The 57671-nt window shown below is 71.8% G+C and carries 49 protein-coding genes (2 of these 49 only partly in view); 25 read left to right on the top strand and 24 right to left on the bottom strand.

Going from position 1 to position 57671, the window contains the following annotated elements:
* Positions 1-72, bottom strand: the 5' portion of a protein-coding gene (locus tag ACFYSC_RS10750; protein WP_389959646.1) for a TetR/AcrR family transcriptional regulator. 507 nt of this gene lie to the left of the window's left edge; only the first 72 of its 579 coding nucleotides appear in the window; it begins with the start codon at positions 70-72; its stop codon lies beyond the left edge, outside the window.
* Between the two features lie 94 nt (positions 73-166).
* Between ACFYSC_RS10750 and ACFYSC_RS10745 the strand changes: the two genes are divergently transcribed.
* On the top strand, positions 167-1543 hold the full coding sequence (locus tag ACFYSC_RS10745) for an MFS transporter (RefSeq protein ID WP_389959644.1): 1377 nt from the start codon (positions 167-169) through the stop codon (positions 1541-1543).
* A gap of 17 nt (positions 1544-1560) precedes the next feature.
* Here the strand turns inward: ACFYSC_RS10745 and ACFYSC_RS10740 are convergent, their stop codons facing one another.
* Positions 1561-2334, bottom strand: coding sequence for an enoyl-CoA hydratase/isomerase family protein (locus ACFYSC_RS10740; RefSeq protein WP_389959642.1), 774 nt, complete (start codon positions 2332-2334; stop codon positions 1561-1563).
* A gap of 209 nt (positions 2335-2543) precedes the next feature.
* Between ACFYSC_RS10740 and ACFYSC_RS10735 the strand changes: the two genes are divergently transcribed.
* Positions 2544-2960 carry a peptidase inhibitor family I36 protein gene (locus ACFYSC_RS10735; protein ID WP_389959639.1) on the top strand — a complete coding sequence of 139 codons (417 nt, stop codon included), beginning with the start codon at positions 2544-2546 and terminating at the stop codon, positions 2958-2960.
* A 97-nt stretch (positions 2961-3057) separates the two neighbouring features.
* Here ACFYSC_RS10735 and ACFYSC_RS10730 read toward each other — a convergent pair whose 3' ends face one another.
* Positions 3058-4173, bottom strand: a complete 1116-nt coding sequence (locus tag ACFYSC_RS10730) for a glycosyltransferase family 4 protein (protein WP_389959636.1) — start codon at positions 4171-4173, stop codon at positions 3058-3060.
* A gap of 107 nt (positions 4174-4280) precedes the next feature.
* On the bottom strand, positions 4281-6410 hold the full coding sequence (locus tag ACFYSC_RS10725; protein ID WP_389959633.1) for a glycogen debranching N-terminal domain-containing protein: 2130 nt from the start codon (positions 6408-6410) through the stop codon (positions 4281-4283).
* A gap of 375 nt (positions 6411-6785) precedes the next feature.
* On the opposite strand from ACFYSC_RS10725, the gene ACFYSC_RS10720 reads away from it, so the two are divergent.
* Entirely contained in the window at positions 6786-8720 is a 1935-nt protein-coding gene (locus tag ACFYSC_RS10720) for an N-acetylmuramoyl-L-alanine amidase (protein WP_389959630.1), read from the top strand.
* 203 nt (positions 8721-8923) lie between these two features.
* Here the strand turns inward: ACFYSC_RS10720 and glgP are convergent, their stop codons facing one another.
* Positions 8924-11506 (bottom strand): alpha-glucan family phosphorylase, encoded by a 2583-nt coding sequence (gene glgP / locus ACFYSC_RS10715; RefSeq protein ID WP_389959628.1) that lies wholly within the window; start codon positions 11504-11506, stop codon positions 8924-8926.
* 371 nt (positions 11507-11877) lie between these two features.
* Between glgP and ACFYSC_RS10710 the strand changes: the two genes are divergently transcribed.
* From ACFYSC_RS10710 to ACFYSC_RS10695, 4 genes are all read left to right on the top strand, one after another.
* Entirely contained in the window at positions 11878-13995 is a 2118-nt protein-coding gene (locus ACFYSC_RS10710; protein ID WP_389959626.1) for an alpha-1,4-glucan--maltose-1-phosphate maltosyltransferase, read from the top strand.
* A gap of 47 nt (positions 13996-14042) precedes the next feature.
* Entirely contained in the window at positions 14043-15746 is a 1704-nt protein-coding gene (gene treS, locus ACFYSC_RS10705) for a maltose alpha-D-glucosyltransferase (RefSeq protein WP_389959623.1), read from the top strand.
* A 4-nt stretch (positions 15747-15750) separates the two neighbouring features.
* Positions 15751-17064, top strand: a complete 1314-nt coding sequence (locus ACFYSC_RS10700; RefSeq protein WP_389959620.1) for an aminoglycoside phosphotransferase — start codon at positions 15751-15753, stop codon at positions 17062-17064.
* A 168-nt stretch (positions 17065-17232) separates the two neighbouring features.
* Positions 17233-17808 carry an RICIN domain-containing protein gene (locus ACFYSC_RS10695; RefSeq protein WP_389959618.1) on the top strand — a complete coding sequence of 192 codons (576 nt, stop codon included), beginning with the start codon at positions 17233-17235 and terminating at the stop codon, positions 17806-17808.
* A gap of 106 nt (positions 17809-17914) precedes the next feature.
* Here the strand turns inward: ACFYSC_RS10695 and ACFYSC_RS10690 are convergent, their stop codons facing one another.
* Both ACFYSC_RS10690 and ACFYSC_RS10685 read right to left on the bottom strand, forming a co-directional pair.
* Positions 17915-18820 carry a MerR family transcriptional regulator gene (locus ACFYSC_RS10690; protein WP_389959616.1) on the bottom strand — a complete coding sequence of 302 codons (906 nt, stop codon included), beginning with the start codon at positions 18818-18820 and terminating at the stop codon, positions 17915-17917.
* Positions 18821-18873: 53 nt separating this feature from the next.
* Entirely contained in the window at positions 18874-19755 is an 882-nt protein-coding gene (locus ACFYSC_RS10685) for an NAD-dependent epimerase/dehydratase family protein (RefSeq protein WP_389959614.1), read from the bottom strand.
* A gap of 279 nt (positions 19756-20034) precedes the next feature.
* On the opposite strand from ACFYSC_RS10685, the gene ACFYSC_RS10680 reads away from it, so the two are divergent.
* From ACFYSC_RS10680 to ACFYSC_RS10655, 6 genes are all read left to right on the top strand, one after another.
* Entirely contained in the window at positions 20035-20490 is a 456-nt protein-coding gene (locus tag ACFYSC_RS10680) for a MarR family winged helix-turn-helix transcriptional regulator (protein ID WP_389959612.1), read from the top strand.
* 199 nt (positions 20491-20689) lie between these two features.
* Positions 20690-21619 carry a hypothetical protein gene (locus tag ACFYSC_RS10675; RefSeq protein WP_389959609.1) on the top strand — a complete coding sequence of 310 codons (930 nt, stop codon included), beginning with the start codon at positions 20690-20692 and terminating at the stop codon, positions 21617-21619.
* Positions 21620-21745: 126 nt separating this feature from the next.
* The gene (locus tag ACFYSC_RS10670) at positions 21746-23440 is read left to right on the top strand and encodes a hypothetical protein (RefSeq protein WP_389959606.1); all 1695 of its coding nucleotides are present in this window, start codon (positions 21746-21748) and stop codon (positions 23438-23440) included.
* 225 nt (positions 23441-23665) lie between these two features.
* A complete protein-coding gene (locus ACFYSC_RS10665) occupies positions 23666-24046 on the top strand; it encodes a type II toxin-antitoxin system RelE/ParE family toxin (protein ID WP_389959603.1) in 381 nt (126 codons plus the stop codon).
* A complete protein-coding gene (locus tag ACFYSC_RS10660) occupies positions 24043-24381 on the top strand; it encodes an XRE family transcriptional regulator (RefSeq protein ID WP_389959600.1) in 339 nt (112 codons plus the stop codon). Before ACFYSC_RS10665 ends, ACFYSC_RS10660 begins: the two co-directional genes overlap by 4 nt.
* Before the next feature lie 174 nt (positions 24382-24555).
* Entirely contained in the window at positions 24556-25653 is a 1098-nt protein-coding gene (locus tag ACFYSC_RS10655) for a hypothetical protein (protein WP_389959597.1), read from the top strand.
* A 172-nt stretch (positions 25654-25825) separates the two neighbouring features.
* Here ACFYSC_RS10655 and ACFYSC_RS10650 read toward each other — a convergent pair whose 3' ends face one another.
* The 6 genes from ACFYSC_RS10650 to ACFYSC_RS10625 form a co-directional block, all read right to left on the bottom strand.
* Positions 25826-27007 carry a serine hydrolase domain-containing protein gene (locus ACFYSC_RS10650; RefSeq protein ID WP_389959594.1) on the bottom strand — a complete coding sequence of 394 codons (1182 nt, stop codon included), beginning with the start codon at positions 27005-27007 and terminating at the stop codon, positions 25826-25828.
* 235 nt (positions 27008-27242) lie between these two features.
* The gene (locus ACFYSC_RS10645; protein ID WP_389959591.1) at positions 27243-28778 is read right to left on the bottom strand and encodes a sensor histidine kinase; all 1536 of its coding nucleotides are present in this window, start codon (positions 28776-28778) and stop codon (positions 27243-27245) included.
* Between the two features lie 135 nt (positions 28779-28913).
* Complete coding sequence (locus tag ACFYSC_RS10640; protein WP_389959588.1) at positions 28914-29600, bottom strand: response regulator transcription factor; 687 nt, start codon at positions 29598-29600, stop codon at positions 28914-28916.
* A gap of 223 nt (positions 29601-29823) precedes the next feature.
* Positions 29824-30729: a hypothetical protein gene (locus tag ACFYSC_RS10635; protein ID WP_389959585.1), complete on the bottom strand. Its 906-nt coding sequence runs from the start codon at positions 30727-30729 to the stop codon at positions 29824-29826.
* Between the two features lie 131 nt (positions 30730-30860).
* Entirely contained in the window at positions 30861-32336 is a 1476-nt protein-coding gene (locus tag ACFYSC_RS10630; protein ID WP_389960309.1) for an ATP-binding protein, read from the bottom strand.
* 131 nt (positions 32337-32467) lie between these two features.
* Positions 32468-33199 (bottom strand): class I SAM-dependent methyltransferase, encoded by a 732-nt coding sequence (locus ACFYSC_RS10625; RefSeq protein ID WP_389959584.1) that lies wholly within the window; start codon positions 33197-33199, stop codon positions 32468-32470.
* 330 nt (positions 33200-33529) lie between these two features.
* Between ACFYSC_RS10625 and ACFYSC_RS10620 the strand changes: the two genes are divergently transcribed.
* Both ACFYSC_RS10620 and ACFYSC_RS10615 read left to right on the top strand, forming a co-directional pair.
* Positions 33530-34210 (top strand): hypothetical protein, encoded by a 681-nt coding sequence (locus ACFYSC_RS10620; protein WP_389959582.1) that lies wholly within the window; start codon positions 33530-33532, stop codon positions 34208-34210.
* A complete protein-coding gene (locus ACFYSC_RS10615; RefSeq protein WP_389959579.1) occupies positions 34207-35583 on the top strand; it encodes a copper amine oxidase in 1377 nt (458 codons plus the stop codon). Before ACFYSC_RS10620 ends, ACFYSC_RS10615 begins: the two co-directional genes overlap by 4 nt.
* A 233-nt stretch (positions 35584-35816) precedes the next feature.
* On the opposite strand, the gene ACFYSC_RS10610 is transcribed toward ACFYSC_RS10615, so the two are convergent.
* The 4 genes from ACFYSC_RS10610 to ACFYSC_RS10595 form a co-directional block, all read right to left on the bottom strand.
* A complete protein-coding gene (locus ACFYSC_RS10610; RefSeq protein WP_389959577.1) occupies positions 35817-36923 on the bottom strand; it encodes a pirin family protein in 1107 nt (368 codons plus the stop codon).
* A gap of 104 nt (positions 36924-37027) precedes the next feature.
* Positions 37028-37375, bottom strand: a complete 348-nt coding sequence (locus tag ACFYSC_RS10605; RefSeq protein ID WP_389959574.1) for a GNAT family N-acetyltransferase — start codon at positions 37373-37375, stop codon at positions 37028-37030.
* A gap of 154 nt (positions 37376-37529) precedes the next feature.
* Positions 37530-38297 (bottom strand): pirin family protein, encoded by a 768-nt coding sequence (locus ACFYSC_RS10600; RefSeq protein WP_389959571.1) that lies wholly within the window; start codon positions 38295-38297, stop codon positions 37530-37532.
* Between the two features lie 155 nt (positions 38298-38452).
* A complete protein-coding gene (locus tag ACFYSC_RS10595) occupies positions 38453-39013 on the bottom strand; it encodes a YceI family protein (RefSeq protein WP_389959568.1) in 561 nt (186 codons plus the stop codon).
* 128 nt (positions 39014-39141) lie between these two features.
* On the opposite strand from ACFYSC_RS10595, the gene ACFYSC_RS10590 reads away from it, so the two are divergent.
* From ACFYSC_RS10590 to ACFYSC_RS10580, 3 genes are all read left to right on the top strand, one after another.
* On the top strand, positions 39142-39624 hold the full coding sequence (locus tag ACFYSC_RS10590; RefSeq protein ID WP_389959565.1) for a MarR family winged helix-turn-helix transcriptional regulator: 483 nt from the start codon (positions 39142-39144) through the stop codon (positions 39622-39624).
* A gap of 411 nt (positions 39625-40035) precedes the next feature.
* The gene (gene glgB / locus ACFYSC_RS10585) at positions 40036-42531 is read left to right on the top strand and encodes a 1,4-alpha-glucan branching protein GlgB (RefSeq protein WP_389959563.1); all 2496 of its coding nucleotides are present in this window, start codon (positions 40036-40038) and stop codon (positions 42529-42531) included.
* 248 nt (positions 42532-42779) lie between these two features.
* Positions 42780-44411: a glycosyl hydrolase family 18 protein gene (locus ACFYSC_RS10580; RefSeq protein ID WP_389959560.1), complete on the top strand. Its 1632-nt coding sequence runs from the start codon at positions 42780-42782 to the stop codon at positions 44409-44411.
* 255 nt (positions 44412-44666) lie between these two features.
* Here ACFYSC_RS10580 and ACFYSC_RS10575 read toward each other — a convergent pair whose 3' ends face one another.
* On the bottom strand, positions 44667-46322 hold the full coding sequence (locus ACFYSC_RS10575; RefSeq protein WP_389959558.1) for a glycoside hydrolase family 27 protein: 1656 nt from the start codon (positions 46320-46322) through the stop codon (positions 44667-44669).
* A gap of 598 nt (positions 46323-46920) precedes the next feature.
* Between ACFYSC_RS10575 and ACFYSC_RS10570 the strand changes: the two genes are divergently transcribed.
* From ACFYSC_RS10570 to ACFYSC_RS10560, 3 genes are read left to right on the top strand one after another with little or no spacing between them, the layout of a single operon-like run.
* On the top strand, positions 46921-48036 hold the full coding sequence (locus ACFYSC_RS10570; RefSeq protein ID WP_389959555.1) for a MerR family transcriptional regulator: 1116 nt from the start codon (positions 46921-46923) through the stop codon (positions 48034-48036).
* Entirely contained in the window at positions 48033-48260 is a 228-nt protein-coding gene (locus tag ACFYSC_RS10565) for a hypothetical protein (protein WP_389959553.1), read from the top strand. The genes ACFYSC_RS10570 and ACFYSC_RS10565 overlap by 4 nt, the downstream gene beginning before the upstream one ends.
* Entirely contained in the window at positions 48257-48391 is a 135-nt protein-coding gene (locus ACFYSC_RS10560) for a hypothetical protein (protein ID WP_389959550.1), read from the top strand. The genes ACFYSC_RS10565 and ACFYSC_RS10560 overlap by 4 nt, the downstream gene beginning before the upstream one ends.
* A 43-nt stretch (positions 48392-48434) precedes the next feature.
* Here the strand turns inward: ACFYSC_RS10560 and ACFYSC_RS10555 are convergent, their stop codons facing one another.
* Both ACFYSC_RS10555 and ACFYSC_RS10550 read right to left on the bottom strand, forming a co-directional pair.
* Positions 48435-49181, bottom strand: a complete 747-nt coding sequence (locus ACFYSC_RS10555; RefSeq protein ID WP_389959548.1) for a phosphotransferase family protein — start codon at positions 49179-49181, stop codon at positions 48435-48437.
* Between the two features lie 209 nt (positions 49182-49390).
* Positions 49391-49585, bottom strand: coding sequence for a hypothetical protein (locus ACFYSC_RS10550; protein ID WP_389959546.1), 195 nt, complete (start codon positions 49583-49585; stop codon positions 49391-49393).
* Positions 49586-49988: 403 nt separating this feature from the next.
* Here ACFYSC_RS10550 and ACFYSC_RS10545 point away from each other — a divergent pair, with 403 nt between their 5' ends.
* Both ACFYSC_RS10545 and ACFYSC_RS10540 read left to right on the top strand, forming a co-directional pair.
* Complete coding sequence (locus tag ACFYSC_RS10545; RefSeq protein ID WP_389959544.1) at positions 49989-50843, top strand: helix-turn-helix domain-containing protein; 855 nt, start codon at positions 49989-49991, stop codon at positions 50841-50843.
* Positions 50844-50848: 5 nt separating this feature from the next.
* On the top strand, positions 50849-51091 hold the full coding sequence (locus tag ACFYSC_RS10540) for a DUF397 domain-containing protein (RefSeq protein WP_389960307.1): 243 nt from the start codon (positions 50849-50851) through the stop codon (positions 51089-51091).
* 73 nt (positions 51092-51164) lie between these two features.
* Here the strand turns inward: ACFYSC_RS10540 and ACFYSC_RS10535 are convergent, their stop codons facing one another.
* Together ACFYSC_RS10535 and ACFYSC_RS10530 are read right to left on the bottom strand one after the other, a co-directional pair.
* A complete protein-coding gene (locus ACFYSC_RS10535; RefSeq protein WP_389959541.1) occupies positions 51165-51608 on the bottom strand; it encodes a hypothetical protein in 444 nt (147 codons plus the stop codon).
* Between the two features lie 25 nt (positions 51609-51633).
* On the bottom strand, positions 51634-52197 hold the full coding sequence (locus ACFYSC_RS10530) for a MarR family winged helix-turn-helix transcriptional regulator (protein WP_389959539.1): 564 nt from the start codon (positions 52195-52197) through the stop codon (positions 51634-51636).
* Positions 52198-52373: 176 nt separating this feature from the next.
* Here ACFYSC_RS10530 and ACFYSC_RS10525 point away from each other — a divergent pair, with 176 nt between their 5' ends.
* Both ACFYSC_RS10525 and sppA read left to right on the top strand, forming a co-directional pair.
* Complete coding sequence (locus tag ACFYSC_RS10525) at positions 52374-54413, top strand: S8 family serine peptidase (RefSeq protein ID WP_389959536.1); 2040 nt, start codon at positions 52374-52376, stop codon at positions 54411-54413.
* Between the two features lie 30 nt (positions 54414-54443).
* Positions 54444-56144, top strand: coding sequence for a signal peptide peptidase SppA (sppA, locus tag ACFYSC_RS10520; protein ID WP_389959534.1), 1701 nt, complete (start codon positions 54444-54446; stop codon positions 56142-56144).
* Between the two features lie 95 nt (positions 56145-56239).
* Here the strand turns inward: sppA and ACFYSC_RS10515 are convergent, their stop codons facing one another.
* Both ACFYSC_RS10515 and ACFYSC_RS10510 read right to left on the bottom strand, forming a co-directional pair.
* Complete coding sequence (locus ACFYSC_RS10515) at positions 56240-56734, bottom strand: flavin reductase family protein (protein ID WP_389959531.1); 495 nt, start codon at positions 56732-56734, stop codon at positions 56240-56242.
* Between the two features lie 160 nt (positions 56735-56894).
* A protein-coding gene (locus ACFYSC_RS10510) for an ABC transporter substrate-binding protein (protein ID WP_389959528.1) crosses the window boundary here: on the bottom strand, positions 56895-57671 show its 3' portion. 156 nt of this gene lie beyond the right edge of the window; only the last 777 of its 933 coding nucleotides appear in the window; the start codon falls outside the window, past its right edge — the gene reads right to left on this strand; the stop codon is at positions 56895-56897.

Below are 57671 nucleotides of genomic sequence, written 5' to 3'. Positions count from 1 at the left end.
ATGGGTGTAGGTGAGCTCGCGGGCGGCTTCGATCAGCCGCTCGCGCGGTCCGGGTCTCGTGGTCGTGGTCACGGCTTCGATCCTCGCACGCGGTTGACAGTAGACCAACCATTCTATCTAATGAGGCGCTGTATACCGACCGTTCTATCTATCCCTCGGAGCCCTCATGCCACGCCGGGGCACGCTGCCCACCGTCCTGACCGGTGTCTTCATCACGATCCTCGACTTCTTCATCGTCAACGTGGCCATCCCCACCACCCAGCGCGACCTGCACGCCGGAGCCACGGCCGTCGAATGGGTGGTCGCCGGGTACGGCCTCGCCTACGGCTCCGGACTGGTCCTCGGCGGCCGGCTCGGCGACCTCTTCGGCCGCCGCCGCATGTTCGCCCTCGGGCTGGTCCTCTTCACGCTGGCCTCGGTCGTCTGCGGCCTGGCCCCCGACGCCGGCACGCTGATCGCCGCCCGCGTCGCGCAGGGCGCGGCGGCCGCACTGCTCTCCCCGCAGGTCCTGGCGATCCTGCGCACCGCCTACCACGGGGCGGCCCAGGCCAGGGCGCTCGGCGCCTACGCGTTGACCATGGGCATGGCGGCGGTGTTCGGCCAGCTCATCGGGGGCGTGCTCATCCAGGCCGACCTGTTCGGGCTCGGCTGGCGCACCTGCTTCCTGATCAACGTGCCGATCGGCGTCGCCGCCCTGGTGATGACCGGCCGCGTGGTGCCCGAGAGCCGGTCCGCCGACGCCGTACGGCTCGACGCCGGCGGGGCCGTGCTCATCACGCTCGGCCTGGCCGCCACGCTGCTGCCGCTGATCGAGGGTCGCGAGCAGAGCTGGCCGCTGTGGACCTGGCTGTCCTTCGCCGCCGCCGCCGCCCTCTTCACCGCGTACGGCAGGCGGCGGCACGAGTCGCCGCTGATCGACCTCGCCCTGTTCCGCGAGCGGGCCTTCACCGCGGGGCTGCTCACCCAGCTCGCCTTCACCATGGGCATGGCCGCCTACTTCCTGGTCTTCGCCCTGTACGTCCAGGAGGGCCGGGGCCTGGACGCGCTCCAGGCCGGACTGATCTTCGCCCCGATCGGCGCGGGCTACCTCGCGGCCTCGCTGCTCGCACCCCGGCTGGCCGCCCGCCTCGGCCGCCAGACGATCGCCCTAGGCGGGCTGACCAGGGCCGCAGGACTGACCGCCCTGCTCGTCGCCGTCGCCTGGGACGCGCCGATCGGCTGGCTGGTGCCGATGCTGGTCGCCGACGGGGTCGGCATGGGTCTGGCGCTCGCCCCCATCATGGGCACCGTCCTGGCCAGGGTCGCCCCGCGGCACGCCGGCGCCGCCGCCGGGATCCTCACCACGACCCAGCAGGTCGGCTCGGCCATCGGCGTCGGCGTCGTCGGCATCGTGTTCTACGGCGATCTGTCGGCCGGGGTCGCGGGGGCGTTCCGGCACGGGCTGGTCTACCTGATCGTGGTCACCCTGGCCGTCGCGGCGCTGGTCCAGGCCGTGCCGCGCACCGCCGCCCCGGCCGGGACCCCGGCCCCGGCCGCCGCCTGACGGTCCGGCGCGGCCGGTCAGCGGCCGGTGAAGGCGGCCTTGGTCTTCTCGGCGAAGGCCCGCATGCCGTTGCGGGCGTCCTCGGTGGCGAACAGGCCGGAGAACTGGAGGCGCTCGATCTCCAGACCGGTGGCCAGGTCGGCCTCCAGACCGCGGTCCACGGCCTGCTTGGCCGCCCGCACGGCCAGCGCGGGGCCGCCCTGGAACCGCGCGGCGTAGGCCAGTGCCTCGGTGTGGACGTCGGCGTCCGGGACGACCCGGTCGACCAGACCGATCTGCAGGGCCTCGGCGGCGGAGACGTGGCGGCCGGTGAAGATGAGGTCCTTGGCCCGCGACGGGCCGACCAGCCGCGGCAGGCGCTGGGTGCCCCCGGCGCCGGGGATGATGCCGAGCAGGATCTCCGGCTGGCCCAGCTTGGCCGACTCGCCCGCGATCCGGATGTCCGCGCACAGCGCCAGCTCGCACCCGCCGCCCAGGGCGTAGCCGGTCACCGCCGCGATGACCGGCTTGCCGATCTCGGCGACCGCGGTGAAGCACGCCTGCAGCGTCGCCGAGTGGACGGCCATGTCGGCGTAGGACATGCCGGCCATCTCCTTGACATCGGCGCCCGCCGCGAAGACCTTCTCGCCGCCGTAGAGCACCACCGCGTACACCCCGGGGTCGGCGTCCACCTGGCGGGCGCAGTCGCGGATCTCCTCCTGGACCTGCCGGTTGAGCGCGTTCATCTTCGGCCGGTCGAGCCGGATCGTCGCGATCCCGTCGGCCGTCTCCACCCGCACGAACTCACCCATGGCCGTCCTTCCTTCCGAGCATCCCGTCCCCCGCACCCTAGAGGAGCGCCTCGCCGCCCCAGTAGCCCGCTCGCCGTACGCCCGGAAGCGGCGGCCGGATCACAGGCGGCCGGGTTTCGGGAGGCCGGAAATTGACCTCTTCCTCTGCAAGATCTCAACAGGTATGGTCGAGCCGGTCATCGAAGGAAAGTTTCACCAATGGAGGAACATTGGGCAAGAAGCTTCAGATGCTGGCGATCCCCGTAGCGGCCGTCGCGCTGACCGCGCTGACGGGCGCCCCCGCCCAGGCCGCCACCGGCTACGACCGCTGCCACGACGGGTACTACTGCATGTTCTCCGGCCTCGACGGCACCGGCGACATGGTCGAGATCAAGAACGACACGCCGGACCTCGCCGCGCTCGGCATGGCGGGCCGCGCCAAGTCCGACTGGAACCGTACGGCCTCCTACATCCACCTGTACTCCGCGGCCGGCTACGGCGGCTGCTCCGCCGTGACCTCCCCCTGGGGCAAGGGCAACTTCTACACCCCGTTCCGCGACTTCTTCCACTCGGTCCGCTTCGACGGCGCCAACGGCCCGTCCTGCCTCACCACCTTCACCGGCTCCCCGGCCGACTCCCACGGCTGACCGGGCCCCGGCGGGCCGGGTGTCGTGCGGAAAGCCGCAGGTGACACCTGGCCCCCGGTCTCCCGGCACACGATGACCCGGCGGCGTGGACGCGGGATCAGTTCAGCGGCATCAGGCCCCGGGTCCCGCCGGCGGGCTCGGACCGGCCGGCGGCCCCGGCGAGCACCCTGCGGTAGACGCGCTCGTAGCCCTCGGCCATCGCCTCGACCCCGAAGTGGTCCGCCACGTGGGACCGGCAGGCGTTCGGGTCGATCTTCCCGGCCGCCTCGATCGCCTCCGGCAGCTCCTCGGGCCGGTCCAGGACGAACCCGGTCACTCCGTCGGCGACGACCTCGGGCACCGCTCCCCTGCCGAACGCCACCACGGGCGTGCCGCAGGCCATCGCCTCGATCATCACCATGCCGAACGGCTCCTCCCACAGGACGGGGAAGAGCAGGCAGCGGGCCGCCGCGAGCAGCTCGCGCTTGCCGACGGCGTCGGCCTCGCCGACGTACTCGGCGTCGGCGCCGAGCCTGGGCGCGACGTGCTCGGCGAAGTAGGCGCGCTCCACCGGCTCGGTGAGCTTGCCGGCCAGCAGGATCCGCCGGCCGGCCGCGCGGGCGGCGTCGACGGCCAGGTGCGCGCCCTTGTCCTCGTTGAACCGGCCGAGCCACAGCACCCAGTCCTCCTTGTCCTCTCGGAAGGGGAAGGAGGCGATGTCCACGGCGTTGTGGACGACCCCGGCCCAGGGCAGCCCGGGGGCGCTGCGCCGCTGCGCCCGGGAGATGCCGACCATCGCAACGCCCGTGCCGAGCGAGCGGTAGTAGTCGCCGAACTCGCCGTCCATCGTGAGGTGGCAGGTGATCACCGTCGGGACGGCCCGGCATCCGGCGTGCAGCGGCCCGGCCAGCGAGTGGTCGTGGACGATGTCCGTCTCCAGGCCGGAGAGCATGCCGTGTGCCCTGGCCGCGTGCAGCACCTCCGGCATCGCCTCGCCGATCCGCTCCGACGGCGGCACGGCGTAGGTCGCCAGGAACCGGGCCGACGTGCCGGGCTTGCCCGCGCCGATCAGGGTGACCTCGTGCCCGCGCCGTGACAGCCCCGCGACGAGGTCGGCCACCATCGACTCGATGCCGCCGTACGCCGCGGGAGGCACGTCGTACCAGGGGGGAGCGATCATCGCGACGCGCAGCCCCCCGCCGGGCCACCCGGCCGGCTCCTCTTCAGTGATCATCCCCGCCCCCGCTCACGGCCTCGCGGCCTGTCGACGTCCTTCCCCGGGTCCGGTCCTCCCGCCCCGAGCCGCTCCAGACCGTCCCGGACCGCTCTGGACCCCCGCCGTCATCGCGTCCGCCCCGAGGCCCCGGCGGTGAAGCCCTCTCCCGGGTCCGGCACCGGTGGGCGCGGCTCGTCGTGCAGGATGATCCCCTCGGGCAGCCCGGTCACGGAGAGCTTCCCGCCGCTGACCTCGATCGTGATCCGGGATCCGGCCAGCGGCATCCCCTCGACCCGGATGTCCTCCATCGGCACGGGGTCCAGCCACACCTGCCCGTAGGGCACCCAGGGGGCGAAGCGGAGCAGGTTGCGCAGCAGGTGGATCGGCGACGCGGCGGCCCACGCCTGCGGGGTGCAGGAGGTGGGGTAGGGCACCGGTGGGGAGAAGTCGCCCCGGGCGAAGCCGCAGAACAGCTCGGGCAGCCGCCAGCCGAACGCCTCCGCCGCGTCCATCAGGCCGGAGGCGATCCGCCGCCCCTCGTCCACGAAGCCGTACCGGATCAGCCCGGCCACGATGAGGGAGTTGTCGTGCGGCCAGACCGAGCCGTTGTGGTAGCTCATCGGGTTGTAGGCGTCCATGTCGGAGGCCAGGGTGCGCACGCCGTACCCGGTGAACATGCTCGGCGAGAGCAGGTGCTCGGCGACGGACGCGGCGCGGTCCTCGTCGACGATGCCGGTCCACAGGCAGTGGCCGGGGTTGGAGGCGACGGAGTCGATGCGGCGCCCCTCGCCGTCGAGGCCGATGGCGTAGTAGCCGCGTTCCGGCATCCAGAACCGGTCGTTGAACGCCTCCCGCAGCCGCGCCGCCCGCCTCTTCCACTCCTCCTCCACGGTGGTGTCGCCGGCCTCGTGGGCGAAGTGGGCGCGCGCCTTGTAGGCGGCGTAGACGTAGCCCTGCACCTCGGCCAGCGCGATGGGCGGCCGGGCCAGGGTGCCGTCGGCGAAGGCGACGCCGTCGAAGGAGTCCTTCCATCCCTGGTTGACCAGGCCGTGGTCGGTCCTGCGGCGGTAGGACAGGAACGGGTCCGCGGACCTGGTGATCCAGCCGAGCGCCTCGTCGGCGTACGGCAGGAGTTCCTCGACCTCCGCGCACAGCAGGCCCCACCGGCGCAGCTCGCCCAGCAGCATCACGAACAGCGGGGTGGAGTCCACCGAGCCGTAGTAGGCGAGGCCACCGGCCTGGGCGCCGAAGCGCAGCTCGTGCAGGATCTTGCCCGGCTCCTCCTCGGTGAGGGGATCATCGACCTTGCCCTGCAGCCTGGCCAGGCGGCGCAGTGTGCCGAGCGCCAGCGACTGGTCCATCGGCAGGGCCATCCAGGAGGTCAGCAGCGAGTCGCGGCCGAACAGCGTCATGAACCACGGCGCGCCCGCGGCGACCGTCGGCGGCTCCTCCGGCCGGTCGGGGTCGAACAGCCGCAGTGCCCCGAGGTCCTCCAGGGAATGGCGCAGGACGCGGGTCAGGGTGCGGTCGGCGGTGATGACGGTCGGGCTGAGCCGGCCCCAGTCGGCCCGGCGCAGGACGGGCTCGGCGTGCTCCAGCGGGTGACGGGTGGAGAACCGGGTGGGCAGCTCCTCGCCGTCCAGGATCGGGTTGACCTGGACGGTGGCGGTCCACTCCCCCCGGGCGGGCACGACGATCCGGAAGGCGAGGATGCCGGGCATGGAGATCGGCTGCGGATCGGCCACCACCCGGGTCCCCCGGCAGCGGATGGCAGAGAAGATCATCATGCCCGTCCGGTCGGGCGTCGTCTCCACGTCGGGCACGTGCCGGACCCGCCCCGCCTTGACCTCGAACAGGTCGGCCAGATCACCGGCCAGATGGATGTCGACCAGGCATCCGGCCGGCTCGTCGGACAGGTTGCGCAGCGTCAGGTCCTCGCGCAGGCCGCCGCTGATGTAGCGGTCCCTGACCACCAGCAGGGTGCTCTCCGCCCGCCCCGGCCGCGGCGCCGCCCGGCCGACGAACGTCGCGTGGTACGGCTCGGCGACGAACACGTTGAGCGGCTCCACCCCGGCGTCGTCGATCCGCAGCTCCCAGCGCGACAGCAGCCGGGTGTCGGCGGTGTAGATCCCCTGCGCCCCGCCCGGCACGATGTCCCCGCCGCGCCCGGACACGCAGAAGGAACCGCTCTCCACCAGGGTCACCGCGCTGTCGCCCAGTGCGCCGGGCTGGCCCTCGAAAGTCCACCCGTTCACTTCTTCTCTCCAGTGCGTACGGCTCGCCGGCCTTCGCCTCCAACCCGTTCCCTTTCCGCCCCACCCGGGAGAAGAACCGCAAATCGAACCCCCATGCGCAGGTTTTACCTGCTCAGCGCCTTCATCTCTGTCCGTTCTGCGTAACGGCCGCCTTGCGAGCGGATTGCTCGTCCGAGGCATCCGCTCCGCGCTGCGGGACCGGGGACGTGCCCGCGACCGTCATTAGCCACGGAAGCGGTCGAGGCGGGAGGCCACCGCGCTGACAGGGTGAAGAAATTCTTCGCTAGGTGTCGGCAAAATGAAGAATGTTATTGACATCGTGGGCTCGGCTTCGCAGGCTTTCTCGCATCGGATTCCCCCAGCCGAGGAGCGTTCGTGCGACGATCGTCCCCCCTCCGCCTGGCGGCCGCGGCCATCGTGGCCGCAGGCAGCCTCTCCCTTGCGCAACCGGCCTCCGCCACGCGGACGGCCGCTCCCGACGACCGGCAGGCGGCCTTCACCGAGGCCGCCAAGGCGTACGGCGTGCCCGAGAGCGTCCTGCTCGGCGTCTCCTACCTGGAGTCACGCTGGGACGCCAACGCGGGCAAGCCGAGCAACTCCGCCGGGTACGGCCCGATGCACCTCACCGACGCGGCCGGGTTCACCGGCGGGAACCACCACGCCGAGGGCACCGAGGACGCCCGGGGCGACGACGGCCGCCCGCTGCCGGCCCCCCAGGCCGCGCCGGCGCCCGCCGAGATCCCCGCCTCGCTCAGGACCCTGGAGAAGGCGGCCGATCTCACCGGCGCGAGCCGCGAGGAGCTGCGCGGCGACCCGGCCGCCAACATCCGCGGCGGCGCCGCCCTGCTCGCCGACTACCAGAAGACGCTCGGCGCGCCGCTCAGCGACGACCCGGGCGAGTGGTACGGCGCGGTGGCCCGCTACTCCGGCGCCGAGGAGGCCGAGGCGGCGAAGTTCTTCGCCGACGAGGTCTACGCCACGATCGAGTCCGGCGCCCAGCGCGTCACCGACGACGGGCAGAAGGTCGAGCTGCGCGCCAGGCCCGGCCTGCGGAAGATGGACCGCTGGCTGGAGAAGCTGGGGCTGCGCCGGCCCCAGCGCGGCGAGGCCGAATGCCCGCCCACCGTCTCGTGCGAGTGGATCCCCGCGCCCTACCAGGAACTGCCCGGCGACGACTACGGCAACCACGACAAATCGAACCGGCCGGTCAACCAGAAGGTCGACTACATCGTCATCCACGACATGGAGGGCTACTTCGACCCCTCCGTGCGGCTGGTGCAGGACCCCGCGCGCCCGGCGAGCTGGCACTACTCGGTGCGTTCCGTGGACGGGCACATCGCCCAGCACGTGAAGACCAAGGACGTCGCCTGGCAGGCGGGCAACTGGTACGTCAACGCCAAGTCGATCGGCATCGAGCACGAGGGGTTCCTCGCCGAGGGCGCCTTCTGGTACACCGAGGCGATGTACCGCAGCTCGGCCCGCCTGGTGCGCTACCTGGCCCTGCGCCACGGCGTCCCGCTCGACCGGGCGCACATCCTCGGCCACGACAACGTGCCCGGGACGATCGCCTCCACGGTGCGGGGCATGCACGAGGACCCGGGCCCCTTCTGGGACTGGGCGCACTACTTCCAGCTCCTCGGCCACCCGCTGCACGGCACCGGCGGCCCGCGGACCGAGTCGGTGATGATCCTGCCCGACTACGAGAGGAACCAGCCGTACTACTACGGCTGCGACCGCAAGAACCCCGACGCCGGCTGCGCCCCGCACGGCTCGGCGTCGGTCTGGCTGCGCACCGAGCCGCGTGAGGACGCCCCGCTGGTCAAGGACGTCGGCAAGCACCCGACCGGTGACTCGCTCTACAGCGTCTACGACCACAGCGCCCGCGCCGTCACCGGCCAGCGCTACGCCGTCGCCGACCGCCAGGGCGACTGGACCGCGATCTGGTACCTCGGTCAGAAGGCGTGGTTCCACAACCCCGCGTCCCAGCCCACCGCGGTGCCGTCCAAGGGCCTGGTGGTGACGCCCAAGCCGGGCCTGGCGAGCGTGCCGGTGTACGGCAGGGCGTACCCGGAGGAGGCGGCGTACCCGGAGGGCGTGCCGTACCAGACGATCAGCCCGCTGCAGTACACCTTCGCCGCGGGCCAGCGCTACACCGTCGGCCTGGCCGCGGTCGGCGAGTACTACCGGGCGGTGACCTTCGACACGTCGAACCACCAGGTGATCCGCGGGAAGCAGAAGTACTACCAGATCCAGTTCGGCCACCGCGTGATGTTCGTCAAGGCCGAGGACGTGGTGGTGTCCGCCACCTGATCCCCGCGGCGCCGGAGGACGCCTGACCGCCGGTGTGCCGGAGGACGCCTGGTCCCGGCACGCCGGAGGACACGGCGCGGACATGAGAGAAGGACGTGAGAAGGAGGGGGCCGGGGCGCGCGGCCCCGGCCCCCTCCCCGTTCGCCTCCGCTCCTCCCGCCGGCCGGTCAGGGCGGGCGGGAGGCGGGCGGCGGGCGGCGGGATCAGCGCAGGGTGCCGTTGGTCATCCCCGCCGGCTCCTCCGGCACGGTGACCAGGCCCAGCTCGGCGGGCGTGTCCATGAGCGGGTGGTCGGGGACGACCCGGACGCTGTAACCGAACGCGCCGGTGCGGTCCAGCGGGACGGTCCCGGCGAAGACGGCCCTGCCGTCGTCGCCGTCGGACTCCAGGGTCAGGGTGGTGTAGGCGGGCCGTACCAGCTCGTCGTGGAGCCCGACCGGGCCGTAGGCGGCCTGGACGCGGACGTCCTCGGGGTGCAGCTCGCCCAGGGCGATGGTGGCCCGCACCTCCAGCGCCGCGCCCACCTCGGGGGTGTCGCCGAGGTTGGAGGTCTCCACGTGCTCCACCCGCACCCCGGGCCACGCCTGGGCGAGGCGCAGCTTCCAGGCGGCGAAGCCCCTGGCCGGCTCGTAGCCGTCCTTGAGCAGCTCGCGGCCCGACTTCGCGGCCGGGGTGTAGAGGTCGACGACGTAGTCGCGGAGCATCCGCCCGGCCAGGACCTTGGGACCGAGGGAGGTCAGGGTGTGGCGGACCATCTCCAGCCAGCGCATCGGCAGGCCGTCGGCCGCCCGGTCGTAGAAGCGGTCGGCCACCTCGTGCTCGACCAGGTCGTACAGCGCCCCGGCCTCCAGCTCGTCGCGGCGGTCGGGGTCACTGACGCCGTCGGCGGTGGGGACGGCCCAGCCGTTGGTGCCGTCGTACCACTCGTCCCACCAGCCGTCCCGGATGGACAGGTTGAGCCCGCCGTTCAGGGCGGCCTTCATCCCGGAGGTGCCGCACGCCTCCAGCGGGCGCAGCGGGTTGTTCATCCACACGTCGGCGCCCTGGACCATGAGCTGGCCGAGCGCCATGTCGTAGTCGGGCAGGAAGACGATGCGGTGCCGCACGTCCTCGGCGTCGGCGAACTTCACGATCTGCTGGATGAGCTTCTTGCCGCCCTCGTCGGCCGGGTGCGCCTTGCCGGCGATCACGATCTGGACCGGCTTGTCGGGGTCGAGGAGGAGCCGGCGGAGCCGGTCGGGGTCCTTCAGCATCAGCGTGAGCCGCTTGTAGGAGGGGACCCGGCGGGCGAAGCCGATGGTCAGCACGTCGGGGTCGAGGGCGTCGTCGATCCAGCCCAGTTCGGCGCGGGAGGCGCCCCGGGCGAGCCAGGAGCGGCGCAGCCGCTCGCGCGCCCCCTCGACCAGCCGGGCGCGCAGCCGGCCGCGGATGGCCCAGACGTCGGCGTCGGAGATCTTGTTGACGCCCTCCCAGCCCTGGGCCCGCTCGACGAGCGAGGGCAGCTCCCGCCCTGCCAGCTCCATGATCTCCCGGCCGACCCAGGTGGGCGCGTGCACGCCGTTGGTGATCGACCCGATCGGGACGTCGGCCGCGTCGAAGCCCGGCCACAGGTCCTGGAACATCTCCCGGCTGACCTCGCCGTGCAGCTCGGAGACGCCGTTGACCCGCTGGGCCAGCCGCATGCCCATCGCGGCCATGTTGAACCTGCCGGGCTCCTTCTCCGCGCCGAGCGCGAGGATGCGCTCCACCGGGACGGTGGGCCAGGCGTTGCCCTCGCCGAACTGGCGGGCGATCATCTCCGCCGGGAAGCGGTCGATGCCGGCGGGGACGGGCGTGTGGGTGGTGAAGACCGTGCCGGCGCGGACCGCCTCCAGCGCCTCGTCGAAGGAGAGCCTGCTCTCGGTCAGCTCGCGGATGCGCTCCAGGCCGAGGAAGCCCGCGTGGCCCTCGTTGGTGTGGAACACCTCCGGCTCGGGGTGGCCGGTGACCCGGCAGTAGGCGCGGATGGCGCGGACGCCGCCGATGCCGAGCAGCAGCTCCTGCATCAGGCGGTGGTCGCCGCCGCCGCCGTAGAGGCGGTCGGTGACGTCGCGGGCGGCGGTGTCGTTCTCGGCCACGTCGGAGTCGAGCAGCAGCAGCGGGACCCGGCCCACCTGGGCGATCCAGATCTGGGCGTGCAGGGTGCGGCCCTCGGGCAGGCCGATCGCGATCCGCACCGGCGCGCCGTCCTCCTCCCGCAGCAGGGTCAGCGGCAGGCCGCCCGGGTCGAGGGAGGGGTAGTGCTCCAGCTGCCAGCCCTCGGGCGACAGCGACTGGGTGAAGTAGCCGTGCCGGTACAGCAGGCCGACCGCCAGGATCGGCACGCCCAGGTCGCTGGCGGCCTTGAGGTGGTCGCCCGCCAGGATGCCCAGGCCGCCGGAGTACTGCGGCAGGGCGGCGGCGATGCCGTACTCGGGGGAGAAATAGGCGATGGCCCGGGGCGCGTCGGGGACCGTCTGGTACCAGCCGGGCGCGGTCGTGTACTCATGGAGGTCGTCCGCGGCGTCGGCGACCCGCCGCAGGAAGCGGCGGTCGGCGGCGAGCTCGCGCAGCCGCGCCGGATCGACGGCTCCGAGCAGTGCGACGGGGTCGTGGCCGACCCTCTCCCACACCTCCGGATCGACCTCGGCGAAGAGGTCGAGCGTCTCGGGATGCCATGACCAGCGCAGATTGCGCACAAGCTCGCCAAGCGAGGCCAGCTCCGGAGGAAGAACGGTGCGGACGGTGAACCTGCGGATTGCTCTCACGCTGCCAGACCCTAATTACTCAGCGCCACTGGTGGCGACCTCGACACTCACGCGTCTCCCCCTCACCGCTATCAATCGCCCCCAAACCACATCAAAGAAGGGTCGATCACGGGGCGGTCGTTCACCGCCCCAACTCGCCCGGGAAAGCGGGGGTTCCCCGGTCTTTCCCTCACAGGTATGAAGATGGACTATTGGGGCAGGCATCTAGGGGCCGACCGCTCCATCCCCTCGGGAACCGGTCTCCCGCGCGAGTTGTGGTCGAGCGTGGTCACGCCCCCGGAGGCCGGTCACGGGGTTGTTTGATAAAACGAAGATCTTTTCTGGCCGACTTCTCCGGCGGCACCGGTGTGCCGTCGCTACCGTGAGATGCGATGATCGGACGAATTCCCATCCTTGACGTGCACCCGACGGTCGAGTGCGGGCGTTACCCCGCCAAGGCCGCCGCGGGCGAGACCTTCGAGATCTCCGCCACCGTGTTCCGGGAGGGACACGACGCGGTGGCGGCCGGCGTGGTGCTCACCGACCCCGACGGCACCCGCGGCCGGTTGCTGCCCATGGCCGAGCTGGCTCCGGGCACCGACCGGTGGGGGGTGGAGGTGGCCCTGCCCGACGAGGGCGCGTGGCACTTCCGCGTCGAGGCGTGGAGCGACCCGATCGCGACCTGGCTGCACGACGCGGGCATCAAGATCCCGCGGGACATGGACGCCGAGCTGATGTGCGAGGAGGGCGCCCGGCTCTTCGAGCGGGCCGCCCGTGCCGTACGGCCCGCCGACTGCCCCTCGGCCCCCGTGGCGTCCAAGGGCGCGAAGGGCGCCCGGAACGCGAAGACGGCCGGCCGTACGGCGGGGCGGGCCTCCTCGGGCGCGGCGGCGGCCTGCGGGCACCGCGCCGCGCTGCTGGAGGTCGCCTCCCGGCTGCGCGACCAGGCGGTGGACCCGCGCGCCCGGTTCGCGGCGGCCCAGTCGGCGGAGACGGCCGCGCTGCTGCGCGCGCACCCGCTGCGCGACCTGGTGACCCGTACCGGCAAGCGGGTGGTCAGGGTCGAGCGGCGCCGGGCGCTGTTCGGGTCGTGGTACGAGTTCTTCCCGCGGTCGGAGGGCGCGATCGTCCAGGAGGGCGTCGCGCCCAAGTCCGGGACGTTCAAGACGGCGGCCCTGCGGCTGCCGGCCGTCGCCAAGATGGGCTTCGACGTCGTCTACCTGCCGCCGGTCCACCCGATCGGGCACAGCTTCCGCAAGGGCCGCAACAACACGCTGACGCCCGAGCCGTACGACCCGGGCTCGCCGTGGGCGATCGGCTCGGAGGAGGGCGGCCACGACGCGATCCACCCCGACCTCGGCACCTTCGAGGACTTCGACGAGTTCGTGGCCAAGACCCGCGAGCTGGGCATGGAGGTCGCGCTCGACCTGGCGCTGCAGTGCTCGCCGGACCACCCGTGGGTCAGGGAGCACCCGGAGTGGTTCAACGTCCGCGCCGACGGCTCCATCGCCTACGCCGAGAACCCGCCGAAGAAGTACCAGGACATCTACCCGCTGAACTTCGACAAGGACCCCGAGGGGATCTACGCCGAGGTGAAGCGGGTGGTGCGGCTGTGGATGGACCACGGGGTGCGGATCTTCCGGGTGGACAACCCGCACACCAAGCCGGTGGCGTTCTGGGAGCGGCTGATCGCCGACGTCAACTCGACCGACCCGGACGTGCTGTTCCTGGCCGAGGCGTTCACCCGGCCGGCGATGATGCGCACCCTGGGCAAGGTCGGCTTCCAGCAGTCCTACACCTACTTCACGTGGCGCAATACGCGGGAGGAGGTGGAGAGCTACTTCACCGAGCTGTCCCACGAGACGTCGCACTACATGCGGCCCAACATCTTCGTCAACACTCCGGACATCCTTCACGAGTACCTCCAGCACGGGGGAGTCCCGGCATTCCGCATCAGAGCGATCCTCGCGGCGATGGCGATGCCGACCTGGGGCGTCTACGCCGGCTATGAGCTCGCGGAGAACGTCCCGGTTCGTCCAGGCAGTGAGGAATACCTCGATAGCGAGAAATATCAGTACAGACCTCGCGACTGGGCCGAGGCCGAGCGCGAGGGCCGTAGCCTGGCCCCGCTCATCACGCAACTCAATTTGTTGCGAAGAGCTCACCCGGCGCTCCAGGAACTGCGTAACCTACGGTTCCACAGCGTCGACCATCCGGACCTGGTCTGCTTCTCCAAGCGGCTGCCCGGTGCCTACGACACGGCCACACGACGGCACGGCCTGGGCGACGTGGTGCTGACGGTTGTGAATCTCGACCCATACCACACCCATGAGGCCACGGTGTCGCTCGACATGCCCGCCCTCGGTCTCGGCTGGAACGACGAGTTCGTCGTCGACGACGAACTGTCGGGCGAGTCGTACCACTGGCGGCAGGACAACTACGTGCGCCTCGATCCTCATGTCCGACCAGCACACATCTTCACTCTGCGTGCCCCGGCGAACCAGCGGTGAGCGGGCCGGAACACGCGGTACCGGTTGAAGAAGCGGGGAGTCCACTGGTGAGTCAGCCAACCGAGCCGATCCCGAACACCTTCGACGAGGAGAAGCCTCGGGACCCGTACTGGTTCAAGCGCGCGGTCTTCTACGAGGTGCTGATCCGGGGCTTCGCCGACTCCAACGGCGACGGCACCGGAGACATCCGCGGCCTGATCGAGAAACTGGACTACCTCCAGTGGCTCGGCGTCGACTGCCTGTGGCTGCTGCCGCTGTACGAGTCGCCGCTGCGCGACGGCGGCTACGACATCGCGGACTTCATGAAGATCCTGCCGGAGTTCGGCGACCTCGGCGACTTCGTGAAGCTGGTGGACGAGGCCCACAAGCGCGGCATGCGGGTCATCGCCGACCTGGTGATGAACCACACCAGCGACCAGCACCCGTGGTTCCAGGCGTCCCGCCACGACCCCGAGGGCCCGTTCGGCGACTTCTACGTCTGGAACGACACCGACGAGCGCTACCAGGACGCCCGGATCATCTTCATCGACACCGAGGCGTCCAACTGGACCTACGACCCGGTGCGCGGCCAGTACTACTGGCACCGTTTCTTCTCCCACCAGCCGGACCTCAACTACGAGAACCCCGACGTCCAGGAGGCCATGCTGGAGGTGCTGCGGTTCTGGCTGGACCTCGGCATCGACGGGTTCCGGATGGACGCCATCCCCTACCTGTTCGAGCAGGACGGCACCAACTGCGAGAACCTGCCCAGGACGCACGCCTACCTCAAGCGGGTCCGGGCCGAGGTGGACCGCCTCTACCCCGACCGGGTGCTGCTGGCCGAGGCCAACCAGTGGCCGGCCGACGTGGTGGAGTACTTCGGCGACCCGGCCACCGGCGGCGACGAGTGCCATATGGCGTTCCACTTCCCGCTGATGCCGCGCATCTTCATGGCCGTGCGTCGGGAGTCGCGCTACCCCATCTCGGAGATCCTGGCCCAGACGCCGAAGATCCCCGAGCACTGCCAGTGGGGCATCTTCCTGCGCAACCACGACGAGCTGACGCTGGAGATGGTCACCGACGACGAGCGCGACTACATGTACTCCGAGTACGCCAAGGACCCCCGGATGCGGGCCAACGTCGGCATCCGGCGGCGCCTGGCGCCGCTGCTGGAGAACGACCGCAACCAGATCGAGCTGTTCACCGCGCTGCTGCTGTCGCTGCCCGGCTCCCCCGTGCTCTACTACGGCGACGAGATCGGCATGGGCGACAACATCTGGCTCGGCGACCGCGACGGCGTCCGCACCCCGATGCAGTGGAGCCCCGACCGCAACGCCGGGTTCTCCAACTGCGACCCGGGCCGGCTGTACCTCCCGCTCATCATGGACCCGATCTACGGCTTCCAGGCGATCAACGTCGAGGCCCAGCAGAAGAACTCCGGTTCACTGCTGCACTGGACCAAGCGCATGATCGACATCCGCAAGCGGCACCCGGTGTTCGGCCTCGGCGACTTCACCGAGCTGAACTCCTCCAACCCCAGCGTCCTCGCCTACGTGCGGGAACTGGGCGACGACCGGATGCTGTGCGTCAACAACCTCTCGCGGTTCCCGCAGCCGGTGGAGCTCGACCTGCGCCGGTTCGAGGGCTCGGTGCCCGTGGAGACGATGGGCGGAGTTCCTTTCCCCCCGATCGGCGAACTTCCGTATCTTTTGACGCTTCCTGGGCATGGGTTCTACTGGTTCACCCTGCCGCCCGTACCCCAGGAGGCGTAAGGCCGTGTTGACGGAGCTCCTTGCCGGATGGATAGCGCATCAGCGATGGTTCGCCGGTAAGGGGCGGCCGATAGACGAGCTCGACGTCGAGTCCGACGTCGAGCTCGCCCCCCGCCTCCGTCACCTCATCCTCCGCGTCCGCCAGGGCGACGACGTCGACCGCTACCAGCTCCTGCTCGGCACCGACGGCGACACCTCCGGCCGGTTCGGCCACGTCCGGATCGGCGAGGGCTACTACGACGCGGCCCACGACGCCGACCTCACCTGCGTCCTGCTGGACGGGATGGCCGAGGACCGCGACACCGGCCCACTGCGCATGCGGCACCTGCCGGGCACCGACATCGACACCTCGCTGCGCAGCCTGGTGCTGGGCGCCGAACAGTCCAACACCTCCCTGGTGTACGGCGAGACCTACATCTGCAAGCTGTTCCGCCGGCTGATCCCCGGCGTCAACCCCGAGCTGGAGATCGTCCGCGCCCTGGCCGCCCGCGACGCCCGGCACATCGCGCGGCCGTACGGCTGGATCGAGGCCGACCTGGACGGCGAGCCGACCACGCTTGCGATCACGCAGGAGTTCCTGGCGACCGCCAACGACGGCTGGGCCCTGGCGCTGGCCAGCGTCCGCGACCTCTACGCCGGCCTCACCTCCTCGGCCTCGGAGGCGGGCGGCGACTTCAGCGCCGAGTCCTACCGTCTCGGCGTGGCCACCGCCGAGGTCCACCGGGAGCTGGCCGAGACCTTCCCGACCTCGGTGATGGAGGCCCACGAGGTCAAGCAGCTCATCGAGGACCAGCGCCGCCGCCTGGCCCAGATGGTCGAGGAGGTGCCCGAGCTGGGCCGCCACGCCCACGTGGTCCAGGAGGCATACCAGCGGGTCGCCGACACCGCCCGCGAGATCCCGGTCCAGCGGGTCCACGGCGACTACCACCTGGGCCAGGTCATGCGCACCCCGACCGACTGGATCGTCCTCGACTTCGAGGGCGAGCCCGGCCAGCCCCTGGAGGAGCGCCGGGCCCTGTCCTCGCCGCTGCGGGACGTGGCGGGCATGCTGCGCTCGTTCGACTACGCCGCCCGCCACCTGCTGGCCGGCCGGCCGCGGGCCGAGGAGCTCTACCCCCGGGCCGTGGAGTGGGCCGAGCTGAACCGCTCGTCCTTCCTCGCCGGATACTCCGCGGGCGGCGGGCGTCTCCAGGCCCAGGACGCGGTCCTGCTGCGGGCCCTGGAGATGATGAAGGCGGTCTACGAGGTCGGCTACGAGGCGCGCAACCGTCCCGCCTGGCTGCCCATCCCGATGGCCGCCTTCCAGACCGGGCGCTGACCACCGGGCCTCTCCGGAAATCCCTTCCAGGAATCCCTCGAACACCTCGGAAATCATCCCGAACTCACCGCCCCGGGCGGTCGTCTCACCAGTGGGTGACGACGTGAGCCGGACCTCCCGGCTCACGTCGCGGATGAGAATCGCTCAGGCGAGAACGGGGTGGCAGGAATGGGAAAGAACCGCTTACTCGGCGTCGTCGCGGCCTCGGCGGTCATCGCGTCGGGACTCGCGCTCATGTCCGCGCCCGCGGACGCGTCGGCCGTACGGGGGTCGGCCGCGAACGCGTCGATCACGCAGGCGGCGGGCGCGAACGCGACGGCCGCGCGACTGGCGGGCGCCAAGCGGATCCAGATGGTCGAGTTCAACCTGTGCCTCGACGTCAAGGACTTCAACACGGGCAACGGCGCGAGGGTCCAGCTGTGGAGCTGCAACAGCAACGCCAACCAGCTCTGGACCAGGTACGGCGACGGCACGATCCGCAGCGCGCTCAACGGCAAGTGCCTCGACGTCAAGGACTTCAACCCCAGGGTGGGCGCGGTGGTGCAGATGTGGAGCTGCAGCGCCGCCTCGAACCAGCGCTGGTACTCGGGCGGCTCGAAGTACGGCAGGGGCGGCTACCAGACCATCCGCAGCAGCCTGAACGGCTTCTGCCTCGACGCCAAGGGCAAGGGGCACCGCCTGGGCACGCCCATCCAGATGTGGAGCTGCAGCTCCGAGTGGAACCAGTCCTTCCGCTGGATCTGACCGCCTTCTCCGGTGCCCGTGGCGCCGCGCTCGCGGCATCACGGGCACCGGGCTCACCGGTGGTCAGGCGCGGGCGCGGCGCCACGGGCACCGGGCTCACCGGTGGTCAGGCGTGGGCGCGCAGCGCCGCGGCGAACCACTCGAATGCCGCGACCTGGGACGGAAACGGCGGGCGGCCGTGGAGGACGCCCATCAGCTCCCAGTACCGCTCCACCCGCCGGTCGGTTAACAGCTCCACCTGCTCGGCCAGCCGGATCCGCTCCGCCGCGGGCACGTCCACGCCGGCGATCCGCTCCAGCACGGCCCGGCCCCCGGCCGAGGCGGGATCGATCCCCGCCTCGGCGGCGGCCCCGGCGTGCTCCGCCACCGACGCGGCGTCGTAGGACGGGGACTGCTCCGCCGCCGCGCCCGCCGTGGCCATCTCCCGGACGCGACGCCGGAAGTCCTCGTCCCCGGCGAGCGTGGCGAGTTCGACCCAGGCGTCCACCTGCTCGTCGGTCGGGTCGTCCGGCAGCTCCGCCGGCAGCTGCCGCATCGCCCCCGCGATGCCCGCCCCCGGCGCGTCGGCGGGGACGCCGGCGAAGGCGCCGTCGACGAACTCGTCGATGATCCGCTGCCGTTCCCCCGCCGACAGCCGTGCCATGTCGTTCATGAGCCTCATCTCCTCGATCGTGCTTCCTCTGCGCGCGACCGACCGCAGCACCGCGCGCCGCAGGCGCAGGATGCGGATCTCCGCGTCCAGCGCCTCGGCGTGGGCCCTGGCGACGTCGGCGACGCCGCCCTGCCGGGCCAGCACCGACCGGACCGTCTCCAGGTCCAGCCCCAGCTCGCGGAGCGTCCGCACCAGGTCCAGCCGGGCCACCGCCTCGGCGTCGTAGAGCCGGTACCCGCCGGTCGAGCGGCCGGTCGGCGGCACGACGTCGATGTCGGACCAGAAGCGGATGGTGCGCACCGGCAGGCCGGTACGGCGGGCGAGCTGTCCGATGGTGAACAGCTCCTCGTGGTCGTTCACAGGATCAGCCTGGACCTTCCAGTGACTGGAGACTCAAGCCGATTCTCCACCGCTCAGAGCGCCCCGGCGTCCCGGGCGGTGTGGACGGTCGGGTGGATCGGGCGGAAGCCCAGCTCGCGCCGGATCTTCGCGGTGTCGACGATGCCCTCCCACGGATCGTCCAGCGCCCGGTCCGCCATCCCCTCCGGGATCGGCTCGCCGTTGAGCCGGAGCAGCTCCAGCGCGGTGACGGGCGCGTCGTCGGCCACGTTGAACGTCTCGCCGTCCACACCGCGCGCCGAAAGCGCCAGGATCAGCGCCTGGGCGACGTCGGCGTGGTGGACCATGTGCAGGCGCTTGTGCGCGGCCCAGCCGCGCGCCCAGTGGAGCGACTCGGCGAGATGCGGGTCGCCGTCGCCGTAGACGAAGGACAGGCGGAGGACGCGCAGCGGCAGCCCCTCGGCCCGGTGCATCTCGCCGAGCACCCTCTCGGCCTCGGCCTTGCTGCGGGGGTAGGCCCCGGCGGGGCCGGAGATCTCGTCGGTCTCGGCGGCGGGCCGGCCCCGGCCCGCGGCCCTGTCGGGACCCGCGCCGTGGATGGAGTCCGAGCCGTAGACGAGGTTGGTGCTGGCGTGGACGAACCGGCCGACGCCGGCCCGGAGCGCGGCGGCGGCCAGTTCGACCGTGGCGGCGTGGTTGACCGCGACGGCCTCCTCGCCGGGGACGCCCCGGAAGGCCGCGCCCAGGTGGACGACCGCCTCGGCGCCCTTGAGCGCGGCGGTCAGGTCGCCGGTGTCCCGCAGGTCGCCGACGGCCACCTCGGCGCCGAGCCGGGCGAGCGGCTCGGCCCGTACGGCGTCGCGGACCAGCACGCGGACGGCTCGGGTCCGCTGGAGCAGCCGGGGGACGAACCTGCTGCCGACCCGGCCGGTCGCTCCGGTGACGAGAACGGTCATGGGGGGCTCCTCGCTGTGAGTCTCGCTGTGGGTGTCGCTGTGGGTGTGGGTGGTCGCTCCGCGGGTGTTCCGCCGCGTCGCCGGGCGTCCCGACGCACCCGAACGTCCGGCGACGCGGCGGGCGTCCCGACGTGCCGGGGCGTTCTCGCCGGCGCTCGGGGAGCGCCGGAGGCACCGCTCGAAGCTCCGCCGTCCCGAACGATAACAGATAGTTTGATACATCCAACATTGTCATGCATCCAACATTTGGATGCATGCCATGGACGTACCATGGTCGCCATGGAACGACGGGACCCTGAGCAGGACGAACAGCTCAGGTCGGAGATCTGGGAAGCCCTGTACGACTTCTTCATGGCTGAGCACGAGCGCACCCTGGAGGCCGTCGCCGGGCTGGGCGTCAGCCCGGGAGACCTCAAGGCCCTCATCCGGCTGGCCCCGGGCCCCGGAGAGCCGATGCGCGCGCTCGCCGACATGTGGCGGTGCGACGCCTCGACCGTGACCTGGATCGTCGACCGGCTGCAGAAACAGGGCTACGTCGAGCGCCGCCCCCACCCGACCGACCGGCGCGTCAAGGTCGTGGCGCTGAGCGACGCGGGCGAGGAACTGCGCGACCGGATCCTCCGCCGCTTCTACCGGCCGCCCGCCGTCCTGTCGGAGCTCTCCCCCGGTGAGCTGGCGGCACTGCACCGGGTGGCGGCCCGTCTGGCTCCGCCCGAGGACCGGGAAAGCACATAAGCGAAAAATCACCGCAATATCGACTGATATCTGAAAACAGTCTCCTCTTTGACGAGCATTCGTCACACTCTGGTTGTCATCGCGCACGGAACGCTTCCTCCCCCCACCCCGGTCTCCGCCGTACAGGGGCCTGGTCGACCGTCCCGCGTGGTGGCCACCGAGCCGTTCTCCGCCGCGCAGGCGGCACGAAGGAGGAGACATGTCCCCCCAGACAGGCGTCGCGCCGGGCCGTACCCGCCGGACACCCCTGTTGGCAGGCGTCCTGCTGGCGCTGCTGGCCGTCACCGTCCTGACCGGCCCGCGGGCCGCGGCCGCCGCCACGACCACCATCGGGCAGCCGGGGCACATCACGCTCACCGCCCCGACGACGGTCGACGCCGGCGGCGAGGCCCTGCTGGATCTCAACTACACCAACGTCTCCGGTCTCCCGGTCGACTCGGCCACGGTGACCGTCACCTTCGCCCCCGAGGCCGACGGCAGCCTCAGCGCGGGCAGCTTCTCCTGGTGGTCGCCCGACCCCGAGCACCACACCGACACGGTCGTCGGGAACGCCGCGAACCGCACGATCACCGTCACCCTGCGCGACCTCGCGCCCGGCGCCGCGAACCGCACCGTGGTGTACGTCCCGTTCAAGAGCACCGCGTCCGGCCAGGCGCCCCTGAGCGCCGCCCTCGTGGAGACCACTCCGGAAGGGCCCGCCACCACCGACCTCGGCGGCCTGACGATCGGCGCCGTCTCCTCGGCGAACCTCGCCGTCTCGCTGGACGCCTCTCCCAAGGGGCTGGGCGTCTCCCACGCCACCTTCACCGCGACCGTCACGAACCGGGGGCCCGCCGCCACGACCGCGGCGCGGCTGCGCTTCACCTACCCCTCCGCGTTCACCGGGCCGAGCGCCCAGGGCTGCGCCGTGGACGCCGCGGCGCGCACCGTCACCTGTGACCTCGGCGCCATCCCCGCGGGCGGCTCGGTGACCAGGTCCATGGGCCTCTACACCCGGCTCCTCGTCATCAGCGGCCGCCTCACCGTGACCGCCTCCCGCCTCGACAGCGCACCCGCCGACCCCCAGCCGTCCGACGACACGGCGTCGGCCACCTGCACCGCCCTCACCGGTCTCCTCGTCCGCTGCTGACCCCGCCCGCTCCCGCGGCGTGCCCGCCCCGTACGGCGGGCACGCCGCGTCCACCCCCGGTCACATGCGGAAACATGGTCGTCACATTACGCAACCGTCCGTGAAGATCGTGGTTGGCTGGCCGCCATGATGTTGACCAAGGGTCTTGCCGCGATCGGAGTGGCGGTCGCGGTCGCCGGGGCACCGGCGTGGACGGGTACGCAGGCACGGACAGGCGAGCAGGCGTGGACGGACGTCCGGGCGTCGACGAGCGCGCCGGAGCGGACGGACGCGCAGGCGCTGGAGAACGCGTCGGCGAACGCGGCGGCGCAGCCGGGCGCGCAGGCGTTGACGAGCGCGCCGACGTGGACGGACGCGCAGGCCGCGGGCGACGCACCCGACACGATCGCGCGGGTCGAGGCCTACCTCGACAGCGTCCGCCACGAGCCCGGCAGGCTCGGGGAGTTCGTCGCCGACCTGCCCAAGGGCGCCGACCTGCACACGCACCTGTCGGGCGCCGTGCCCACCGGATATCTGCTCAACTCCGCCGTGCGGGGCGACCTGTGCGTCGACACCGCGTCCCTCACCGCGTCGGCGCCGCCGTGCCGCGACGGGCAGCGGCCGGCGCGCGACGCGGTCACCGACCCGCGTTTCGCCGACGACATCGTGCGCGCCTGGTCCATGCGCGGCTTCACCCCCGGCAAGGAGTCGGGCCACGACCACTTCTTCTCGGCGTTCGGCAGGTTCGGGGCCGCGACCTCCGACAAGGGGGAGATGCTCGCGCTGCTCGCCGCGCGGGCCGCCGCCCAGCAGGAGTTCACGCTGGAGGTCATGCTGTCCCGCCAGTCGGGGGCCGTCCAGGACCTCGTCAAGAAGGCCGGCGGCAGCGCCTCCGACCTGGCCGGCCTGCGCGACCGGCTGCTCGCCGACGGCGCGATGGCGGGCATCGTCAAGGCGGCCCGCGCCGACGCCGACACCGACATCGCCCGGATGCGCAAGGACCTGCGCTGCGACGACGGGGACGCCGATCCCGGCTGCGCGCTGCCTCTGCGTTTCCTCCTCCAGGTCACCCGCACCGCCCCGCCCGAGGTGGTCTTCGCCCAGATGCTGCTGGGCTTCGAACTGGCCAAGGCCGACGAGCGCTACGTCGGCGTCAACCTCGTCGCCCCCGAGGACGACCCGGTCGCGCTGCGCGACTACCGGCTGCACATGCGCATGCTCGACTACCTGCGCGGCCTCTACCCGGAGGCGCACATCAGCCTGCACGCCGGTGAGCTGACCCCCGGCCTGGCTCCGGACGCGGACCTGAGGTTCCACATCCGCGAGGCCGTGAAGACCGGCCACGCCGAGCGCATCGGGCACGGCGCCAGCATCGGCGGCGAGGACGACCCGGCCGGGCTCATGGCCGACATGGCCCGCGGGCACGTCCTCGTCGAGATCGCCCTCACCAGCAACTGCCAGATCCTCAAGGTCTGCGATGACGCGCACCCGTTCGCGGAGTACCGCAGGGCGGGCGTGCCCGTCGCCCTCGTCACCGACGACGCGGGCATCGAGCACACCGACCTGAACGGCGAGTACCTCCGGGCGATCACCCAGTACGGCCTGCGCTACGCCGACCTGAAGACCCTGGCCCGCACCGCCCTCGACCACAGCTTCCTCCAGGGCGCGAGCCTCTGGCGGGCTCCGGACGACCACACCCCGGTGCCGGAGTGCGCGGGCTCCCCGCTCGGCGGGGAGCCGGCTCCGTCATGCCTGGCCGTACTGAAGAAGAGCCCCAAGGCGGCGGCCGAGTGGCGGCAGGAGGGCGCCTTCACCGCCTTCGAGGACCGCTACGACGGCTGACCCGTCCACCCCGCCGATCCCACGCGCGCCGCCCACCGGGCATCCATGCGATGCCCGGTGGGCGGCCCTTTCCGTGTAGGCCGTCCACGGAGCCGCCTCCAGCCGGTTCCCCTGATCGGATCCGCTCTCGATCGCCTTGCGCCGGTTCGTCGCCTCCATCGCGTCGGAGGCAAAGGCAGAAAACCACCTCCTTGCTGCTGACTTAATGCCAGGGTTAAGCTATGGATGGGGGCTGGATGGCAGATCGTACTGGTTGCCGAGGTCGCCGAATGGTACGACCGGTTGTGCCAGGACGACTGGGAGAGTGCCGAGCAGGTGGAGAACGCCGTGGACATGCTGGCGCAGGTCGGGCCGACACTCGGCCGGCCACTGGCCGATCGCGTCAAGGGGGCCGACAACCACCACCTCAAGGAGCTGCGGCCCGGTTCATCGCGGAGAAGTGAGATCCGCATCCTGTTCGCCTTTGATCCGACACGCCGAGCGGCGCTACTTGCGGCAGGCGACAAGGCCGGTAATTGGGATCATTGGTATTACGTAAATGTGCCGCTGGCGGAGAAACGGTACGCCGAGCATGTAGCAGAGTTAGCGACCAGGGAGTACGAATGAGCACGGTCGACTGGGACGAGGTGAAGCGACGGGCACGGGAGCGGCGCCAGGCCGCGGGGCTGCCCGTGCAGTCGGAGGCCGAGAAGTCGGCCGCGATGGAACGTCTCACCGCGGAGGTCAGGGCGTACAGGCTCGCGGAGATACGGCGCGAGCAGGATCTGACGCAACGCGACGTCGCTGACACCATGGGGGTCTCCGGTCCACGGGTCTCGGCCATCGAGCACGGTGAAGTCGACCGCGTCGAGGTGGCGACTCTGCGGTCCTATGTCGAGGCCCTCGGTGGACGGCTCCGTGTGGTCGCGGACTTCGACGACACCGAGTACACCGTCGCCTAGCTTCTGAGGAAGCCATGGTCGGCCGGGGATATATCGGTGGATATCCCGGCGTCGGCGCGGCAGGATCCTTCCTGCCCCCGGGAACGACCCTCGGGGGACGGCCCTCCGGCCGCCGCACTGCACGACCCCGGCGAGGACGGCGGAACCTCGCCCGGGGCCCCGAGGAGATCCCCCATGGAAGCGATCCTGCGCGCGGCGAGCGAGGCGGCGGGCGTCGAGCTGTCCGATCCGGTCGATCTGGGCGGCAACCCCCGCAGCACAGTGCTGCGCTGCCGTACGGCCGGCGGGGGGAGCGTGGTCGTCAAGGCGTACGCCGCCGAACCCGACGCGCTGTACGGCTTCACCGCGGAGGCCGCCGGGCTCTCGCTGGGCCTGGCCGGTCCCGAACTGCTGGGCGTGGACCCCGCCGTCCCGCTCGTGGTGATGTCCGACCTCGGGACCGCGCCGACCCTCGCCGACGTGCTCCTCGGAGACGACCCCGAGGACGCCGCCGACGGGCTGCTGGCCTGGTCGGGCGGGCTCGGCCGGCTCGCCGCCGCGTCGGTGCCCCGTCGGGCCGACTTCACGGAGCTGCGGGCCCGGTACGGCGGGCTCATGGCGGACCGGGCCCGGCACGGCGCGCCCCCGGTGGAGGACGAGCCGTGGATTCCGGCGCTCGCCCCCCGGCTGTCCGAGCTGCTCGACGAGCTCGGCCTCGCCGCTCCGCCCGGGCTGGCCGAGGACCTGGCGCTGGCCGGGACGGTGGAGCACGACGAGTACCCGGCCTTCACCCCGGGTGACACCTGCCCCGACAACAACCTGCTCACCGACGACGGTCTCCGGCTGATCGACTTCGAGTCGGCGGCCTACGAGTCGGTCTTCCTGACCGCCGCGTACTGCCGGATGCCCTTCTCCTCCTGCTGGTGCGTCTTCACCCTGCCGGACGGCATGGCCGAGAAGATCGAGGAGACGTACCGGGCGGAGGTCGTCACGATCTACCCGGCGCTGGCCGACGACGCGGTGTGGAACGCCGGGGTCCGCCGGGCCGTCGCCGTCTGGACGGCGCACACGACGACGTTCCTGCTGCCCCGGGTGACGGAGGAGGACCGGCTCATGCACCGGACCCGGCGGCCGGTGGCGACGATGCGGCAGGTGATCCGGCACCGCTGGGAGACGGCGAGCGCGCTGACGGAGTTCCCGGCGTTCGCCGAGACGATGCGCCTGCTGCTGCGCGAGGTGGCCGGCTCGTGGAAGGTGACCCCGCTGCCGGGCTATCCGGCGTTCGGCGGCTGAGCCGGCCCGCCGGGAGGGGGCTTCCCTCCCTGCCCGGCCCGCCCTGCCCGGCCCGCTGAGTCGGCCCGCCGGGGGCTTCCCGCTCCGCCCGGCCCCACGACCGGCGCCGTCGCGGTCGGACCGGCCGCGATCGGGCCGGTACGACCGCTCGGGGCGGGTCGCCGTCGCGTCGTCAGCGGGTCCTCGCCACCTCGGCGGCGATCGCGCGGAACGCCGTCAGGGTCTCGCCCTGGTCCGCCGGCTGGGACAGTCCGCCGTCCCCCTCGCCCGGGGAGCCGGAGGCGGACGACTTGACGATGACGACCCGCTTCCCGGGCGAGACGTAGATGTACTGCCCGCCGAAGCCCGCGGCCATGAAGTCGCCCTCGCCGCCATCTCCGAGCCACCAGTGCAGGCCGTAGCCGGGGTTGAAGGAGGCGGAGGGCCTGGTCGACTCCCTGACCCAGGAGGCCGGCACCACCTGGCGGCCGTGCGCCTTGCCGCCGTTCATGTAGAGCAGGCCGAACCGGGCGAAGTCGCGGTCGGTCGCGTAGTAGCAGCAGTAGCCGAGGCTGTCGCCGTCGCCGTCATGGGTGAGGCGGGCGGTGGACTCCATGCCGGCGGGCTTCCAGATCTTCTTCTCGACGTAGTCGTGGTACGGCACGCCCGTCGCCCGGCTCACCAGCCTGGCGAGCACGAAGGAGTTCATGCTGGTGTACTCGAACCTGGTGCCGGGCTTCCAGCCGTTCACCCGCCGCGCCGCCAGATCCTTGACCGACCGGCCACGCAGGGCCGCCAGATGCACCTTCGGCACGTCGGTCTTCTCGTCCCACTCGATCCCCGACGACATCCGCAGGAGGTCGCGGATGGACACGCCGTCGTAGCCCGAGCCCTTCAGCTCGGGAAGATACCTGGTCACCGGGTCGTCGATCGAGCGGATGCGCCTCTCCCGCAGGGCGATGCCGACCGCGGCCGAGGTGAAGGACTTCCCGACCGACCATGACTGGAAGCGCGTGTCGCGGCCGGCGTCCCTGTACCGCTCGTACACGATCTTCTGGTTGTCGAGCACGACGAATCCGTCGGCCTTCGAGCGGGTGAGGAAGTCGTCGAGGGTGTACGTCCTCCCGTCGAAGGTGTAGCTGACGGAGAGCTTCCGGGGCGCGCTGCGCAGCGTGACCGGTTTCCCCGACGGCCACACGAGGTCGGACGCGGCCGGCGGCTCGGCGGGGGCCTGCCGTACGGATGACGGAACCGGCACCGCGGGCGCCTGCCGTACGGACGACGGAGGAACCGGCGCCGCCAGCGCGGGGGCCGCCGGGACGGCGAACGCCAGGGCGGCCGCGGCCGCGCAGACGGCGAGGAGTCTCTTGGGCATTCCAGCGCTCCAGGGGAATGGTCGGATCAGGATACGGAGACACAGAGGGAGCGGACTCGGAATGCCCGGCTCCCGGCCGGACATGATGGCGGGGTTTCATGGCAGTTCTCTGGCAAGCCTTCCGACGAGCCGCGCACGCGCGGTCCCGCCTCGTCATCGGCGGCGCGTACCCCCGGTACGGCGAGCCGTGCACGCGAGGTCCCATCCGGGTCCGGGCGTCTCCACCGGCCGGCCGTCACTCCAGCCAGGACCGGGTTCCGGCCGTCCCCGTCGTCCCCGTCGTCCCTGTCGTCTTCACCGTCCTCGCCGTCTCCGCCGGACCGCCGTGGCTCATCGGAAGCCGTACCTCGATCCGGGTCCCGGAGGTGGAACCCGGTTCGGCCACGGCGGCGGTGCCGCCGTGCAGCGCCGCCTGCTGGCGGACCAGGGTGAGGCCGAGCCCGGAGCCGGGACTGCCCGCGCGGCGGTGGAAGCGGGTGAAGACCCGCTCCCGGTCGGCCGGGGCGATCCCGGGACCGCCGTCCCGGACGGAGAGTACGGCGGTCCCGCCGTCGGCGGACAGGGTGACCGTGACCTCGGCGCGGCCGTGGCCGTCGGCGCCGTGGACCGCGGCGTTGTCGAGCAGGTTGTCGGCGATCACCCGGAGCCCCTCCGCCCATCCCCGCACGGGCACGTCGTCCGCCGTCGAGACGGTGATCACGGCATGGGGGTGCCGCCGCCGGGCGTCCTCGGTCGCGGCCGTCACGACCTCGGTCAGCTCCACGTCGGTGAAGGTCGCGGGATCCAGCAGTTCCCCCTGCGCCAGCCGCCGCAGCATCGTGATCAGCCGGTGCGTCCGGCCGTGCTCCGCGGCCAGGTCCGCGACGATCTCGGACCGCTCCCGCGGGTCGAGTCCGGGGTGTCCGAGGAGGGAGAGATTGGTGCCCATGCTGGTCAGCGGGGTGCGCAGCTCGTGCGCCGCGGTGGCCGCGAAGGCGCGGGCGGCCTCCAGCGCCTCACCGGTACGCGCGACCGCCGCGTCACGCCGGTCCAGCAGCCGGTTGAGCACCTGGGCCAGCTCGTCGATCTCGGCGACCCCGGAGGTGGTCGCCAGCCGGGTCCCCGCCCGCGGCGGCAGGTCGATCGTCCGGGCCTGCCGGTGCAGCGCCGCCAGCGGCCGCACCGCGAACCTGCCGAGGCCGAACCCCGCGACGGCGCCCGCCGCCGCCGCGAGCAGCGTGGTGACCGCCAGCCGCCGTCGGAGCAGCGCGAGCTGTCCGGCGAGGCGCTCGTCCGGCTCGAAGACCGACAGCCGGGCGCTGCGGCCCTCCACCCCCAGGGCGGAGGTCACGAACCGCCATCGCCGCCCGTCGGCGACGAGGTCGGCCGGGCCGGCCGTGCCCGTGCCCGGCGGCGCGGCCGTACCGGTACCGGTACCCGGCGGCGCGGTCGGCGCGTCCCCGATGACGAGTGGCTCGGCGCCGGCGACGTCGAGGCGGATACCGCCCACGCCCTCGGCCCCGGCCGCGGCGGCGGCGAGCCGCTGCCTGAGGAAGTCAGGGGGAAGCTCGGGCAGGATCCGGGTCCGCCACGAGTACGCGGAGGCCGTCGGCGCAAGCGCCCGCAGCCGGGCCGTGAGCTGCCTGTCCCGCTCGGCGCGCAGGTCGCCGGAGACCAGGTTCAGCACGAGCACCCCGGCCAGCAGCACCAGGAGCGGCACCAGGACGGCGAAGAGGAGGGCGAACCGCGTGGACAGCTTCTTGGGGACGGATCGCACGGCGGGGAATCTCACGGGACGGATCGTGCTGCACGACACCCCGTGGAGGCGAGCCGTACGGCGCGGAATCCCATCGCGTTCCGCGCGGCGCGGGACCTCATGGCGTTCCGCGCGACACGGGACCTCATCGCGTTCCGCGCGACATGGGACTCACGGGGACGGGTCGCGCAGCACGAAGCCGACGCCGCGCACCGTGTGCACCATGCGCGGCTCGCCCCCGGCCTCCAGTTTGCGCCGCAGGTATCCGACGAAGGTGTCCACGGCGTTGTCGGTCACCTCGAACTCGTATCCCCAGACCCGCTCCAGCAGCACCGGCCGGGACAGCACGATGCCGGCGTTGAGCGCCAGCACCTCCAGCAGGTCGAACTCGCGTCTGGTCAGCCCGACCTCGCGGCCGTTCACGGTGACCCGGCGGGCCTGCGGATCGACGGTCAGCGGGCCCACCCGGACCGCCGTACCGGGGAGGCGACCGGCCCGGCGCAGCAGGGCGCGCAGCCGCAGTACCAGTTCCTCCAGCTCGAACGGCTTGACGACGTAGTCGTCGGCTCCGGCCGCCAGCCCGGCGACCCGGTCGGCCACCTCGTCCATGGCCGACAGCATCAGCACCGGCGTCTGCCAGTCCCGGGCCCGCAGGCGGGTGCACACCTCGATCCCCGACAGGCCGGGCATCGACACGTCGAGGACGACCGCGTCCGGCGCGGCGTCGCGGGCGAGCTCCAGCGCCCGTTCCCCCGAGTCCGCGGTCTCCACGTCGAAGCCCTCCAGGGTCAGGCCACGCCGGAGGGAACGCAGGATCGCCGGGTCGTCGTCGACGACGAGGATTCGGTATCGGGCCATCGGAATGCTCTCGTACGCGGTGTCGGGGGCGGCGCGCGGGTTCACCGAGGGCCGGACTTCCCGGAACCTCGCGATGCCCCGGGGTCCTCCCGGCCGAACCGCACGCGAACGGCCGCCACCCGGTCGTCCGAAGTCCAGGAGGAACCTCAAGAACCGCGTGGGGCCCGTGATCGACAGCGTAGGCCCTGACGCCCTCATCCGGGCGTCAACGGACTGAAAGGGCTCAGTCGCCGGTGGAGCCGTTGACGGTGTAGTTGAACGCGACGTCGCCGGGTGTCGTGACCTTCTCCTCCGGAGGGGAGACGATGGGGGTCTGGGTGCCCCAGTCGGTCAGGCGGGCGTCGCTGACGTGGACGACGTCGCCGGTGACGCCCTTGCGGCGCGGCTCGGTCCACGAGCTCCACGCGCGGCGCACGAGGTGGTCCTGCCCGAGCCAGACCCGCCACGAGAGCTTGGCCTTCAGACGGGCGGCGTCGAGGGGCGCGCCGGAGGCGAGGCGCAGGCCGGGGAGTGCCTTGCGCAGCCCGGCGAAGGTGATCTTCCCCTGGTAGAGGGTGGTGCGGACGCCGTCGTAAGTCCCGCCGGAGTGCTTGGACACGGCGGTGGCGAGCAGGGCCCTGACCACGGCCGGGTCGTCGAGCGCCAGGCTGCCGGACGCGAGCCTGGGGCGGGCCGCGTCCGCGGAGACGACCCACTCCTTGCCCGCGGGCAGGGTCGGGAAGAGCGCCCCGGTGCCGTAGGCGCGGTCGGCGAAGGAGATCCACCGCGTGGTGCCGTCCGTCGAGTCGGTGGCGACGATCCGCCCGCCGCCGAACCGGGCGACGCCCTCGGTCCGCGAGACGGTCCTGCGGCCGCGGTCCGACCCGGAGACGACCGTGTCGGTGAGGGTCTCGGCGAACTCCACGCCGCGGCTGCCGGCGAGCTGGCGCTTGAGCGCGTCGGCCGCGCCGGAGGCGGTGGAGGCGGTGGCGGCACCGGAGACGGTGGCGACGGTGGAAACAGCGGCGGAGGCGGTGGGGGCTGGGACGGCCTGGGCGTTCGCGACGCCTCCGAGTCCGATGGCGAGAACCGGGGCCGTCAGCGCGGCGGCCGTCACGGCGAGTCGCCGTCCCCTCGAAGTGGCCTTCATCGAAAGCGCCCTTTCCTATTGTCAACTACCGTCGTCCGGCGAAACCGGCGCTTGATCTTCCCAATCGAAGATCACAATACGGTCACGGCAGGTTTAACCTTTCCGTCACGTGACATCCCGTCGAAACCTCGTCACGCCTCATGTCCGTAGATCCGCGCCAGATCGACCAGGACGACGTCGTCCGCCTCCCGGGCCACCTCGTGCAGCCCATCGTTGAAGCCCGCGCCACTGAAGCAGATCAGGCGGGTGCCGGCGGTGTCGTAGCGGCCGGATTCGGCGACGAGAGAACGGATGCGCCGGAGCCGGTCGATGTGTCCCATGCCCATCGTGTCGTTCAGCTTGGCCTCGCCGATGGCCAGCAACGGGGCCTTTCGCCCGTCCGCGATGCCGACGACCGCGACGTCGATCTCGTGACCGGTACGGGATCGGGGATCGTGGACGACCCCCTGGCCGACACGGGCGGGCAGGCCGCCGAACAGATCGGGATCGGCGTGGTGCAGCGCCCATTCCCGGCAGATCTGCTCGAAGTGCGGCCCGAGGACGTTACTGGCGAAACGCCGACGGCTGGCCTGCCAGACCCGCTCCGCCGATCCAGGGCGTTCGAGCTGGTCCCAGACCGGGCGCATGATCGCGTGGTGGAAGGCGATCAGCGGCTCCGCGATGCGGTAGGTGGATCGGTTCTCCCGGAAGACGTCCGCCTCCCGGCGCAGCAGACCGGCGTCCTCCAGGACGTTGATGGGGTGGGCGATGTCGACCGCCTTGCGCTCCAGATATCCCGCCATCCCTCCCCGGGTGGTGTTGCCGTCCGCCACCGCGGCGAGAACCGACAGGTACAGGGCGGTGTCCCGCAGGTCGGGCTCCTCTGCCAGCAGGTAACGGGCCTCGCGGAACAATGGCGTCTCCGGATTCAGGACCGTCCGCACCACCCAGGCGTCGAAGTCCTCAGGACCTCTCGGGGAGTCGCCGCGGGCGAACTCGCGCCGGTAGGCGGGGGTGCCGCCCACCACCGCGTTGACCTTCAGGGCCAGGAGCGGATCCGAGATGCCCCAGAACTCGGCGGCGAGCCGGTGGTCGAGGGTGCGCACGACCAGTTCCAGACCCGCCCGGCCGCGCAGCGGGGCGTTGCCGGACAGCAGCCTGCCCATGAAGGACAGCGCGGACCCGCACAGCAGCAGGCGTGTGCGCGAGGCGGTGCGCTGCTCGCGTAGCGGCCGGAACGCCTCCTGGATCAGGGAGGGTAGTTCCGGATTGGCGCGGGCGAGGTAGGGGAACTCGTCGATCACCACGGGGGTGGGCCGCTCCCGGCCCAGATCGAGCAGGACGTCGATCGCCTCACCCCAGTTCGCGAAGTGGAACGGACTCGCCGGCCGTACATGCTCGGTCAGCGCGGCACCGATCCGTCGCAGCGACTCGGCGTCCGTGGCCTCCGTCGCCCCGAAGTAGAACCCTCCGGCGGCCCGGCACGCCGCGTCGAGCAGGAAGGTCTTGCCCTGGCGGCGGCGCCCGGAGACGACTCCGAGGGTGGCGCCGGGCTGCGGGTCGGCGATGAACCGTGTCAGCGCCGCCCATTCGTGCACCCGGTCGAACATCTCCACCGGTCTGTCCATCTCCACCCGCCATTTTGTAGGGGTTCAGTTTATAGAACTGTACCCCTACAAAATTGTGAGACGCGGAAGACACGGCGATCCCAGTACGGCATGAGATGGTCCTGCCGCCCGGGTCGCCCGGGTCGCCCGGTTCAGGTCCGGCGGGCGATGGTGACGATCACGCGGCTGTCGCCGGCGACGGGGCCGCGGAACCAGTCGCCGTACTGCTCCTCCACGGCGAGACCCGCCTCGGCCAGGAAGACGTTCAGAGTCGGCACGTCCAGGAAGCGCAGGCTCGTCCGGTCGACGCGCAGGACGGCGCCGTCCGGCTCGGCGGTCGTCTCGGTGAACGTCACGACGTCGCCGGCCACCGACTCGACCTCGTGCCACACGCGCAGGGCGCGGCCGGAGGCGTCCACGACGTCGCCGGCGTTGCCGGGATTCCAGTCCTCCCAGGCCCGCGCCTGCGGATGACGCGTCTCGAACGCGAACCGGCCGCCGTCGCGCAGCGCCGTACGGATCGCGGTCAGCGACGCGCGCAGTTCGTCGTCGTCCACGAGGCACTGGAACGCGTTGCTCGTCATCGTCGCCAGGTCGAACTCCCGGTCCCAGGAGATGTCGGCGGCGGTGCCCTCGTGCCACTCGACGTCGGTCCGCCGCCGGGCCCGCTCCAGCGCGGCGCGGTCCGGGTCGATCCCGGCGAGCCGTCCGGAGTGCCCGCTCTCGCGGGCGTGGCGCAGCATCGAACCGGTGCCGCAGCCGACGTCGAGCACGGCGTCGGCCGCCATCACGAGGTCGTCGTAGAAGGCGTCGGAAGGGTACCGTGCGGCGTCCCAGGGATTCGTCAGGTCGTACAGCGCGGCGGCGTCTGCGTCGGAGAACATCCGGGCAGTATTCACCGGCCGCGACCCGCGGCCAACCGGTTATCCGCCGTACGGCCCGGCTCCCGGGGTGCGGCTCTCGGCTCCCGGGGCTTGACTCCCGGGGCTCGGCTCCCGGAACCCGCGGGGCGGGATACGGGAGGTAACGCGTCCGGTCATGGTCGCCCGGCGGGAAGCGGCGGACCATGCGAGAGAGACCGTCCGGCAGCGGCCGCTGAACGCACAAAACCAGCAATACCGATCAACAGGACAATGCGCCGTCCGGCCCGACCGGAGGCGTCACATCGATTACCCTTCGCAGTTACAGGTCAACAATCCGTAAAGAAGGCGCTCATGGGACGACGACGGACCACCGTGGCGGTCGCCGCCGCGGGGCTGGTGTCCGCCGCGGTGGCGGCGGTGCTGTTCCTGCCCGGCGAGCAGGGGTCGCAGGCCGCGCGGACGGCGGTGCGGACGCCCGCCCCCGGAGACCCGCTGACCGGTCAGGAGGTCGCGCTGGCGAGCGCGGTGGCCTCGGCCGGCTCGCGGGCCCACATGGCCGCCGGCCGGGTCGATCTGCTCTACGTCGAACGCGACGACGACAAGGACGCCGAGGAGCGACGCCAGGCCGACGCCTACCTGTACGACTACGGGTCCGACCGGCTCATCGTGCGGAAGGTGGACATCGGCCTGCGGAAGGTCGTGGAGGAGACGGTGAAGCAGGGTGTGCAGCCGCCTCCCTCCAAGGTCGAGGAGTCACGGGCCGTCGGGCTGCTGCTGGCCGACCCCCGGTACGGCCCCGTCGTACGGCGGTCCTTCGCCCAGGCGGGTGGCCGTGAGCTGCGGTCGCCGTCCGACCTGGGCGTGCGGGGGCTGATCTTCACCCCGGCGCAGGAGGAGGCCGGCGGGGCCGCGCAGTGCGACACGCACCGGTGCGTACGGCTGTTCGTCCGGCTTCCCGACGGCACCTGGCTGGACACCAGCCGGATCGTCGTCGACCTGTCCGCCAAGAAGATCCACACCCTGGAATGGTGACCGTGCCCCTCCCCCCGGCCCTCCCCCGTCTCCTCACCCTCCCGGCGCCCCGGCCCCTCACCCGCGGGGCGTCCGGGCTCCTCACCCGCGCGGCGTCCGGGCTCCTCACCCGCGCGGCGTCCGGGCTCCTCACCCGCGCGGCGATCCGGTCACCGCTCCGGCGGAAGCCTGGGGCCTCGTCCCGGCGGGCGTTCCGGTCCGGCGTGCTCGGGGCACTGCTCCTCCCCCTCGCGCTGCTTCCCGTCACCGGCGGGCGGACCGGCGCGCAGGCGGCGGTCACCCGGACACCGGCCGCCGCGCAGGCTCCGGCCGCGCAGTGCGGCACGCCGTACCGGATCGACCAGGCCCTGCCGAACGGCGCGCGCTGGCAGATGTGCTGGGAGATGCGCAACGTCGAGGGGCTGACGCTGAACAAGGTCGTCTACACGCCCAGGGGCGGCCGGCAGGTCAGCGTGCTGCGCACCGCCGCGCTGGCCCAGATCCACGTGCCCTACGACAGCGGCACCCCGCGCTACCACGACATCGGCGCCCTCGGCGCCACCGCCGTCCCGCTCCAGGCCGCCGACTGCCCCGGCGGCGAGCGGCGCGGGCAGTTCGTCTGCGTGACGACCCGGCCTCGCGGCCACGCCTACCTCAAGGGCGGCGACGGGGAGCCGGCCAGGACGGCCCAGGGGCGCGAGCTGGTGGTGTTCTCCGCCTTCCAGGTCGGCTGGTACACCTACCTCGTCGAGTGGGGCTTCTCCGACGACGGCGCGATCACCCCCCGGGTGGGCGCGACCGGCGCGCTGTCGGGGTTCACCACCACCCCCGAGCACGGCTGGCCCATCGGGGTGGGCCGCGCGACGTTCGAGGAGAGCCACAGCCACAACATCTTCTGGCGCCTCGACTTCGACATCCAGGGCAGGCAGGACGACGTCGTCGAGCAGTACGACTTCTCCGGGTCCGGCACGGCCAAGCGGAAGATCTCCCACACCGCGTTCACCCGGGAGGGCAAGGCCGTCAACAGCCCGATGCGCTGGTGGCGGGTGGTCGATCCCCAGGTCCGCAACGCCGACGGGCACCCCGTCTCCTGGGAGATCAACAACACCGAGAGCTCCCAGTACCGCGGTCCGGCGAACGAGAAGTTCACCCAGGCCGACCTCTACGTCACCCAGTACCGCGCCTGCGAACGGCTGGCGACCACCAACCCCTCACCCGGCTGCGCCACGTCCGTGGACCGCTACGTCAACGGGGAGCGGATCACCGACCCGGTGGTCTGGGTCAACGTCGACTACCACCACGTCGCCCGCGACGAGGACGGCGACACCATGCCGACCCACTGGCAGGGCTTCCGCATCACACCCCGCGACGTGACGGCCAAGAACCCCTACTGAGCACCGCTTCCCCGAACCGGGCGGTTCCCGCCGAGACGACGCGAACCGCCCCGGCACGTCGGCCGAGAGCGCGGCCGGGACGGCGGGAGCCGCTCCGGCACGTCGGCCGAGAGCGCGGCCGGGACGGCGGGAGCCGCTCCGGCACGTCGGCCGAGGGTGCCGCCGAGACGACGTGAATCGCTCCGGCGCACCAACCGGCGGTGCGGCGAGGACGACGCGAACCGCCCGGCGCGTCAGCCGAGGGTACGGCCGTGGCGGTCTCGGGCCTTGAGGCGGACGGTGGGCATCACCGGCGCCGGGAGCGGATCGTCGTCACAACCGTCCACCGTGCCGAATCGGCGGTCGCCCCGCATCCACTCGTCGCGGGCCCGGAGGATCTCCTCGTGGGTGCGTCCCACGAAGTTCCACCACATCACCAGCGGTTCCTCGAACGGCTCGCCGCCGATCAGGAACAGCCTGGTCTCCCCGGCGGCCTCGACGGAGATCTCGGAGCGTCCCCGCCCGAGATACAGCAGCGAACCGGGCGCGAGGGCCGTTCCGGGTTCCGCAGATACAGGGGGTTCCGGGACCGTGCCGGGTTCCGAGGACACGCGGGGTTCCAGAGAGCCGCGGAGTTCCGGGGCCGTGCCGGGTTGCGAGGACGCGCGGGGTTCCGGGGCCGTGCCGGTGACGGTCGCGGCGCCGGACATGACCAGGACGGCGTTCTCGAACGCCGGGTCCAGCGGGATCCGGCACCGTCCGCCGGCGGGCAGCAGCACCTCCGCGCCGACCAGCGGGGTGTGCACCAGCGCGGGCGACCGTACGCCGCCCAGCTCGCCCGCCACGACGGTGACGGTCGCGTCCCCGTCGCGCAGCGTCGGCAGGGCAGGGTGGTGCTCGAAGCGGGCCTCGCCGTGGCGGGCGTCCTCGGGCAGCGCGATCCACAACTGGAGCCCGTGCATGACCGGCGGATGGTCGGGGGGCGACTGTTCGGAGTGGGCGATGCCGTGGCCCGCCGTCATCAGGTTGAGCTGTCCCGGCGTGATCGGCTGGGCGCTGCCGAGGCTGTCGCGGTGCATGATCTCGCCCTCGACCAGCCAGGTGACGGTCTGCAGGCCGGTGTGCGGGTGCGGGGCGATCTGCATGCCGGGCCGGCCCGCGACGTCGTCCGGACCGAAGTGGTCGACGAAGCACCAGGCTCCGACCATGCGGCGCGGACGCTGCGGCAGCAGCCGCCGCACCGTGGTGTAGCGGCCCAGCGGCACGTCGTGCCCGGGAAGGAGGACGCTCTCCGGCTCGGGCACCTCGGCGACCGCGCAGCCGTACACCGCCTGGTCCGCGTCTCGACCGGGATCGCTCATCTCGGGTTCGGTCCTTCCGGCTGTGGGGTCGGGCGCCGGGCCGGAACCCCGCGCATCGACGCGAGGTTCTCCGTTCGGCACCGAGGGGAGGTCACGGGCGAACCCTACGGCGCGGCCGGCCGGTCCGGCTCATCGGCGGGGAGGCCGAAGCGGGCCCGCTGGTCTGAGGGCACGAGGTCCAGGTAGTCCGGGTGGCGCTCGATGTAGCGGCGGACGAACGGGCAGAACGGCAGCACCGACAGCCCGGCGGCGCGGGTGGCGTCGAGGGCTCCGCGCACCAGGACCGAGCCGAAGCCGCGTCCCTCGAAGCGCGGGTCCACCTCCGTGTGGGTGAAGGACCGCCTGTCCCCGGCCCGCCGGTACTCGGCGAACCCGGCGACCTCCCCGTCCACGACGACCTCGAAGCGGCCGGCCTCCGGGTTGTCGGCGACCCGCGGTTCTGTCTGCTCCATGTTCACGGCGTTCACGGCTCCCCTGCTCGGTGTTCACTCATCATCCCGCTCCGTCCGGCGCGTCGCGATCCGGGACCGGCCGACCCGGGACGGCGGTCCCGGGTCCGGTCGTTCGGGCGGCTCAGGCGCCCGGTGGCTCAGGGCACCCGGCGGCTCAGGCGGCGAGGGCCGCGTGCATCTCCCACACCAGGATCTCCGCGGGCTCCACGGCCGTGACCCGCTGCCCGCCGGTCGCGGTGAAGCGGACGGCGTCGCCCTGGCCGAGGGCTCCGGCGCCTTCGAGGGTGACCGTTCCTCTGGGCACGAACAGGTGCAGGAACGGCGCCTCGGGGAGTTCGACGCTCCGGCCGGGCTCCAGGCGGGCGGCGTGCAGGGCGGCATAGCGGTTCTTGATACGGATGGCCGTGGCCCCTTCGTGCTGGGGCATGCCCGAGGCGACCGGGACCAGGCCGCCGGCCAGCAGTTCGCCCTCGATCTCCAGCTGCTCGTAGCCGGGGGCGATGCCGGGCTCGTCGGGCACCACCCACATCTGCACGAAGTGCACCGGCTCGTCGTGGACGTCGCCGGAGAGCCGCCAGGAGTCGTTCTTCTCCGAGTGCAGGATGCCGGTGCCCGCGCTCATCCGCTGGGCCAGCCCCGGATAGATGACGCCGTTGTGGCCCTCGGAGTCCTGGTGGACGAGGGAGCCGCGCAGCACCCAGGTGACGATCTCCATGTCACGGTGCGGATGGGTGTCGAACCCGGTGCCCGGGTGCACGACGTCGTCGTTGTTGACCAGCAGCACCCCGTGGTGGGTGTTGGCCTCGTCGTAGTGCCCGCCGAAGGAGAACGAGTGCTTGGAGTCCAGCCAGCTGATCTTGGTGGCGAACCGCTCGTCGGCGCGGCGGATGTCCACGGCCGGGGTGGGCGGGGTGATGGTCATGGTTTCCCCTTTCCGGGACGGATTGTGCTGCTGATCTCGGAAGACTCGGTGAGATGGGGCGGGCGCCGTGCGGTTCTCCGGCGCGTCGGCCCTGGACGGCCTGCCGGGGCGCGGCGAGCGGCGGAGGGTTCTCCAGGGCGCCGGAGGCCGGGGTGTCAGGCGTTCTTGATGGCGGAGATCTCGAACTCCAGGACGATCTTGTCGCCGACCAGCACGCCGCCGGTCTCCAGGGCGGCGTTCCAGGTGACGCCGTAGTCCTTGCGGTTGATCGTCACCGAGCCCTCGAAGCCGACGCGCAGGTTGCCGAACGGGTCGGCCGCCGTGCCCTCGTAGGTGAAGGGGATCGTCACCTGGTTGGTGAGGCCCTTGATGGTGAGGTCGCCGGTCAGGTCGAACTCGGTCTCGCCGGTCTGGCGGACGGCGGTGGAGACGAAGGTGATCTCCGGGTGCTCCTCCATGGCCAGGAAGTCGTTGCTCCGCAGGTGCTCGTCGCGCTGGGCGTTGCGGGTGTCGATGCTGGCGGCCTTGATGACGACCCTGGCGGACGAGGCGGACGGGTCCTCACCGTTGATCACGGCGGTGCCGTCGAACTCGTTGAACGCGCCGCGGACCTTCGTCACCATCGCGTGCCGGGCGACGAACCCGATGCGGCTGTGGGCCGGGTCGATGGTGTAGGTGCCGGTGAGCTTGGCGAAGTCGGTGGTGGTGACGGTCATGGCTCTGTCTCCTTCTGGATCCGCCATCCGGTTGGATGACGTGTCATTCACACGCCCACAACGTACATGACACATCATTCATTCCGCAATCCTGATGACATGTCATCCACTTGGGTAGGGTGGGACGCATGGACAGCCCTCAATGGCTCCGCGAGGACGAGCAGCGCGCCTGGCGGGCGTACATCCGGATGCACGGGCAGCTGACGGCCCTGCTCAACCGGCAGTTGCAGGCCGACTCCGGCCTCTCCCTGGCCGACTACGGCGTGCTCGTCGAGCTCACCGACACCCCGGACGGACGGCTGCGGCCCTTCGAGCTCCAGCGCGAGCTGCAGTGGGAGCAGAGCCGCCTGTCGCACCACCTGACCCGGATGCAGCGCCGCGGCCTAATCGGCCGCGAGGAGTGCCCCGAGGACGGCCGGGGGGCGTTCGTCGTGCTCACCGACGCCGGCCGCGAGGCCATCACCACCGCGGCCCCCGGGCACGTCGAGGCGGTCCGGAGCCTGTTCTTCGAGGGGCTCACCGCCGAGCAGGTCACCGCGCTCGAACGACTGTCGACCCAGGTGACGGCCCGCATCGAGACCGCGGCCGGAGACTGCGCCGAGCCCGCCTGACGGCGGCGCCGGCCGCACCCCGGGGATACCGCGCGCCGCACCCCGGGGATGCCGTCCGCCCTACTCCGGTGGCGGCGCCCGCCGTACCCCGGCGGTGGCTCCGGCCGCACCCCGGGGATGCCGTCCGCCGTACCCCGGTGGCGGTGCCCGCCGTACGGCGGACCCGGCGAAGTGCGCGGCGGAGACCGGGAAGTACGCGGTGGACGTCGTGAAGGGCGCGGCGGGTTTTGCGGGCGGCGTCCGCCGGGTGGGACGCTACGACCAGGCAGTGGGCAGCCGGCAACGGACGAACGGACTTCCCCGCCTGCGTCTCCCACGTTTATCCGACACGCATGGTGATAGCGGACAAGGGCATGGGTTGAGGTGCCCGGGGAGGGCAGGGTAGGGGACACCGAGCTACGGGAGTGATCCATGAACGCGCACCTGGACCTGAACCGCCTGGCGGGAGGGGCACACCACGACCCGCACTCGATCCTCGGGGCGCATCCCGGGCCGAAAGGCGTGACGGTCCGGGCGCTGCGTCCCCTGGCGCAGAAGGTCCAGCTCGTACTGGACGACCAGGTCCACGACATGGAGCACGTGGCGTACGGGGTCTTCGAGGTGACGCTCCCCGGGCTGGACAAGGTCCCCGACTACCGGTTCCGGGTCTCCTACGCCGGGGCCGAGCCGTACGAGATGACCGATCCCTACCGGCACTGGCCCACGCTGGGCGAGGTGGACCTGCACCTGATCGGCGAGGGGCGTCACGAACGGCTGTGGGAGGTGCTCGGCGCCCGGATCATGCGGCACGAGGACACCGACGGCGTGGCCTTCGCCGTGTGGGCGCCGAACGCGCGGGGCGTCCGGGTGATCGGCGACTTCAACCACTGGGACGGCTCGGGCCACCCGATGCGGTCGCTGGGCTCCTCAGGGGTGTGGGAGCTGTTCGTCCCCGGCCTGGGTGAGGGCGAGCGGTACAAGTTCTCCGTCCTGGGCGCCGACAGCGTCTGGCGGGCCAAGGCCGACCCGATGGCCCGGCGCACCGAGGTGCCGCCCGCGACGGCCTCGGTGGTCGACGCCTCGTACCACGAGTGGCAGGACGCCGAGTGGATGCGCCGCCGGGACGGGCGCGTCGCGGTGAAGGAGCCGATGAGCGTCTACGAGGTGCACCTCGGGTCGTGGCGGCCGGGCCTGTCCTACCGCGAACTGGCCACCCAGCTGGTCGACTACGTGTCGGACATGGGGTTCACGCACGTGGAGCTCATGCCGGTGGCCGAGCACCCGTTCGGCGGCTCGTGGGGCTACCAGGTGACGTCCTACTACGCGCCGACCTCCCGGTTCGGCACGCCCGACGAGTTCCGCCACCTGGTGGACAGCCTGCACCGGGCGGGCATCGGGGTGCTGGTCGACTGGGTGCCCGCGCACTTCCCGAAGGACGAGTGGGCGCTGGCGCGGTTCGACGGGACGCCGCTGTACGAGCACGGCGACCCGCACAGGGGCGAGCACCCCGACTGGGGCACCTACGTCTTCGACTTCGGCCGCCGGGAGGTGCGCAACTTCCTGGTCGCCAATGCGCTGTACTGGCTGCGCGAGTTCCACATCGACGGGCTGCGGGTGGACGCGGTCGCCTCCATGCTCTACCTCGACTACTCGCGGCGCGAGGGCGAGTGGACGCCCAACCAGTACGGCGGGCGGGAGAACCTCGACGCGGTGGAGTTCCTCAAGGAGATGAACGCGGTCGTCTACCGCGACCAGCCGGGGATCGTCACCATCGCCGAGGAGTCGACGGCCTGGCCCGGCGTCTCGCGGCCGGCGCACCTGGGCGGCCTCGGGTTCGGGTTCAAGTGGAACATGGGCTGGATGCACGACAGCCTCGCCTACCTCGCGCACGAGCCGGTCTTCCGGCAGTACCACCACCACCAGATGACGTTCTCCCTGATGTACGCCTACTCGGAGAACTTCGTGCTGCCGCTGTCGCACGACGAGGTGGTCCACGGCAAGGGGTCGCTCCTCGGCAAGATGCCCGGCGACGAGTGGCAGCGGTTCGCCAACCTGCGCGCGCTGTTCGCCTACATGTGGGCCCACCCCGGCAAGCAGCTGCTGTTCATGGGCGGGGAGTTCGGCCAGGGCTCGGAGTGGTCGGAGACGCGCGGGCTCGACTGGTGGATGCTCGACTTCGACCTGCACCGGGGCGTGCAGCGGCTGGTGCGCGACCTGAACCGCGTCTACCGGGAGACCCCGGCGCTGTGGACGCAGGACGTCTCCCCCGACGGCTTCCGCTGGATCGACGCCGACGACGCGCAGGGCAACGCGCTGTCGTTCCTCCGCCTGGCGCCGGACGGCTCGGCCGTCGCCTGCGTGGTCAACTTCTCCGGCGCGCCGCACGACGACTACCGTCTCGGCCTGCCGTGGGGAGGCGCGTGGGAGGAGGTGCTCAACACCGACGCCTACGAGTACGCCGGCAGCGGGGTGGGGAACTTCGGCACGGTGGAGGCGGTCGAGGAGTCCTGGCACGGCCAGCCGTACTCGGCACGGCTGCGCGTCCCGCCGCTGGGCGCCGTCTGGCTCCGGCACGCCGGGGAACGCGTCGAGGATCCGGCCGGCGAGGCCGCGGCCGCGCTGACCGCGGCGGCGGCCGTGGTGGAGGAGGTGGCCGAGGAGGTCCTGGCCGAGGAGACCGCCATCGGCGACGTCCCGCCTCCGGACGCGGAGCCCGCGGCGTCGGAGACCGTCGCGGAATCGGTGGCGTCGGAGACCGTCGCGGAGCCGGCGGCTTCGGAGGTCGCCGCGGAGCCGGCGGTTCCGGAGACCGTCGCGGTCACCGGGGGCGGCGAGGGCGTGATCATGGAAGCCCCGGCCGGGACCCCGGAGGCGGCCGCGGGGCCGGCGGTCCCGGAGACCGCGAGCCGGCCCGACAGCGGCCGGTAAGTTTTTCCGACTCTCTTCTCACCGTCTCCGGCGGCCCCGGCCGCCGCCCCCGTGGCGCGAACGGGCCGGTCACACAGGTTGTGGCCGGCCCGTTCGGCGTTTCCGGACGGTCCCCGGCAGGCCGCACCCGGCCACGAGGATGCGAACAGGGCATTGACCCCGGGGCAACGGGAACCTACGCTCTGTTAATCAATAGGAAACTTTCCTATATGTACGGGGGCTAGGAACTCTCTGACCTGGAGCGACCCTTGCGAAGACTCACCATCGGCTCCTTCATCGCCGCGGCCGCGCTGCTCGTCCCCGTTGGGATCGGCACAGCGACGGCCGCCACCCCGGCCACCGCCACCTACGTGACCGCCTCGGACTGGGGCACCGGTTTCGAGGGCAAGGTCACCGTCAAGGCGGGCACGAGCCCCCTGACCAGCTGGAAGGTCGAGTTCGACCTGCCGGCCGCCAACTCGATCTCCTCGGCCTGGGACGCCGACATGGCGAAGAGCGGCAGCCACTACACCTTCGTCAACAAGTCGTGGAACGGCGCCCTGGCCGCGGGCGCCTCGGTGAGCTTCGGCTTCAACGGCGCGCCGGGCGGGCTGTCCGGCGTGCTGAACTGCAAGCTCAACGGCGCCCCCTGCGGCGGCGGCCCCGTGGACCCCTCCCCCACGGCGACCCCGACGGTCACCCCGACCGCGACGCCCACGGCGACCCCCACCGCCACCCCGACCGCGACCCCCACGGTCACCCCGACCGACGACCCCGGCACCCCGGGGAGCAAGAAGCTCGTCGGCTACTTCACCCAGTGGGGCGTCTACGGCCGCAATTACCACGTGAAGAACATCGCCACCAGCGGCACCGCGGCGAAGCTGACCCACATCCTGTACGCGTTCGGCAACACCACGGGCGGCCGGTGCACGATCGGCGACTCCTACGCCGACTACGACAAGGCGTACACCGCCGACCAGAGCGTGGACGGCGTCGCCGACACCTGGGACCAGCCGCTGCGCGGCAACTTCAACCAGCTCCGCAAGCTCAAGAAGGCCTACCCGCACCTGAAGGTCATCTGGTCATTCGGCGGCTGGACCTGGTCCGGCGGGTTCACCCAGGCGGCGGCCAACCCGGCGGCGTTCGCCGAGTCCTGCTACAACCTGGTGGAGGACCCGCGCTGGGCCGACGTCTTCGACGGCATCGACCTCGACTGGGAGTACCCCAACGCCTGTGGCCTGACCTGTGACACCAGCGGCCCGAACGCCTTCAAGAACGTGGTCTCCGCGGTGCGGGCCAAGTTCGGCTCCAGCGCGCTGGTCACCGCGGCGATCACCGCCGACGGCTCCTCCGGCGGCAAGCTCGACGTCGCCGACTACGCGGGCGCGGCGTCGAACCTCAACTGGATCATGCCGATGACCTACGACTACTTCGGTGCCTGGGACGCGAAGGGCCCGACGGCTCCGCACTCGCCGCTCACCTCCTACACCGGCATCCCCAAGGAGGGCTTCAACTCCGACGCCGCGATCCAGAAGCTGAAGGCCAAGGGCGTCCCGGCCTCCAAGCTCCTCCTCGGCGTCGGCTTCTACGGCCGCGGCTGGACCGGCGTGACCCAGGCCGCGCCCGGCGGCACCGCCACCGGGGCCGCCCCCGGCACCTACGAGGCGGGCATCGAGGACTACAAGGTCCTCAAGAGCAAGTGCCCGGTCACCGGCACCGTCGCCGGCACCGCCTACGGCTTCTGCAGCGGCCAGTGGTGGAGCTACGACACTCCGACCACCATCGCCGGCAAGATGAGCTACGCCAAGAACCAGGGTCTGGGCGGCGCCTTCTTCTGGGAGACCAGCGGCGACACCACCAACGGTGAGCTGGTCACCGCGATGGCGAACGGCCTCCGGTAAAGTCTCGATCGCTCGGCCCTCCGTGCGCCCAAGGCCGCGGGGGGTCGAGCCATGTCGGCACCTGCCTCACGGCCCGACCGGCGGGATCACCCCGGCCGCCTGTTCCGGTGTTCGGCACCGGGACCCCGGCGGGCATCTCACCGGCTCCTCCCGAAACGATCATCGCCTCGGCCTGGCTGCCCGGGAGAACAGGTGGGCCTCGCCTCCGCCGGGACGCGGTCGTCCCGGCGGAGGCGGGTCAGCGTGTCGCGCCGGTCAGGCGCGGGTCCATTTCTGGTTGTTCTGGCCGTTGCACGACCAGATCTGCGCCTTCGTGCCGTTGGCGGTGCCGTTGTTCGACACGTCCAGGCACTTGTTCGCGCCGACGGCCGTGATGGTGCCGTCGGAGTTGAAGCGCCACTTCTGGTTGCTCTGGCCGTTGCAGTCCCAGATGATCACGCCGGTGCCGTCCGCGGTGCCCGCGCCGTTGACGTCGAGGCACTTGTTCCCGTAGACGCGCAGCTCGCCGGAGCCGGTCGCGGCCCACTGCTGGTTGCTCTGGCCGTTGCAGTCCCAGATCTGCACCTGCGCGCCGTTGGCCTGGGAGACGCCGTTGACGTCCAGGCACCTGCCGGAGGCCACACCCCGGATCGTGCCCGGCGCGGGAACGGTGGGGGTGGCCGTGGGCGAGGCGGTGGTCCCGGCGACGGTGATCAGAACCGCCTCACGGGCGGGCACGGAAATCGTGTAGCTTCCGGTGAAGGTGCCCGCGTCGGCGCCGGTCCACAGATTCCGTACGGTGGCCGCCCCGCTCAGGCCGAGGTCGGACCAGCGGGCGGTGACGGACGCGGCGGACGTGGTGCGGTTCAGCAGGAGCACCGCGCGCCGGCCGTTCCCCGACAGCACCTTGCTGTACACCTGACGGCCGCTCTGGTCCTCGGCCACCTTCACGCCCTGCCGTCCGAGGGGGTCCTGGTCGACGGCCAGCACCTCCCTGTTGGTGAGGATCGCCCTGGTGTCGGCGCTCATCGTGGCGAGGTTGTTGCCGGCCAGCAGCGGAGCTCCGGAGATCGCCCACAGCCCCATGTGCGTACGGTTCTGCGCGGCCGAGAAGCCGTTCATGCCGACGACGAGCATGTCGGGGTCGTTGTAGTGGCCCGGACTCTGCGCGTTCGGGTGCTGGGCGGAGTCGAAGTTGGCCAGCACCCGGTCCATCGAGGCGTTCTGGCCCCAGTAGATGATGTCCCCGCTGGTGCGCCACATGGTGGAGATGGCCGGTGCCCAGTCCCACGGGTTCTGGGCGCCCCAGTTGCAGACCGACAGCACCAGCGGCCTGCCGGTCTGCTCGGTGGCGCGGTCGATCGCGGCGCTGATCGACCGGTAGGCGGCACGGGCGTCGAGCCCCTCGGCCTGGCCGCCGCACCAGTCGACCTTGACGAAGTCGAAGCCCCAGCGGGAGAACTGCAGGAAGTCCTGGTCGTAGTGGCCCTCGCTGCCGGTGTTGGGGGCGGCCGGGCGACCGGTCGGGTAGTAGTAGCCGCAGCCGTTGCGCCCGGCGTCGGTGTAGATGCCCGCCTTGAGGCCCTTGCTGTGGATGTAGTCGGCGATCGCCTTCATGCCGCCCGGCCATTCGGCCGTGTCGACCGTGATGTTCCCCGAGGAGTCCCGTGTTCCCTGCCACCAGCCTTCGTCGATGTTGACGTACTCGTAGCCGGCGTCCTTCATCCCCGACGACACGAGCGCGTCCGCCTGGGCTTTGATGACGTTGTAGTTGATCTGCGCGGCGAAGGTGTTCCAGGATGCCCAGCCCATGGGGGGCGTGGCCACCGCCGCGACGGCCGCTGCGGGCATGGCTGGCACGGCGAGCGCTCGTGCGGCGCTGTCCGGGAGGGCCCACATCACCGACGCCAGGGCGAGGACCACCGTCTGCATGGCGACGACCAGCCGAGGCAGGGGCCGCGTGAGAGATCGCGCCGGAGCCCGGTGATCACCTCCGGCGTCGCCGGCGGGGCGTCGCCGTACGGGGCCACGTGGTCGCATGGTGCCTCCTCGTCTCCGGGGTGCTCATGCCGGGGTCGCGCGGCGGCGAGGCGACTGCCTCACTCCACCGGCGACCGGCCGGGCCGCAACCCGGGAATGGGACGTCCTGGCTGGTGTTAGCGCTAACACATGTGCCGCGCCGACACCCTCTCCGCGAGGAGGGGAAGGCGACGGCACCGAAGGCGAGCGAATACGACGCCCGAGGCGCCGTCAAGCCTCCGTCCACCCCTGCCGCCCGCCTCCCTGCTGCCGCGTCCTCACCGTCCCACCGCGGGTGAAACGTTCATCCGTGGGACGCCCCGGCGTCTTCCAGCGGTGAGTTCGTCAGCGCGACGGCGAACGGCTCCGGTGAAGTCTCGCTCGCTCGGCGCTCCATGCGCCCAAGGCCCCAGGGGGTCGAGCCCCGTGTCTGATCCCCTTCGCGTCCGGCTCCTGTTGCCGCGGTGAGGCGCTTGACCCTCACGTGGCGTCAGGCCGCATAGTCGGTGCCGTGGAGGATCACTGGACGGTGGGGCACGTGGCCGGGCTGGCCGGCGTGAGCGTCCGCACGCTGCATCACTATGACGAGATCGGGCTCGTCCGGCCGTCGGCGCGGACCGCGGCCGGGTACCGGGCCTATTCGGCGGACGACGTGGAGCGGCTGCGGGAGGTGCTGGCCTATCGGCGGCTGGGATTCGGGCTGCGGGAGGTCGCCGAACTGGTCGGCGACCCGTCCACCGACGCGGTCGCGCACCTGCGCCGGCTGCGCGGCCTGTTGCTGGAGCGGCGTGATCGCGCTGACGCCATGGTGATGGCCATCGACAGGGAACTTGAGGCGCGGGCGAAGGGACTGAGGGTGACACCGGAGGAGCAGCTGGAGATGCTCGGCGCGCGACTGTACGACGCGATCGGCGGCGCTTACCCCGTGACACGGCGTACCGAGCCGCGGATCGCCACGCGGATCTGGGACGCGCTCGGGGACGCGCGAACGGTGCTGAACGTCGGCGCCGGCACCGGCTCCTACGAGCCCGTTGACCGTGATGTGACCGCGGTGGAGCCGTCGGCGGTCATGCGGGGGCAGCGACCCGCCGGCGCGGCGCCGTGCGTGGCCGCCTTCGCGGAGAGCCTGCCGTTCGAGGATCGGTCCTTCGACGCCGCGATGGCCGTCTCCACCGTTCACCACTGGGGAGACCCGATGGCGGGGCTGCGCGAGATGCGGCGCGTGGCCCGCCGGGTGGTGGTCCTCACCTTCGACACCGACGAGCCCGGATGGCAGGACAGGTTCTGGCTCACCCGCGACCACCTGCCCGAGTTCGCCGCCGTCCTCGCGGGGTTTCCCTCGCTCGCCGGGATGGCCGGCGCGATCGGCGCCCGCGCCGAGCCGGTGCCCGTCCCGTGGGACTGCGCCGACGGCCTGTTCGAGGCGTACTGGCGCCGGCCGGCGGCGTACCTGGAGGATCACGTGCGCCGTGCGATGTCGGTGTGGACGAAGGTCGGGCCCGAGGCCGAACGGCGGGCGGTGCGAAGCCTCCGCGACGACCTCGACTCCGGCCGGTGGGCCGAACGCAACCGCGACCTCGCCGACCTCGACGCGGCGGATCTCGGCCTCCGCCTGCTCATAGCGTGAACCGCGTCGCAGCCCTGCTCATCATCGAACCGTTGTTGCCGGTCTTGCCACACCGCACAGATCATCCGGGCCGCAAACGCCTGGACAACCGGAAGGTCCTGGCGGGCATCTTGTTCGTGCTCTACACCTGTTACCGCCGGATGGTCGGGGCCGCAGGGGTCAAACCGGTCATCGCCCGCCGTGGCACCCCGCACGGTTCCGGCCTGGGTGGGCATCGCTGGTGATCGAGCAGACGATCGCCCTGTTGCATTGGTTCCGCCGCCTGCGCATCCGCTGGGAGATTCGCGACGACCTCCACGAAGCCTTCATGGCCCTCGCCGTCGCCATCATCTGCCGGCGACGCCTCATCCACTGATCGTTTCGTTAGGACTTCTCATAGCGGTCGGGCCCGCGCAGCCTCACAGCCGGGATCTCAGCACGTCGATCTCACAGCCCGGCGCGAACGGGTCGAAGCCGTGCTCGATCAGCCAGCGAACATTCAGCAGGCTTCGCAACGACCACCACGCGCGGATCACGTCGGGGTCGACGTCGGTGCCGTAGCCGGCGACGACGTCGCCGAGGTGCTCCTCGTGTCCAAGCGTCAAGGTGGCGAGGTCGTACAGGGCATCACCTTGGCCCGCCTCGGACCAGTCGATGATGCCCGTGATCCCGTCGCCGTCGACGAACACGTGGTCGATCTGCAGGTCGCCGTGCGTGAAGACCGGTGTCCACGGCCGGAGCGCGGCCTCGGCGACCTGGCGGTTGCGGGTGACCAGGTCGGCGGGCAGGACGCCGTTCGTCACGAGCCATTCGCACTCGCCATCGAGATCCGCCGCCAACTCGTCGAGGTCCCGGCCGGCCTGGCCGGGCCTGGGCGGCAACGGCGCGTCGTGCAACCTTCGGATGGCGGCGCCCGCCGCGGCCCACGCCGCCGGGGACGCGGTCGACGGCTCGCCGAGGCGGCCGAGCGCCGTCCCCGGGACTGCGGCGATCGCGAGCACCGGCGGCTTGTGCCACAGGACCTTCGGGGTCGGGACCGGCGCCAGGGCCATCGCCTCGACCTCGACCTCGATGCGCGCCTGATCGGCATCCACTTTCAGGAACACGTCGCCGACGCGCAGGGTCGCGCGCTCGGAATGGGCCACGACCATTTCGACCTCATCCATGGGCGACCAGTATCCCGGGGGTGATCGCCGACGTCACCGGGTTTATCACGTGCGATTGCGCGGCTGACCGCGTCCCGCCACCAAGCGGCCTCGTGCGCGACACCGCCCGCTGACCAGGTCAAGTCCACCACTTTCGTTAGGAGCCCTGAGCCCGCCGATCGGCCGGCACCGTGGATCCGCTTGATGACGGCTCTGTCAGTGGAGCGCAGTCACCTGTCGTCTCCGAGCCAGACGAGACCGGCGCGGAGACGGGACGCGGCGCTGTGGGCACTCCTCCATCGGCCGAATCCGTCGGCCACGCCGACGGTCGCCGCCGTGCCGCACGGCAGGGCCAGCCCGTAGGCCACCACCTTCGCGATGATCTCCTCGCCGTCCTCCTCGACCCCCTGGACCAGCGCGAACATGCGAGGCAGGCCGCCGGCCAGCGTCCGTACCTCCTCCCTGGCGAGAGACGGGTCGATTTACCAGGACGAATCGTCCCCACTGCTTCCGATCTCACCTCGCGGCGAGCACGCGCCGTGGTAGACAGGCGGGTGGTCGGAACCGTTGAAGTGCTCCATCTCGGGTGCTTCCTTCCGGCGTCTCGGGCCGGGGTGGGCGTGGCCTCCAAGCGAAGCCCACCCCGACCCTTTTCTCTTCTTTGGTGTTCAAGCGATCGTTCAGTGGCGGGACTCGGTGCCACTTTCACTCTCTGCTACCGCCTCGTCGCTTCAGGTATAGTTACACGCAGTCACGAGAGTTCACAAGATGTATAAGCCAACCTGGCAAAGTCGTGACCCGTAGAACACAGCCTGGAAGGAGAGGGGCATGGCTGCTCCGAAGTGGGTGACGCTCCGCGCGCAGTGGCTCGGCCAGCAACTCCGCGAACTCCGTGAGGCCAACTCTCTGCTGCTCAAGGATGTGGCCGAGTACCTTCAGCGCGATCCGTCGACCGCGAGCCGCTTCGAGTCGGGGGAGTATCCGATCCGACGTCCGGATCTACTGGCGCTTCTCGATCTGTACGGCGTCGCCGACAGCGGACGACGCGAGAGCCTGATGAAGCTCAGCCAGGAGGTCTGGCAGAAGGGCTGGTGGGACGGGTATGCCACCGAGGTCGCCGGTGCGCTCATCGACTACGTGTGGTTGGAGTCTCGGGCACGCGAGATTCGCGCATTCGACAACGTCCTGCTCCTTGGCCTCTTCCAGACGGAGGAGTATGCGCGAGCGGTGATCGAGGCAGCGGAGCTCGGTGCGGAAAAGCACCAGATCGAGCGATGGGTCGAGCTGCGAATGACTCGGCAGGAGATCCTCAAGGGCGAGGACCCGCCCCAGCTATCAGTGATCATCGATGAGGCGGTGCTGCGCCGCGAGGTCGGTGGTCCCGAATGCATGGTGAACCAGTTGCACCATCTGATCGAGCACACCTCCCGGCCGAACATCGAGATCCGGGTACTCCCGTTCAGCGCCGGAGCACATGCCAGCCCCACGGGCGCTTTCCGCATACTGCGGATGAAGGATCCCTATCCCGAGGTCGCCTATGTGGAGACCCCGAAGGGCGCCGTATACGTGGAATCACCCGATACAGAGCGTTTCATGCTGACGTACGATGATTTGCGAAAGCTCACCCTCGTGCCCGAGGACTCGGCCGAGCTCATCTCAGCACTGGCGGAAGAGATGCGGTGAACGTGATGGAAAAGCATGGCGCGCCCACCCCCACGGACCTGACCGACGTCGCCTGGCGCATCAGCACGAAGAGCGAGAACGGCGGCGGAAGCTGCGTGGAAGCCGGACCCCTGGCCGACGGCAGCGGCCGGATCGCCGTACGGCACAGCCACCACCCCGACGGCCAGGTGATCCTCTACACCCGCGCCGAATGGGACGCCTTCATCGGCGGCGTCAAGGACGGGGAGTTCGACTTCCCCACCCGGTGACCCCGCCGACGCGCCCATGCTCCGTCCGGGTGCCTTCCGTTTCCTCTCCGCCGCGTAGCGCGCCGGCGGCCCGTCAGGGCTCTATCCATTCCCTCATCGACTGCCAGGGAGCGGTGTCGAAGATCAGTGTGATCGAGGTGATCGCGCCGTCGTCGAGGCGGAAGTGCTCGGCCGTGCGCTGGGTGCCGGCGGGCGTCGCGGTGTGCACGTCGTAGACGAGCGTCGCCTCCGCCTCGCCGTACAGCTCGCTGATCAGATCGACCCCCGTCACGATCGACACGAACCCTGGCAGCGTGGCCAGGTGCCCCGTGCGGTCGTCGGAGGTGATGAACGGGCTCTGGAAGCGGAACGGCTCGCCGAGGTACGCCGCCGCCCCGGTCGCGTCGCCACGGAAGCGTGCCTCGTGGTAGCCCCGTACGGCGTGGCGGGTCCGCCCCGGGGCGGCAGGGGCGCCGGTGGGGCCGGTCGTGTCGGTGGTCATCGCGCCGTCTCTTCCAGCCGGGATGTCGGTGGTCATGGTGCCATCCGTTCCGGCCGGGATGTCAGTGGTCATCGTGCTGTCCGTTCTGGCGGAGATGGGCGGAGAGGCGGATCTGGTTGTCGGCCAGCCGCAGGCACAGGTCACGGAAGACGACCAGTTCCTCGGGCGTGAATCCGCGGAACATCGCCCGCATGGCCGCCTGCGCGGGCTTGCGGAAGGCGTCCAGCCAGGCCCGCCCGGCGGGTGTGATCTCGGCGAGGACCGAGCGCCGGTCCGTCTCGTCGGGGACCCGGCGGACCAGGCCGTCGCGTTCCAGCGTGTCCACCAGCCCGGTGACGTTGCGTGAGCTGACCCCGGCGGCGCGGGCGAGCTCGCCGATGCTGAGCCTTCTCTCCTCGCCGTCCAGGCGGACCAGCACGTCGAGCGCACCCGCACTGAGCCCCCGGCCCTCGGAGCCCTGGGTGCGCGTGCGCTCGATGGCGCGGTAGGCGGTGCGGACGGCCGAGGCCGCCTCGAAGGCGAGCGGGTCGCCGCCGTCGGCGATGAGCCGGGCCATCGTGACCCTGGCCCGGGGGTCGTAGTGGAAACCGTCCGGATCGACTTCAAAATTATGTACGTCGTTCATAGTTATGAAGCAGATTAGTACCTACTTCCAGAAATGACCAGCCGACGGTCCCGCGTCCAGGATCGCCTGCCCCTGGACGCGGCCTAGGAAGATCCTGAAATCAGCCACGAAGGTATTCACCGGAGGCGAAACGCTGCCTAGACTCCGAATCGCCCGTTTCACCCCCCGGAGGACGTGTGCGACTTCGCGCTCTCGTGGCCATGGCGATCATGCTCACCATCACCCCGGCCGCGCCCGCGCTCGCCGCCGACTCCCTACCCGTCACGCCCCCGCCCGCCGTACAGGCGACGCCGCCGGTGGAGCGGCCGAAGCTGGAGGCCGGACTCGCCGCCGAGGGCGGCGAAGACGGCGACGAGGACGGCGGCGGCCGGGTCATCGTCGAGGTGGCCGCGCCCGCCGAGGCCGCGCCCGTGGCGGGCGAGGCGCGGACGCTGCCCGATGCCGAGGTCGTGCTGCAGCCGCCGGACGCCTCCTTCCTGGTCGTCGAGGGCACGGGCGAGGCCCTGGAGAAGCTGGCCGCCGACCCCCGGGTGGTGTCGGTCCGGCGCGACCGCGCCTACTCCGCCGCCTCGCTGTCCTCCGGGCTGAAGCTGATCGGGGCCGACCGGGCCGTCGCGGAGGGCGCGACCGGCGAGGGCCGTACGATCGCGGTGGTGGACACCGGGATCGACGCCGGCCACCCCGCATTGGGCGGGAAGGTCGTGGACGAGGCGTGCTTCTCGGCGACCGGCGACGGCGCGAAGTCCCTGTGCCCCGGCGGGCAGAACACGCAGACCGGTCCGGGTGCGGCCGACGCGAGGACGGCGGCGTGCGTGAGCGGCACGGTCAACCTGTGCGACCACGGCACCCATGTCGCGGGCATCGCGCACGCGGTCGCGCCGGGAGCCGACATCCTGGCGGTCCAGGTCTTCAGCCGGTTCGACGGCGTCGAGGAGTGCGTCACCGAGAACGCGTGCGTGGGCGCCTACGAGTCCACGATCCTGCTCGCCCTCGACCACCTCATCAAACTGAAGGACACCTCCCGGCCCGGCCTCGTCGCGGTGAACCTCAGCCTCGGCGGCGGTTTCTACGACGGGGCCTGCGACGGTGCGCCGGAGATCGGCCCGCTGAAGGAGCGGATCGACGCGCTGCGCGCCCGGGGCGTGGTCACCGTCGCCGCCGCGGGGAACGAGGGCGTGGCGGGCGGCGGCGCGCCGGCCTGCGTCTCCAGCGCGGTGACCGTGGGCGCGGTGGGCGACGACGACCGGGTCCCCTCCTGGTCAAACCACGGCCCGACGCTGGACCTCTTCGCGCCGGGCCTGGAGATCGACTCCGCGGTGCCCGGCGGCGGCACCGCCGTCTACAGCGGCACCTCGATGGCGGCCCCGCACGTCACGGGCGCGCTGGCCGCGCTGGCGCAGAAGTCCGCCGACGCCTCCCCCGACGCGCTCGTCGGCAGGCTGACCGCGGCGGGCCGCCCGATCGTCTACGGCGGGGTCACCACCCCGCGTCTCGACGTGTACGGCGCGCTGACCGGCCAGGCGCCCGGCCCGGCGGCCACCCGGGAGCCGGGTGACGACTCCGTGCCGGGTGATCAGGACACCCCCGTCCCGGACCCCAGCTCCGGCCCGGCCCCGGACCCGCGGGACGACGCCCCGGCGCCGCCCGAGCCGGAGCCCGTCCCGCTGCCGACGGTGACGGTCACCGTGACGGTCACCGCCGCGCCCGTCACCGTCCCGCCTCCGGGGTCCCCGGCGTCCGCGCCCGCCGTCTGCACCCGGGGCAGGGGGACGGAACGCCTGACCGCGGCGCAGTGGGCCGTCGAGATGACCCGGGGCAAGGGTGTGCTGAGCGACGGGACGCTCGGCTGTTATCTGCGGCTCGTCTCCAAGGCGAGCGCGGTCTTCCCCGAGGTCGTCCGCGCCTCCACACTCGGCACGGCCTACCGGGTGCTGCGCCCGGCGAAGCGCACGGCGCGGGCCGCACTCGACGGTGAACTGCTGGCCGCCTGGCTGAACTGGGCGCACGGCGCGGCCGAGCTGACCGCGAAGGCCGGCCGTACGGGCTCGGCGGAGAAGGCGGGGAGCGCGGGGGCGGGAAACACGAAGGCGGGGAGCGCGAAGGCCACGGTCGGGAGCGTCATCGCCGCGGCGGAGAGGCGGCGTCTGGCCGGCGCCTCGCTCGCCTCGTCCACCTCGCTGCTGCGAAAAGCGGTGAATGTCCGCCGTACCGCATAAGTAGCTTTTTGGTCGCCTAGTGTGTTAGCCATGGACGCGACCAAGGTGATCATCGATTCCGTCGACCGGTTCCGGCAGCGGCGCACCGCCCCGCTGGTCCTGGAACTCGACCTCACCGAGGGCCTGCTCGACGGCCCCCCGGCCGACCCGCTGAACGCGGTGCTGTCCATGCGCAGACCGCGGCTGAGCGACGTGCTGTCCGGCCTCAAGCGCGCCCGGACGGACACCCGGGTCAGGGCCCTGGTCGTCAAGATCGGCACCCGCCCGCTGGGACTGGCGATGGTGCAGGAGCTGCGCCAGGCCGTGACCCGGCTGCGCGAGGCGGGCAAGCTGACGGTCGCGTTCGCCGAGACGTTCGGCGAGTTCGGCGCGGGCACCGTCCCCTACTACCTGGCCACCGCCTTCGAGCGGGTCTACCTGCAGCCGTCGGGCGACGTGGGCCTCACCGGCGTCGCGATCGAGCAGCGCTTCCTGAAGGGCGCGCTCGGCAAGCTCGGTGTGGACTACCAGGTCGGCCAGCGGCACGAGTACAAGACCGCGGCCAACACCTTCACCCAGGACCACATGACCGAGGCGCACCGCGAGTCGATGGGCCGGATCACCGAGTCGATCACCGAGCAGGTCGTCGCGGGCGTCGCCGAGGGCCGCGGGATCGAGCCCGCCAAGGTCCGCGAGCTGGTGGACCGGGGCCCGTTCATCGGCGCCGAGGCCGTCGAGGCGGGCCTGGTGGACCGGATGGCCTACCGCGACGAGGTCTACGCCGAGGTCAAGAAGGCCGCCGGTGAGGACTCCCAGCTCCTCTACGTCACCCGCTACGCCCGCGGCCCGCTCGCGAAGAAGCTGCCCCGCCCCGGCGAGGACGTCGTCGCGCTGGTCCACGGCAACGGCGCGGTACGGCTCGGCCGCAGCGGCCGCAGCCCGCTGGGCGGCGGCGGGGCCATGGGCTCCGACACCGTCTGCGCCGCCCTGCGCGCGGCGCGCAACGACGACCACGTCAAGGCCGTCGTCTTCCGGGTGGACAGCCCCGGCGGCTCCTACGTCGCCTCCGACGCCATCTGGCGCGAGGTGGTGCTGACCCGCGAGGCGGGCAAGCCGGTCGTGGTCTCGATGGGCGACCTCGCGGCCTCCGGCGGCTACATGGTCTCGATGGCCGCCGACGCGATCGTGGCCCAGCCGGGCACGCTCACCGGCTCCATCGGCGTGTTCGGCGGCAAGGCCGTCATCGGCGGACTGCTGGAGAAGATCGGGATCTCCTCCGAGACGGTCGGCGAGGGCGCCAACGCCGGGATGTTCTCACCCACGAACGCCTTCTCCGAGGAGCAGTGGGCACGGATCAACGCCTGGCTGGACCGGGTCTACGACGACTTCGTGGCCAAGGCCGCCGACGGCAGGGACCTGCCGCGCGAGCGCGTCCACGAGCTGGCCAGGGGCCGGGTCTGGACCGGCGCGGACGCCCACGCGCACGGGCTCGTCGACGAGCTCGGCGGCCTGGAGGACGCCCTGGCCCTGGCGCGGAAGAAGGCGGGCCTCGCCGCCGACGCCCAGGTACGGGTCTACCCCAGGCTGAGCCCGCTGGAGCGGCTGCGCCCGGCGGAGTCGAGCGAGGACAAGGCCGCCGCCCTGGCCCGGGTCCGGCTGGAGTCGTGGGGGCCGATCTCCCACCTCGCCGCCGAGCTGGGCCTGCCGTCGTACGGCCCGCTCATGCTCCCCGGCTCCTGGACGATCCGCTAGCCGCCGGGTTCCGCCGCTCCGGTACGGCCCTGGAGACCGGGGGGCGTACGCGCCCGGCTCCTGAGCGGGTGACCAGGTGGGGCGCGCCCGGCGCTTCAGCGGGCGTCCGGGTCTCCGACGGGGCGGTAGCGGCCGCGGAGCCGTACGAGCGGGGTGAGCGACGGCTCGACGTAGCTCACCCCGAGCACCCGGGCGATGTAGATCGTGTGGTCGCCGGCCGGGACGACGTGCGTCGTCTCGGCCTCCAGCGCCGCCACGCCGCCCTCCACGACGAGCGCCCCGCTCAGCGCGCCCCGGTGGTGCGGCGTCCCGGCGAGCAGCAGCCGCGCGCCGGGGCGGCCCGGGGTGGCGAAACGGCTGGCGATCGCCTTCTGCCCGGCCGACAGCACGCTGGCCGCCCAGCGGTCGCGGCGCAGCAGCAGCTCGTTGAGGTAGCCGGTGTTCGCGAGGCTCACCATCACCAGCTCGGGGTCGAGCGAGACGGACGTGAAGGTGCCGACCGTTCCGCCCACGTCGTCGCGTTCGTCGTTGACGGTGACCACCGTCACCGCGGTCGCCACCCCCGCCATGGCCTCGGTGAACTCGCTCATACCGCCATCATCCCGGACCTCCGGGCCCGGTGCCGCCACGTGAACGGCCCCGGGACGCGGTACGGCGAAGCGCCCCGGGCACGGCGCGGCCCGCGCCACCGGGTGGCGCGGGCCGTACGCGAGCTGTCGGACCCCTGAGCGGGTCCGGTGGGAGACCAGGTCAGGAGGCGAGGCCGTTCTTGGTCAGCCAGTCCTTGGCGACCACGGCGGCGTCGTCCTTGTCCACCGCGACGCGCTTCATCATGTCGACGAGGGTCTGGGTGTCGAGCTTGGCGGAGATCGCGTTCAGCGTGGTCCGGACCGTGTCGTTCGTGCCCGCCTTGTTGACCAGCGGGGTGACGTTCTGGGCGCTGAAGACGTTCTTGGGGTCCTCCAGCGCGACCAGGTCGTTCAGCACGATCTTCGGGTCGGTCGTGAAGACGTTGCCGGTCAGGACCGTGCCGCTCTTGATGGCGTCGGCGGTGGTCGCGCCGGTCGGCTTCCACTCCTTGAACTCCAGGCCGTAGACGTCCTTGAACTGGGCCTCGCGCCGCTTCTTGAACTCGGGCGGGCCGCCGACGGCGTTGTCCTTGGAGACCTTGGCGAGGTCCTCGATCGTGGTGAGCTTGTACTTGGTCGCGCTCTCCTTGGTGACCGTGAGGGAGTCCTTGTCCTCGGCGGCGGCCGAGTCGAGGATCTCCACCTCGGCCGGGAGCTTGGACTTCAGCTCGCCGTTGACCTCGTCCTTGGAGGCGGCCGTGCTCTTCGGGTCGAGGAACGCCAGCAGCGCCCCGTTGTACTCGGGCAGCACGGTCAGGCCGCCGCTCTTGACCTGGTCGTAGACGATCTCACGGCTGCCGATGTTGGGCTTCTCCTCCACCGTCACGCCCTTGGCCTCCAGCGCCTGGGCGTAGATGGAGGCGAGCAGGACGCTCTCGGGGAAGTCGAACGAGCCGAC

The sequence above is a fragment of the Streptosporangium sp. NPDC004379 genome (genome assembly GCF_042873875.1).
Classification (GTDB): domain Bacteria; phylum Actinomycetota; class Actinomycetes; order Streptosporangiales; family Streptosporangiaceae; genus Streptosporangium.
Note: the sequence above shows the minus strand (reverse complement) of the source record. Positions and strands in the feature narration are given on the sequence as shown.

Bases quoted from the DNA above. Each gene is read 5' to 3' on its own strand.
- ACFYSC_RS10740 (WP_389959642.1), bottom strand. From the start codon at position 2,334: ATGGGTGAGTTCGTGCGGGTGGAGACGGCCGACGGGATCGCGACGATC.
- ACFYSC_RS10630 (WP_389960309.1), bottom strand. From the start codon at position 32,336: ATGGACAGACCGGTGGAGATGTTCGACCGGGTGCACGAATGGGCGGCG.
- ACFYSC_RS10665 (WP_389959603.1), top strand. From the start codon at position 23,666: ATGGGGGCTGGATGGCAGATCGTACTGGTTGCCGAGGTCGCCGAATGG.
- ACFYSC_RS10745 (WP_389959644.1), top strand. From the start codon at position 167: ATGCCACGCCGGGGCACGCTGCCCACCGTCCTGACCGGTGTCTTCATC.
- ACFYSC_RS10550 (WP_389959546.1), bottom strand. From the start codon at position 49,585: ATGTTCGCGCTGGTCCAGGGGGTCGAGGAGGACGGCGAGGAGATCATC.
- ACFYSC_RS10610 (WP_389959577.1), bottom strand. From the start codon at position 36,923: ATGAGCGATCCCGGTCGAGACGCGGACCAGGCGGTGTACGGCTGCGCG.
- ACFYSC_RS10695 (WP_389959618.1), top strand. From the start codon at position 17,233: ATGGGAAAGAACCGCTTACTCGGCGTCGTCGCGGCCTCGGCGGTCATC.
- ACFYSC_RS10555 (WP_389959548.1), bottom strand. From the start codon at position 49,181: ATGGATGAGGTCGAAATGGTCGTGGCCCATTCCGAGCGCGCGACCCTG.
- ACFYSC_RS10660 (WP_389959600.1), top strand. From the start codon at position 24,043: ATGAGCACGGTCGACTGGGACGAGGTGAAGCGACGGGCACGGGAGCGG.
- ACFYSC_RS10595 (WP_389959568.1), bottom strand. From the start codon at position 39,013: ATGACCGTCACCACCACCGACTTCGCCAAGCTCACCGGCACCTACACC.
- ACFYSC_RS10685 (WP_389959614.1), bottom strand. From the start codon at position 19,755: ATGACCGTTCTCGTCACCGGAGCGACCGGCCGGGTCGGCAGCAGGTTC.
- ACFYSC_RS10545 (WP_389959544.1), top strand. From the start codon at position 49,989: ATGGCTGCTCCGAAGTGGGTGACGCTCCGCGCGCAGTGGCTCGGCCAG.
- ACFYSC_RS10600 (WP_389959571.1), bottom strand. From the start codon at position 38,297: ATGACCATCACCCCGCCCACCCCGGCCGTGGACATCCGCCGCGCCGAC.
- ACFYSC_RS10575 (WP_389959558.1), bottom strand. From the start codon at position 46,322: ATGCAGACGGTGGTCCTCGCCCTGGCGTCGGTGATGTGGGCCCTCCCG.
- glgB (WP_389959563.1), top strand. From the start codon at position 40,036: ATGAACGCGCACCTGGACCTGAACCGCCTGGCGGGAGGGGCACACCAC.
- ACFYSC_RS10625 (WP_389959584.1), bottom strand. From the start codon at position 33,199: ATGTTCTCCGACGCAGACGCCGCCGCGCTGTACGACCTGACGAATCCC.
- ACFYSC_RS10605 (WP_389959574.1), bottom strand. From the start codon at position 37,375: ATGGAGCAGACAGAACCGCGGGTCGCCGACAACCCGGAGGCCGGCCGC.
- ACFYSC_RS10680 (WP_389959612.1), top strand. From the start codon at position 20,035: ATGGAACGACGGGACCCTGAGCAGGACGAACAGCTCAGGTCGGAGATC.
- ACFYSC_RS10675 (WP_389959609.1), top strand. From the start codon at position 20,690: ATGTCCCCCCAGACAGGCGTCGCGCCGGGCCGTACCCGCCGGACACCC.
- ACFYSC_RS10730 (WP_389959636.1), bottom strand. From the start codon at position 4,173: ATGATCACTGAAGAGGAGCCGGCCGGGTGGCCCGGCGGGGGGCTGCGC.
- ACFYSC_RS10650 (WP_389959594.1), bottom strand. From the start codon at position 27,007: ATGCCCAAGAGACTCCTCGCCGTCTGCGCGGCCGCGGCCGCCCTGGCG.
- ACFYSC_RS10670 (WP_389959606.1), top strand. From the start codon at position 21,746: ATGATGTTGACCAAGGGTCTTGCCGCGATCGGAGTGGCGGTCGCGGTC.
- ACFYSC_RS10635 (WP_389959585.1), bottom strand. From the start codon at position 30,729: ATGAAGGCCACTTCGAGGGGACGGCGACTCGCCGTGACGGCCGCCGCG.
- ACFYSC_RS10655 (WP_389959597.1), top strand. From the start codon at position 24,556: ATGGAAGCGATCCTGCGCGCGGCGAGCGAGGCGGCGGGCGTCGAGCTG.
- ACFYSC_RS10590 (WP_389959565.1), top strand. From the start codon at position 39,142: ATGGACAGCCCTCAATGGCTCCGCGAGGACGAGCAGCGCGCCTGGCGG.
- sppA (WP_389959534.1), top strand. From the start codon at position 54,444: ATGGACGCGACCAAGGTGATCATCGATTCCGTCGACCGGTTCCGGCAG.
- ACFYSC_RS10710 (WP_389959626.1), top strand. From the start codon at position 11,878: ATGATCGGACGAATTCCCATCCTTGACGTGCACCCGACGGTCGAGTGC.
- ACFYSC_RS10540 (WP_389960307.1), top strand. From the start codon at position 50,849: ATGGAAAAGCATGGCGCGCCCACCCCCACGGACCTGACCGACGTCGCC.
- ACFYSC_RS10535 (WP_389959541.1), bottom strand. From the start codon at position 51,608: ATGACCACCGACATCCCGGCTGGAAGAGACGGCGCGATGACCACCGAC.
- ACFYSC_RS10640 (WP_389959588.1), bottom strand. From the start codon at position 29,600: ATGGCCCGATACCGAATCCTCGTCGTCGACGACGACCCGGCGATCCTG.
- ACFYSC_RS10620 (WP_389959582.1), top strand. From the start codon at position 33,530: ATGGGACGACGACGGACCACCGTGGCGGTCGCCGCCGCGGGGCTGGTG.
- ACFYSC_RS10530 (WP_389959539.1), bottom strand. From the start codon at position 52,197: ATGAACGACGTACATAATTTTGAAGTCGATCCGGACGGTTTCCACTAC.
- ACFYSC_RS10515 (WP_389959531.1), bottom strand. From the start codon at position 56,734: ATGAGCGAGTTCACCGAGGCCATGGCGGGGGTGGCGACCGCGGTGACG.